Raw genomic sequence first — 55,808 nt, 5'->3', positions numbered from 1 at the left:
GACGACGCCGAGGTCACCGTCCTGACGGTGGGCCCGGAGGACGCCAAGGACGCGCTGCGCAAGGCGCTGTCGATGGGCGCCGACAAGGCGATCCACGTCGAGGACGACGACCTGCACGGCACGGACGCCATCGGCACCTCGCTGGTGCTGGCCAAGGCGATCGAGAAGGCCGGCTACGACCTGGTCGTCTCCGGCATGGCCTCCACCGACGGCACCATGGGCGTCGTACCGGCCCTGCTCGCCGAGCGCCTGGGCGTCCCGCAGGTCACCCTGCTGTCCGAGGTGTCGGTCGAGGACGGCACCGTCAAGGGCCGCCGCGACGGCGACGCCGCCTCCGAGCAGCTCGAGGCCTCCCTGCCGGCCGTCGTGTCGGTGACCGACCAGTCGGGCGAGGCCCGCTACCCGTCCTTCAAGGGCATCATGGCGGCCAAGAAGAAGCCGGTGGAGTCCTGGGACCTGTCCGACCTGGACATCGACGCGGACGAGGTCGGCCTGGAGAACGCGTACACCACGGTCGAGTCGGCCACCGAGCGTCCGGCCCGCACCGCGGGCACGATCGTCAAGGACGAGGGCGAGGGCGGCAAGCAGCTCGCCGAGTTCCTCGCGGGCCAGAAGTTCATCTAGAGCCCGCTCGCTGACCGCCCCTCATACTTCGCAAGCAGGAGAGAAGAAGTCCCATGGCTGAAGTTCTCGTCTACGTCGACCACGTGGACGGCGCCGTCCGCAAGCCCACCCTGGAACTGCTGACCCTGGCCCGCCGCGTCGGCGAGCCGGTCGCCGTCGCCCTGGGCAACGGCGCTGCCGACACCGCCGCCACGCTCGCCGAGCACGGCGCGGTCAAGGTCCTCACCCACGAGGCCGCCGAGTACGGCGACTACCTGGTCGTGCCGAAGGTGGACGCGCTGCAGGCCGCCGTCGAGGCCGTCTCCCCGGCCGCCGTCCTGGTCCCCTCCTCCGCGGAGGGCAAGGAGATCGCCGCCCGTCTCGCGCTGCGCATCGGCTCGGGCGTCATCACCGACGCCGTCGACCTGGAGGCCGGCGACGAGGGTCCGGTGGCCACCCAGTCGGTGTTCGCCGCCTCCTTCACCACCAAGTCCCGTGTCTCCAAGGGCACTCCGGTCATCACGGTGAAGCCGAACAGCGCCGCCGTGGAGGCCGCCCCGGCCGCCGGTACGGTCGAGGCCCTGTCGGTGTCGTTCTCCGCGCAGGCCACCGGCACCAAGGTGACCGGCCGTACGCCGCGTGAGTCGACGGGCCGCCCCGAGCTGACCGAGGCCGCGATCGTGGTCTCCGGCGGCCGTGGTGTCAACGGCGCGGAGAACTTCGCGATCATCGAGGCGCTGGCCGACTCTCTCGGTGCGGCCGTGGGCGCCTCGCGCGCGGCGGTGGACGCGGGCTGGTACCCGCACACCAACCAGGTGGGCCAGACCGGCAAGTCGGTCTCGCCGCAGCTGTACATCGCCAACGGCATCTCGGGCGCGATCCAGCACCGGGCCGGCATGCAGACGTCGAAGACGATCGTCGCGGTCAACAAGGACCCCGAGGCCCCGATCTTCGACCTGGTCGACTACGGCGTGGTCGGCGACCTGTTCGAGGTCGTCCCGCAGCTGACCGAGGAGATCAAGACCCGCAAGGGCTGAGACTCCCCGGCCGCACCGGTCGTACGAGGCCCCCGTGACCTGCCCGGTCACGGGGGCCTCTGTATACCCAGGTTGTCCCGCGCGCGCCGATGGCTCAGGCTGCGGACAGGTGTTGACCGGCGGGAAGATCCACGGATAACTTCGTTCTACGGATTGTTGATTCCGTAGAGTGGAAAAATGGAGGGTGTGGAATGGTCCAGGGCCAGCAGGAGAAGGTGGCGACGAGCCTCGCGGGCGCCGTCAGCGAGGAGATCAGCGCCTCCCTCGCGCCGGTCGACGCCGAGCTGGAGCGCCGCTACCCGGGCGACCCGGGCACCCGCCAGCCCGTCCACACCGTCTACGTCCCCGGCGACGTCTTCGCCGCCGACACCATCCGCTCCTGGGGCGACCGGGCGCTCGCCGCGCTGGACGAACACGCCCCCGACGCCGCGAGCCTCGCCGCCGTCCTCGGCCTGAGCGACGAACTCGCCGAACCGGTCTACAGCCGCGTCCGCGCCAAGCTGGAGCGCGAACCGATCGAAGACCTGCGCATCGATTTCGAGGACGGCTACGGCCCCCGCCCCGACGCCGAGGAGGACGAGGCGGCCGCGCGCGCCGCCCGCCTGGTCGCCGAGGCGTACGCGAACGGCACCGCCGCCCCCTACATGGGCATCCGCATGAAGTGCATGGAGGCGCCCGTCCGCGACCGCGGCATCCGCACCCTCGACGTCTTCCTCACCGGCCTGATGGCGGCCGGCGGCCTGCCCGACGGGCTGGTCCTGACCCTGCCCAAGGTGACCTACCCCGAGCAGGTCACCGCCATGGTCCGGCTGCTGGAGGCGTTCGAGAAGGCGCACGGCCTGGAGCCCGGCCGGCTCGGCTTCGAGATCCAGATCGAGACCAGCCAGTCCATCCTCGCCGCCGACGGCACCGCCGCCGTCGCCCGCATGATCCAGGCCGCCGAGGGCCGGGCCACCGGACTGCACTACGGCACCTTCGACTACAGCGCCTGCCTCGGCGTCTCCGCCGCCTACCAGGCCAGCGACCACCCGGCCGCCGACCACGCCAAGGCCGTCATGCAGGTCGCCGCGGCCGGCACCGGCGTCCGCGTCTCCGACGGCTCCACCAACGTGCTGCCCGTCGGCCCGACCGACAAGGTGCACGACGCCTGGCGGCTGCACTACGGCCTCACCCGCCGCGCCCTGGCCCGCGCCTACTACCAGGGCTGGGACATGCACCCCGGCCACATCCCCACCCGGTACGCGGCCGTGTTCGCCTTCTACCGCGAGGGCTTCGAGCAGGCCGCCGCCCGTCTGTCCCGCTACGCCAACCGCACCGGCGGCGACGTGATGGACGAGCCCGCCACCGCCAAGGCGCTCAGCGGCTATCTGCTGCGCGGCCTGGACTGCGGCGCCCTCGACATAGCCGAGGTGGCCCGCCTCAGCGGTCTGACCCGGGCCGACCTGGAGGGCTTCGCCGCCCCGCGCCGCGGCGACCTGACGGCGTCCGCGCAGTAGCCGGAGCCCGCAGGGCGGGGCGCGACGGCGTGCGCGCCCCGTCGGGTGCGGAGCGCGTGCCGAGCCCGCGGTCCCGCTCAGCCGGACGGCGGGATCTCGCCCGAGCCGCGCTGCACCAGCCGGGTCGGCAGCTCGATCCGCTCGGGGGCGAGCAGGGTGCCGTCCAGCTGGCGGAAGAGGCGCTCGGCGGCCGTGCGGCCGAGGGCCGCCGCGTCCTGGGCGACCACCGTCACGCCCGGCTGGAGCAGGTCGGCGAGTTCGAGGTCGTCGAAGCCGACCAGCGCCACCGGGCGGGACAGCGCGGCCAGGACGCGGATCACGGTGACGGTCACCCGGTTGTTGCCCGTGAAGACGGCGGTGACCGGGTCCGGCCCGGACAGCATCTCCTCGGCCGCCCGGCGCACCCGCTCCGGATCGGTGCCGCCGAGGGACATCCACGCGTCCTCGACCGGTATCCCGGCGTCCTCCATGGCCGCCCGGTAGCCGCGCAGCCGCTCGGCGGCCGTGTGGATCCGGGGCATGTCGCCGATGAAGCCGATCCGGCGGTGGCCGTGCGCGATCAGGTGCGCCACGCCGTCCCGGGCGCCGCCGAAGTTGTCCGACAGCACCACGTCGGCGTCGATCCGCCCCGCCGGACGGTCCACGAACACGGTCGCCACGCCCGCCCTGATCTCCGGCTCCAGATACCGGTGGTCGTCGCCGGCCGGGATGATCACCAGCCCGTCCACCCGCCGCGCGCACAGCGCCAGCGCCAGTTCCTGCTCACGGTCGGGGTCCTCGGCGCTGGAGCCGTTGATCAGCAGGGCGCCGTGCGCGCGGGCCACCTCCTCGACCGCGCGGCTCAGCGGACCGTAGAACGGGTCGGCCAGATCCTCCAGCACCAGCCCGATGCTCGCCGTACGGCCCTTGCGCAGCACCCGGGCGCTGTCGTTGCGGCGGAAACCCAGCGCCTCGATGGCCTCCTGGACCCGCCGCTCGGTGTCGGGGGTGACGCCGGGCTCGCCGTTGACCACGCGGGAGACGGTCTTGAGGCCCACCCCGGCCCGCGCCGCCACGTCCTTCATGGTCGGCCGGTTGCCGTAACGGTTCCCTGAACGGCGGTCCGGGCGGCGGTCGCCGGGGCGGTCGGCCCGGCGGGCGGTCTCTGGCACGATACGGCGTCCTGTCCTGTCGTTCCCGCGGGGACGGCGGGCGGTCCCCGGAAGCGTTTCACGGATGTGGCGTCGAGCATAGAGCCTGGACAACGTTGTCAACGGCGCGAGAGACTGTCCCCTGCACACTCGGCCCGCCGTCCCCCAGCGCGCGACCGGGACTGCGCCCACCTCTTGGTTCCTTCATGGTTGACGGGGAGATCCGACTCTGATGCACACCGACCTCGTGGCCGCGCTCGACATCGGCGGCACCAAGATCGCCGCGGCCCTGGTGGACGGCCGCGGCGGCATCCTGGTGCGCGCCCAGCACGCGACGCCCGCGCAGGAGGACGGCGACACCGTGATGCGCGCGGTGACGGACGTCCTCGGCGAACTGACGGCGTCGCCGCTGTGGGAGCGGGTCGCGGCCCTCGGGATCGGCAGCGCCGGACCCGTGGACGCCTCCGCCGGCACGGTCAGCCCGGTCAACGTGCCCGGCTGGCGCGGCTATCCGCTGGTGGAGCGGGTCCGCGCGGCGATCGGGGGACTGCCCGTGGAGCTGATCGGCGACGGGGTCGCCATCACGGCGGCCGAGCACTGGCAGGGCGCCGCCCGAGGGCATGACAACGCGCTGTGCATGGTGGTCTCCACCGGCGTCGGCGGCGGTCTCGTGCTCGGCGGCCGGCTCCACCCGGGCCCGACGGGCAACGCCGGGCACATCGGACACATCAGCGTCGACCTGGACGGCGACCCGTGCCCGTGCGGGTCGCGCGGCTGCGTGGAGCGCATCGCCAGCGGGCCGAACATCGCCCGCCGGGCGCTGGAGAACGGCTGGCGGCCCGGCCCCGACGGCGACGCCTCGGCCGCCGCGGTGGCCGCCGCGGCGCGCGCCGGGGACCCGGTCGCCGTGGCCTCCTTCGAGCGCGCCGCGCGGGCCCTGGCCGCGGGCATCGCCGCGACGGCGACGCTGGTCGAGATCGACATCGCGGTCGTCGGCGGCGGCGTGGGCAAGGCGGGGGAGGTCCTCTTCGCCCCCCTCCGCAAGGCCCTGACCGACTACGCCACCCTCTCCTTCGTCCAGCGCCTGAAGGTCGTCCCGGCCCGGATGGGCACGGACGCGGGCCTGGTGGGCGCGGCGGCCGCCGCGCTGACGGGCCCGGCGAAGGCGGCTGCCGCCGGGGTGTGACGCGGTAAGGGGGTTGCCGGAGTCTTCTGATCCCGCCCGGAGGGCGGGGTGGCCTGGCCCCTGGCGGGGTGGCCTGGCCCCTGGCGGGGTGGCCTGGCCCCTGGCGGGGTGGCCTGGCCCCTGGCGGGGTGGCCTGGCCCCTGGCGGGGCCGGGCATGGGCGTGGGGTTGGTGGGCGTGGCTGTTGTCGTGCCGGATGGTGACGGTGGCGTCTGCCCCCAGGGGGTGAGCCCGTCCGGTGGGTGGTGGGTTCCCGGTTCTTTCGTGCTGCCCGGCGATCGCCGGGACCGTACCCGCTCGGCGGCGGTTGCATGAGGTCGTGCCCGCCTGGCGGCTTGTGGCGGCCGCGCACCTGCGGCGGTCGCCGGGGCGGGCCCCTGCGGTGGACCCGTCCCGGGGTGCCGCCTGACCCCGCCCGGCCCCTGCGGTGGGCCCGTCCCGGGGTGCCGCCCGTCCGTGCCGCTCGGAGTTCCGGGAGGGGGGCGGCGGTCTCCGGTGGCGTGGGGCGGAGCCGGTGGCTTCGGCCGGGGGGGGCCGTTACCCATCGCCCGGCTCGGCGTTGAGCAGGCATGAAGAAGCGCAGCATGCTCGCCCTCGCCTCCCTCGCCACCGGCTTCGTGGTCGCCGCCGTCTCCCCGTCGCACGCCACCGGGCACCCCGCGGCCGACGACGCCAGGGCCAAGGACGCCGTGGGCGCCCTGGACCTCTCCGTGGACCACGACAGCCCCGCCGGGGACCGCTCGGCCCCGGCCGAGAACGGCTGAGCCGGCCGAGCGGCGGTCCGCGGACGCGGCGCCGGCGCCCCTTCCCCCGGGGGCGTCGGCGCCTTCTCGTGTGCGGCCTCAACTGGGGCTGGTTTCCGTGGCAGGGTGGAGCGGGCAAGCCACAGGGGGCCAACAGAAGAGGGGGACCAGTGACCGTCGTCTGGATCAACGGCACGTTCGGTGCGGGAAAGACCACCACCGCACGGGAACTGATCGAGCTGATCCCGAACAGCACGCTCTTCGACCCCGAGGTCATCGGCGGCGCACTCGCACACCTGCTGCCGCCCAAGCACCTCGCCGAAGCCGGCGACTTCCAGGACCTGCCGATCTGGCGGCGGCTGGTCATCGACACGGCGGCGGCCATGCTCGCCGAACTCGGCGGCACCCTCGTGGTGCCCATGACCCTGCTGCGCCAGGAGTACCGCGACGAGATCTTCGGCGGCCTCGCCGCCCGCCGCATCGGAGTCCAGCACATCCTCCTCGCCCCGGCCGAAACGATCCTGCGTGAGCGGATAGCCGGCCGCGAGGTCCCGCCCGACCTCCCCGACGGAGAACTGCGCATACGCCAGTGGTCCTACGACCACATCGAGCCCTACCGCACCGCCCTCGCCGCCTGGCTCACCGCCGACGCCCATGTCGTCGACACCAGCGCCCTGACCCCGTACGAGACGGCCGTCCGCATCGCCGAGGCGGTCGGCAGCGGGACCGTCCCGGCCTGCGACATCGTGCAGACCCCGGAGCCCACCGCGGAGACCGTCGCCTCCGGGGTGCTGCTCTTCGACGAGCGGGACCGGGTGCTGCTGGTCGATCCCACCTACAAGCCCGGCTGGGAGTTCCCCGGCGGGGTCGTGGAGCCCGGCGAGGCCCCGGCCCGCGCCGGCATCCGCGAGGTCGCCGAGGAGACCGGGATACAGCTGGCGGAGGTGCCGCGGCTGCTGGTCGTGGACTGGGAGTCGCCCCGGCCGCCCGGCTACGGCGGACTGCGGCTGCTGTTCGACGGCGGCCGGCTGGACTCCGAGGCGGCCGGACGGCTGCTGCTGCCCGGCCCCGAACTGCGCGACTGCCGTTTCGTCACCGAACGGGAGGCCGCGACCCTGCTGCCGCCCGTCCGCTACGAACGTCTGCGCTGGGCGCTGCGGGCCCGCGAACGCGGCGCGGCGCTCTACCTGGAGGCGGGGGTGCCGGTCGGCTGAGCCGGCGCCGTGCGGTGCGTGCGGCCGGTGCGGTACCGGCGGGGCGGGTACGCCTCCGGCGCGTTCCGCTCAACCCCGTACGCCCAGCCCCGCACGCTCAGCCCCGTACCGGATGCCGCTGCGCCGACTCACGCAGGACGGCCCCGGCCCGTGCGGTCACCGGGTCGCCGTGGCCGAAGCAGGCCACCTCGGTGTCGAGCGCGGCGAGCCGGTGGAAGGACGCGAGGGTCTCGGACCGGTCGAGGTTGAACACGCCCGGCATGACCGCGCCGTCCACCGGCGAGGCGGCGACCGTGTCGCCGGTGAACAGCACACCGTGCCGCGGGAGATGCAGGGCGATGCTGCCGTGCGTGTGACCCGGGACGTGAAGGACGCGGGCGCCGCCGCCGAAATCCACCGTGTCGCCGCCGGACAGCCCGGTGACCTCGGCCGGACGGACCGGCTTTCCGTGCGGCAGCCGGGCGGCCGCCGCCGCGTGCAGGGGGCGTTCCCAGTCCTCGAACACCGGGGGCGGGCCGGGCAGTTCACCGAGGACCACCGGCGCGTCCAGCCGGTGCGCCAGCACCTCCGCGCCGGTCGCCGCCGCCAGTTCGCCCGCCCCGTCCGCGTGGTCCTCGTGGAAGTGCGTCAGCACGATCCGCCGCAGCCGCGCCGGATCACCGCCGAGCGAGGTGATCGCCTCGACCACCGGCGCGCCCGCGCCGCGCGGCCCGGAGTCCACGAGGGTCAGCTCGTCGCCGTCGCGCCAGAGGTAGGCCTGACCGACGGCGAAGCGCAGCAGATGCAGCCGGGGAAGGATCTCCACGATGTCCATGCCCCGACCGTAGGCAGGTCCCCCCGCCCGGTGCGAGGACCCTCTGCCGACGGCAGAACGGCCCGTGGGCCTGCCGAACGGACAAGCGGCCGGTGGGGCCGCCGACGGCGCAACGGCCGGTGGGCCCGATGCCGCCGCGCCGGCCCCGGCGAGGCGACCGGCGACCGGCGCCCACGCCGGAAGGGACGCTGCGTACGCCGCGCCGACGGCGGAGCGGGCGGGTGGGCCCGGCGTCCGCGGCGGTCGCGCGCCGCGCCCGGCGCCTTCGGTGGGAGCCGGCGAAGTCCTTCGGCGGGCCGACGGGGTCGTGCCGCGCCGGCGGCGCAACCGGCGGCGTGCCGGTCCCGTCGGCGGGGCCTGCGCAGTCCCCGGTGGCACCGGCCGGAGCGGGCGGTGCGCCTGACGTGACCCCAGGAGCGGATGTGCCCGGCGGCGACGCCAGGCGCGCGCTGCGCCTGACGCCTTCGGCAGAGCCGAGGAAGTCGTGCCGCCCCGTCGGCGAAACCGACGGTGACCGCCGGTGGTGGAGCTGCGAAGCCGTGCCACCCCGACGGCCGACCGGCGGTGCCCCCGGCGCAGTAGGCGTGGCGGGCGCACCGCGGCTGAGGACCGGGCGAACCCCCGCCGCGCCGCCTCCCCGACGCGCCGCCTCCACGGCGGGCAGCGGTTCGGGTGCGCCGCCCGCCGCCCGCCATCGCGGCTCAGCTCGCCGCGTAGTTGCGCAGGAACAGGGCCTCCGCGACCGACATCCGCTCCAGTTCCTCGGGGGAGACGCTCTCGTTGACGGCGTGGATCTGTGCCTCGGGCTCGCTCAGGCCGATCAGCAGGATCTCCGCCTCCGGGTAGAGCGAGGCGAGGGTGTTGCACAGCGGGATGGAGCCGCCCTGGCCGGCGTACTGCATCTCCTCGCCGGGGTAGGCGGCGGCCATCGCGTCGGCCATCGCCCGGTACGCGGGGCTGCCGGTGTCGGCGCGGAAGGCCTCGCCCTGTCCGACCACCTCGGTGCTCACCCGCGCGCCCCACGGCGTGTGCGCTTCCAGATGGGCCTGGAGCAGCTTGGCCGCCTCGCCGGTCTCGACGCCCGGCGGCACCCGCAGGTTGACCAGGGCGCGCGCCCCGGCCTGCACGGACGGGGTCGCGCCGACGACCGGCGGGCAGTCGATGCCGAGCACGGTGACGGCCGGCCGGGCCCAGATGCGGTCGGCGACCGCGCCGGAACCGATCAGCTCGACCCCGTCGAGCACCTTGGCGTCCGCGCGGAACTGCGCCTCGTCGTACCGCAGACCGGACCAGACGGCGTCGCCGGACAGGCCGTCCACGGTGGTGGAGCCGTCCTCGGCGCGCAGCGAGTCCAGGGTGCGGATCAGCGCGGCGAGCGCGTCGGGGGCGGCTCCGCCGAACTGGCCGGAGTGCAGGTTGCCCGCCAGGGTGTCGACCTGGACCCGGACCAGGAGCATGCCGCGCAGCGTGGAGGTGACGGTGGGCAGGCCGACGCGGAAGTTGCCCGCGTCGCCGATCACGATGGTGTCGGCCGCGAGCAGTTCGGGGTGCTGCTCGGCGTAGCGCTGGAGACCGCCGGTGCCCTGCTCCTCCGAGCCCTCCACGATGATCTTGACGGCGACCGGTATGCCGCCATCTGCCTTGAGGGCGCGCAGCGCGAGCAGGTGCATGATGACCCCGCCCTTGCAGTCGGCCGAGCCGCGCCCGTACCAGCGGCCGTCGCGCTCGGTCAGCTCGAACGGCGGGGTGATCCAGGCGGCCTCGTCCAGCGGCGGCTGCACGTCGTAGTGGGCGTACAGGAGCACGGTCTTCGCGCCCTCGGGGCCGGGCAGGTAGCCGTACACCGACTGGGTGCCGTCCGGGGTGTCGAGCAGGGCCACGTCGGTGAAGCCCTCGGCGCGCAGCGCGTCGGCGATCCAGTCGGCGGCGGCCTCGCTCTCGCTGCGCGGATACTGCTCGAAGTCCGCCACCGACTTGAACGCCACCAGTTCGGCGAGTTCCGTCCTGGCCCTGGGCAGCAGGGAGGCGACGGCCTCGGCGACCGGATTCGACGACATGGGCACGCTCCTTGTGGGTGCGATGGTGCACTCGTGAGTACCTTCGGCGGTACTTCGGGTACTTCTGTTTCCGGATGATCGGGTGGGTGCGGGCGCCGTGCGGCGGCCGGGGCGCCCACGCTGCCGATCCTCCCACAGAGGACCTGGTCGCCGACCGCCGTAGGATGCGGGAGACAGCAGCGGCAGCCGGCTTGATCTGGAGCGGTAGACCATCGTGAGCAGCGACAACTCTTCGGCAGACGACGTGCGGCAGGTGTGGGACGTCGTCGTGGTGGGCGCGGGACCGGCGGGGGCCTCGGCCGCCTACGCGGCGGCGGTCGCGGGACGGCGCGTGCTGCTGCTGGAGAAGGCGGAACTGCCGCGCTACAAGACGTGCGGCGGTGGCATCATCGGCCCGTCCCGCGACTCGCTGCCGCCCGGCTTCGAACTGCCGTTCAAGGACCGTGTGCACGCGGTGACCTTCTCGAACAACGGCCGCTTCACCCGCACCCGCCGCTCCCGGCAGATGCTGTTCGGCCTGATCAACCGGCCCGAGTTCGACCAGCAGCTCGTCGAGCACGCGCAGAAGGCCGGTGCCGAACTGCGCACCGGCGCCACCGTGACCCGGGTCGAGCAGCACGGCTCGGCGGTGCCGGACCGGCGCACGGTCGCCGTGGTCCTCCAGGGCGGCGAGACCGTCCTCGCGCGGGCGGTCGTCGGCGCCGACGGCAGCGCCAGCCGGATAGGCGCCCACGTCGGCGTGAAGCTGGACCAGGTGGACCTCGGTCTGGAGGCGGAGATCCCGGTGCCCGAGACCGTCGCCGAGGACTGGCGCGGGCGGGTGCTCATCGACTGGGGGCCGATTCCGGGCAGTTACGGCTGGGTGTTCCCGAAGGACGACACGCTGACCGTCGGCGTGATCTCGGCCCGCGGCGAAGGCGCCGCTACCAAGCGGTACTTGGAGGACTTCATCGCCCGCCTCGGCCTGGCCGGCTTCGAGCCGAGCATCTCCTCCGGGCATCTGACCCGCTGCCGCGCCGAGGACTCGCCGCTGTCGCGCGGGCGGGTGCTGGTGTGCGGCGACGCGGCCGGGATGCTGGAGCCGTGGACGCGCGAGGGCATCTCGTTCGCGCTGCGCTCGGGCCGGCTCGCGGGGGAGTGGGCGGTGCGGATCGCCGAGTCGCACGACGCGGTCGACGCCCGGCGCCAGGCCCTGAACTACGCGTTCGCGATCAAGGCGGGGCTCGGCGTCGAGATGGCCGTCGGCAAGCGGATGCTCGCGGTCTTCGAGCGCCGCCCCGGCCTCTTCCACGCCGCCCTGACCGGGTTCCGCCCCGCCTGGAAGGCGTTCAAGGACATCACCCAGGGCTCGACCTCGCTCGGCGAACTGGTCCGCAACCACCCGGTGGCCCAGCGGGCGCTTTCCGTGATGGACCGCAGGGCCGCCGAGCCGGTCGCGCCGCCCGCCGAGGAGACGGAGGACGAGGCCGCGTCCTGAGCGCGGCCGGCACGGCCGGACCGTGACCCGCGCTCGGCTTCGGGGTCGTGATCGAGCCTTGGCCTCGCTCGGCCACTGACCGCGCTCGGCCACTGACCGCGCTCGGCTCCTGACCGCGCTCGGCTCCTGACCGCGCTCGGCTCCCGGCCGCGCTCGGCTCCCGGCCGCGCTCGGCTCCCGGCCGTGGTCTGCCTCGGTCGTGCTCGGCCCCGGCCGTGGCCGGCCCCTGACCAGGCTCGGCTTCCGGCTGCGGCCGGTCTCTGGCCGCGCTCGGCTCCCGGCCGTTGTCCGCCCCGGCCATGGTCTGCCTCGGTCGTGCTCGGCCCCGGTCGTGGCCGGCCCCCGACCGCGCTCGGCTTCCGGTTGCGGCCGGTCTCTGGCCGCGCTCGGCTTCCGGTCGTGGTCGGCCCCGGTCGTGGTCGCTCTCCGCCCGCGATCGGTTCGCCGCCGCGTTCAGCCCTTGACCGTGATCCGGAAGACCGGGTGGTCGCCGGCCGCCGCGTTGATCTCCTCGTCCGAGGAGGCGGCCGTGACCCCCTGGAAGTACTCGTTGACCTGCCAGCCCCACCGCTCCAGATAGGTCCGCAGGATCGGGAGCTTCTCCGCGTCGGGAAGCTCCACCGCGGTGAACTCCCGCACCTTGCGCCCGACCCGCAGCTCCCCGCCGCCTGCCGCGCGCATGTTGCGCACCCACTGGGAGTGGCCGCGCGCCGAGACCAGGTACTGCGCCCCGTCGTGGGTGTGCGGGTTGACCGGGATGCGCTGGAGCTTGCCGCTCTTGCGGCCCCGCACGGACAGCTCGGCCGAGCCCGCGAGGCTCAGTCCGCGCCGGGCCAGCCACCCGATGACGCCGTTCAGACGGACGTTCAGCGCGCTGCCCTTGAGGTAGTACGGCGACGACGACATGAGGACCCCCACGGGTTCGGGAGAGCGGTGCTCTCGCTTCCGGGTTCCAGTGTGCGCGGAACGGTGCTCCAAAGCAAGAGCAGTGCTCTCTTTTGTGTGCGCTGCTCCATGACGTGTGCGGTGCTCCGGATTCGTGGAACACTCTCTCCATGAACACCGCGAACACCGCGAACACCGCCAAGGGAGCCCGCGCCCGGGCCAGGACGGAGATCACCGCCGCCATCAAGGAGGCCGCGCGCGGACAGCTGGCCGCCGAGGGCGCCGCCAAGCTCTCGCTGCGCGCCGTCGCGCGCGAACTCGGCATGGTCTCCTCCGCGCTGTACCGGTACTTCCCCAGCCGCGACGACCTGCTGACCGCGCTCATCATCGACGCCTACGACTCCCTGGGCGCCGCCGCCGAGCAGGCCCACCACGCGGCCGCCGACGCCACGCCCCTGGAGCGCTGGACCGCCGTCTGCGAGGCGGTGCGCGGCTGGGCCCTCGCCCACCCGCACGAGTACGCCCTGATCTACGGCTCGCCCGTCCCCGGCTACAGCGCCCCGCAGACCACCGTGCCGGCGGCGGCCCGCGTCGGCCTCCTCCTCATCGGCATCGTCCGCGACGCCCACGAGCAGGGCCGGCTGACCGGTCACGCCCTCCCCGCCGAACTGAGCCGGGAGGCCGAGCGGATGACCGCCGACCTCGCCCCCGACCTGCCCCCCGAGATCGTGACGGCGCTCGTCGCGGCCTGGGCGCAGCTGTACGGGCTCGTCGGGTTCGAGCTGTTCGGGCAGTTCAACCGGGTGGTGGAGGACCGCGAGCCGTTCTTCCGGCACGCGGTGGTCCGGCTCGCGCACGGGGTGGGGCTGGAACCCTGACCGGCCCCGCCACCCGCCGCCGGGACGGCCGTACGCGGCGGGACACGGCCCCACGCCGCCCCGGGCGCCGTACTTCCCCGGGAGTACAGGTGATCACCTCGCCGGGCTGACGCGCGGACCGGGCGGCCGGTCTAGCGTGGCGGGCATGGAAGAGCAGCGCGCGGCCCCGGGCGGCCCGCCGCGGTGGCGGCGGCACGCGCCGCCCTGGTGGCACGGCACGGAGGGGGAGGAGCCCCCGGGCCGGCAGGACGACGGACGGGGGACCGGAGGTCCGCACACGGGCGGGCTCCGGCCAGGGCGTCCGCACCGGCCCTGGCTCTCCACCGCGCTGTGCACCGCCCTCGTGCTCGCCGGCTCCCACTTCGCGGCCCGCGGCCAGCACGGCCACCGCGAGCCGCTGGACGGCGCGGCGTACGCGCTGCTGCTCCTGGCCTGCGTACCGCTGCTGTGGCGGCACCGGCACCCGGCCCTCGCGGCGTACGGCACGGCGGCGGCCACCCTGGCCTACCTCGCCGCCGGCTATCCCTACGGGCCGGTGTTCGCGGCCGTCGCCGTGGCCTGCTTCAGCGCCGTCGTCGCCGGGCGCCGCCGCGCCGCCTGGACGTCCGTGGGCGCGCTGTGGGCCGGGAACGCCCTCATCGCGCTCTGGCTCTACCGGTGGCTGCCGCCGCCCGGGGACGGTCCCTCCTCCTGGGGGCAGCAACTCGTCGTCGCCACCTGGGTGGTGGCCGTCGTCGCCCTGTCCGAACTGGCCCGCGCCCGCCGCGAGCAGTGGGCCCGGGAACGCGCCGAACGCGCCCAGGCGGCCCGGCGGCGCGCCGACGAGGAACGGCTGCGCATCGCCCGCGAACTGCACGACGTCCTCGCGCACAGCATCTCCGTCATCAACGTCCAGGCGGGCGCCGGTCTCGCCCTGCTGGACAGCGACCCCGAACAGGCCCGTACGGCGCTCACCGCCATCCGGGCCGCCAGCAAGGAGGCGCTCGGCGAGGTGCGCCAGGTGCTCGACACCCTGCGCGCCCCCGGCGACGCCCCGCGCGCCCCGGCGCCCGGCCTCGGCCGACTGCCCGAACTGGTCGGCCAGGCGGCCGCCGCCGGGCTCGCCGTCGAGGTCGACGGCGCCCCGCCCCCGCTGCCGCCCGGCATCGACCTGGCCGCCTTCCGCATCGTCCAGGAGGCCCTCACCAACGTCGTACGGCACTCCGGTTCACGGCACGCGCGCGTGCGCCTCGACCACGGCGGCGGCGCGCTGCGGCTGCGGATCGACGACGACGGACCCGCCATCGGCGCGGACGCGGGCGGCAGCGGCAACGGACTGGCCGGGATGCGCGAGCGGGCCGCCGCGCTCGGCGGCGCCATCGAGGCGGGAGCGCGCCCCGACGGCGGCTGGCGAGTGCTCGCCGTACTGCCCCTGACGACCGAGGAGGACGACCGGTGATCCGCGTACTGCTCGCCGACGACCAGTCGCTGGTCCGGGCCGGTTTCCGGGCGCTGCTCGACGCACAGCCGGACATCGAGGTCGCCGGGGAGGCCGCCGACGGGGCGGAGGCCCTGCGCCGGGTGCGCGAACTGCGCCCCGACGTCGTGCTGATGGACATCCGCATGCCGGTGCTGGACGGCCTGGCCGCCACCCGCGGCATCACCGGAGACCCCGGCCTGGCACACGTCAAGGTGGTCATGCTCACCACCTTCGAACTGGACGAGTACGTCTTCGAGGCGATCCGCTCGGGCGCCTCCGGCTTCCTGGTCAAGGACACCGAACCGGACGAACTCCTGCGCGCGGTGCGGGCGGTGGTCGCCGGTGACGCCCTGCTGTCGCCCGGCGTCACCCGCCGGCTGATCGCCGAGTTCGCCGCCCGGTCCAAGGAGCCCGCGGCGGCCGACGCCCTTGCCCGCCTCACCGAACGCGAACGCGAGGTCATGGCCCTGGTCGGCATCGGCATGTCCAACGAGGAGATCGCCCGCCGCCTGGTCGTCAGCCCCCTCACCGCCAAGACCCACGTCAGCCGCGCCATGGTGAAGCTCGGCGCCCGCGACCGGGCCCAACTGGTCGTGCTCGCCTACGAGTCGGGCCTGGTCAGGCCGGGCTGGCTGGGGTGAGACCCGGCGGGGCGCACCGTGCCGGCCCGCTGGGAAGGGGCCCGCGCGGGGTCGGGCTTCGGCGCACCCCGCCCTGTGCGCGCCCGTCAGTTCAGGTGATCGCCGAGGTCTCCCGCCACAGCGCGGCCAGCGACGCGTCGCCCGTCACGCTCGGCACCGGACCCCGGTTCCACAGCGCCAGGTACAACCGGTCCGCCGGGCCGGAGAGTTCGGCGTCGGCCGCACCGACCGCGTCCCGCACCGTGACCGGCGGCCCGTCCGACAGCCGTACGGTCCACACCGCCTCGTCCGCCTCCCCGGCGTCCGCGGCGCGCACCCGCAGGACGCGCGGCTCGGGGACACGGACCCGGCTCCTGGGGCGGGCGTGGAAGCCGCGCAGCAGCTCGTCCACGCCGTCGACGGCGAAGCCGGTGTCGATCGCCGTGGGGGCGCCGCCGCGCGCCGACTCGGCGTCGAAGCGGTGGACGGCCGTCTCGTGCGCCTGCCGCCGGGTCCAGAAGGCCAGGGACGTGGGCGGCGACTGGGGCGCGGGGTGGAAGGTCCAGCACTCCACCTCGGCGGGCGCCTCGGCCAACGTCCGCACCAGCCGGCGGTGGGCGTCGCGGTACCAGGCCACCAGCTCGGCGCCGTCGAGCCGGGGGGCCTCGCCGAGCGGGAACGGCGAGGTGCGCCCGTCGGCGACGAAGGCGGCGGCCCACTCGTGCACGGCGCCCGTGTGCGCCAGCAGGTCCCGCACCCGCCACTGCGGACAGGTCGGCACCTCGGCGTCGGTGCCCGCCTCCTCGGCGGCCGCGGCCAGCAGCCGCCCCTCCCGGTCGAGCACGTCAAGGAACTCGGCAGTCTTCATCCCACGGAGTCTGCCCGAGGAAACGGCCCGGGCGACAGGGGGATCCCGCCCTGCGGGACGGCCGGGCGGCCGGCCCGGCGCCCCGCCGAAGCCGCCGTTCGCGTCGCTCCCGCACCGGGTCGGCGTATGTCGCGTTGCGGGGGCGCGCCGGACGAGGTGGGCTGGAGGGTGACTCACGTTCCCCACGCTGCGGACGGCGACCATGACGATGTCCCCCTTCGGCGCCTCATTCGGCGGCCAGGACCCGTTCTCCGAGATCCTCAACCGCTTCTTCGGCATGACGCCGGCCGCCTCGCCGCCCCAGGTGCAGCGGGTGCCGATCGGCCGGCTGCTGACCGAGTCCGCGCGCGAGCTGATCAACACCGCCACCCGGCGGGCCGCCGAGGACGGCAGCTCCGACCTGGACACCGAGCACCTGCTGTGGGCCTGCACCCAGGTGGACCCCACCCGCGGCCTGCTCACCCAGGCGGGCGCCGACCCCGACCGGCTCGGCGCCGACCTCGCCGCCGCGCTGCCCGGCGAGAGCGGCGCCCCCTCCGCCGAGCCCGGCCTGACCCCCGCCGCCAAGCGGGTGCTGCTGCGCGCCTACGAACGCTCCCGGGCCGCCGGGGTGTCGTACATCGGCCCCGAGCACCTGCTCGGCGCGCTGCTGGACACCCCGGGCACGGCGGCGGGCCGCGTGCTCGCCTCGCACGGCCTGGAGACCGAGCGGCTGCGCCGCAGCGCCGAGGAGGCGGCCCGCAGCGAGACCGCGCCGGGCGGCGGCGAGAAGCCCAGCGACACGCCCACCCTCGACCAGTACGGCCGCGACCTCACCGAAGAGGCGCGGGACGGGAAGCTGGACCCCGTGGTCGGCCGGGCGCTGGAGATCGAGCAGACGGTGGAGATCCTCTCCCGCCGCTCCAAGAACAACCCCGTCCTGATCGGCGAGCCGGGCGTCGGCAAGACCGCCATCGTCGAGGGCCTCGCCCAGCGGATCATCGCCGGGGACGTGCCGAAGACGCTGGAGAACAAGCGGGTCGTCGCCCTCGACCTGACCGGGCTCGTCGCCGGCGCCCAGTACCGCGGCCAGTTCGAGGAGCGGCTGAAGAACGTCATCGACGAGGTGAAGGCCGCCTCCGAGTCGACCATCCTCTTCCTGGACGAACTGCACACCGTCGTCGGCGCCGGGGCCACCGGCGAGGGCTCCATGGACGCCGGCAACATCCTCAAGCCGGCCCTGGCCCGCGGCGAACTCCATGTCGTCGGGGCCACCACCCTGGACGAGTACCGGCGCTACGTGGAGAAGGACGCCGCCCTGGAGCGCCGCTTCCAGCCCGTCATGGTGCCCGAGCCGAGCGTCGAGGAGACCGTGCAGATCCTGGAGGGCCTGCGCGACTCCTACGAGGCCCACCACCAGGTCCGCTACAGCGACGACGCCCTCGCCGCCGCGGCCGTGCTGTCCGACCGCTACGTCTCCGACCGGTTCCTGCCCGACAAGGCCATCGACCTGCTCGACCAGGCCGGCGCCCGGGTCCGGCTGCGCTCGCTCGGCCGCTCCACCGAGGTCGCCGAGGGCGAGGACCGGCTGGCCAAACTGCGCCGCGAGAAGGACCAGGCCGTCGCCGCCGAGGACTTCGAGCGGGCCAGCGAGCTCAAGGACCGGATCGCGGAGGCGGAGGACGAACTCGCGGGGCTGGCCGAGCGGCGCGAGGGCGTGCTGGAGGTGACCGTCGACGACATCGCCGACGTGCTGTCCCGGCGCACCGGCATCCCCGTCTCCCAGCTGACCGAGAGCGAGAAGGAACGGCTGCTGAAGCTGGAGGAGGCGCTGCACGACCGGGTGGTCGGGCAGGACGAGGCCGTCACCGCCATCGCGCAGGCGGTGCGCCGCAGCCGGGCCGGCATGGGCGACCCGAACCGTCCCGTCGGCTCCTTCCTGTTCCTCGGCCCGACCGGCGTCGGCAAGACCGAACTGGCCAAGGCGCTCGCGGAACTCCTCTTCGGCGACGAGAACCGCCTGGTCCGCTTCGACATGAGCGAGTTCCAGGAGAAGCACACCGTCTCCCGGCTGGTCGGCGCCCCGCCCGGCTACGTCGGCCACGAGGAGGCCGGCCAGCTCACCGAGAAGGTCCGCCGCCAGCCCTACAGCGTGCTGCTGTTCGACGAGGTCGAGAAGGCCCACCCGGACGTCTTCAACGCCCTGCTCCAGGTCCTGGACGACGGACGGCTCACCGACGCGCAGGGCCGCACGGTCGACTTCCGCAACACCGTGGTCGTGATGACCTCCAACATCGGCGCGCAGCGCATCCTCGCCCACCACGGCGACGTCGCCGACATCAAGGACCAGCTGATGGAGGACCTGCGCGGCAGGTTCCTGCCCGAGTTCCTCAACCGCATCGACGACATCATCATCTTCCACGGCCTCGGCGAGGAGGAGCTGAACCGGATCGTGGACCTGCTGCTCGACAACAGCCGCCGTCGGGTGCGCGCCCAGGGGCTGGAGCTGCAGGTCACCGACGCGGCGAAGAGGCTCCTCGTCGCCCACGGCCACCAGCCCGAGTTCGGCGCCCGCCCGCTGCGCCGCACCATCCAGACGGAACTGGACAACCGCATCGCGTCCCTGCTGCTGAGCGACGAGGCGGACCCCGGGGACACCATCGTCGCCGACGTCGTGAACGACTCCCTGGTCTGCCGCGTGGAGCGGCCGGCCCCGTCCGACGCGAAGGTCTACGAGGAGAGCGGCGAGAGCGCGGCGCCCGCCGAGTGACCGGCGGCGCGCACGCGCACGCCCTCCGACCGGCGCTGGTCGCTTGCGCGACCGGCGCCGGTCGGACGTGTGCGGCGGATGTCCGGGTTGCGCCGGTCCGTGCGCCGGTCGTGCGTCCCGCGCCGGTCCGGACTCCGGCCGTCCGTTCCGCGCCGGTCCGTGCGCCGATCGTCCGCCCCGCGTCGGCCCGTACTCTGGCCGTCCGTTCCGCGCCGGTCCGTGCGTCGGCCGTCCGTTACGCGCCGGTCCGTACTCCGGCCGTCCGACTCGCGTTGGCTCGTGCGCCGACCGTCCGACCTGAGCCCGTCACTCGAAGGCCGACCGCCGGGTCGCGAAGCCGATCGTGGCGGCGACGGCGGCCAGGACGGCGACGCTGGTGAGCGCGGCCGGCAGCGTGAGCCAGTCGGCCATGAACCCGATGGCCGGAGGTCCGAGCAGCATGCCGCCGTAGCCGAGCGTGGAGGCCACGGCGACGCCGCTCGGACCGGCCAGGGCGCCCGCGCGTTCCACGGTGACCGGGAAGACGTTGGCGAGTCCGAGCCCGGTCACGGCGAAGCCGAGCAGCGCCGCCCACACGGACGGCGCGAGCGCGCCGAGCAGCATCCCGGCCGCCGCGGTGGCACCGCCGGCCACGATCGTCCGGGACCGGCCGAGCCGCTCCAGCAGCGTCGTCCCGGTCAGCCGCCCGGCGGTCATCGCGAGGGCGAAACAGGAGTAACCGGCGGCGGCCACACCGGCCGACGCGTCCAGGTCCTGCTGGAAGTGCAGGGCACCCCAGTCGGCCATCGCGCCCTCGCCGTAGGAGGTGCACAGGGCGATGAGACCGAGGACGACGACGAGCCCGCGGGTGCGGCGGGCGTCGGGGCGGCGCGGGTCCGCCGCCCGCGCCGGGTCCGACTGCGCCGACCGGGCTCCGCCCGTCGCCGGGCCGTCGTCCGGCGGCGTCGGGGCGGGGTGGCGCAGCAGGGTGGGGCCGGCGGCGGCCGTGACGAGCAGGCCGATCAGGGTGAGGCCCAGCAGATGGCGGGTGGGGGACAGGGAACCGGCCACGAGCCCGCCGAGCCCCGCGCCCACCATGCCGCCCAGACTGAACGCGGCGTGGAAGGTGGGCATCACCGGCCGCCGCAGCGCGGCCACCAGATCGACGGCCGCGCTGTTGAAGGCCACGTTGATCCCGCCGTACGCCGCGCCGAAGGCCAGCAGCACCGCGCCCAGCGTCCAGGCCGAGTGGGTGAGCGGGGGCAGGGCGACGCTGAGGGAGAGCAGGACGGCGCAGACGACGGTGACCGGGTGGCTGCCGTAACGGCGGCACAGGCGGCCGGTGAGGGTCATGGTGATCACGGCTCCGGCGGACACGCCGAGCAGAGCGAGCCCGAGGGCCCCGGCGGAGGCGTGGGTCTGCTGCTTGATGGCCGGGATGCGCACCACCCAGCCCGCGAAGACGAAGCCGTCGAGCGCGAAGAAGGCGGTGAGGGCGACCCGGAGCCGGGTGAGGGAGTGGTCCGGCACGACACTGTGCGAGCGGACTTTGTTTATGAGCGGCACAAAATCAGGCTAGGAGCGCGCGGACCTGCGGGCAAGGGGCAAGGGGCGGGGTGCGGTGACCAGAAGGCAATGGTCAGGGAGGCGGGCGGCCCGCCGACGGGCGCGGGGGCAGGCGGGCGGGCGGCGCGGCAACGACCGGGAAGGGCGGGCGAGGCGACGCGGCGGCAGGCGCGCGTACGTGTACCCCCGCAGGCACCGGGACGGAGCCGCGTCAGCCCGTCTTGCGCCCCCAGGTGTCCACCCGCGCCCATTCCTCGGCCCACTGGTCGAAGCGATGATGGTCGAGGCGGTTGCGGGCCAGCTTCGCGCCGCCGATGACCAGGCCCATCGTGGCCGAACCGGCCCACAGGCCGCCCAGCACGGCCTGGAAGGCGGTGTCGGCGGGCGAGGCGGGCGGCGAGGTGAGGTTGCCGCGCTCGTTCGTCCACACCGTGACCTGCGTACCGGGCGCCGCGGTGGCGGGCACCCTGGTGCGGTCGGTGTGCGCAACTCCGCTCGCGTCCGTCCAGCGCACGGTGCCCCACACCAGCGAACCACCGGCCGGCCGGGCGGCGGCTCCCCGCGCCGGTTCCTCGGCCAGCACGGCCGACACCGCATGGGTCTGCGCCCGGACGCGGTCCGCGCTCTGCTGCACGGCGCCCGCCGTCAGCAGTCCCGCCACCAGCCCGCCCAGCACGGCCAGCGTCCAGGCGACGAGCAGGATCCACGCCTCGACGACATCACTGGTCCGCCGGAGCGGATTGCGCCGCCACCGCCACCACCGCACTCCCGCACGACGTGTCACCTTCGACACCCCCTCGTGCACCGACGGGCTCCTACTGCCAGTGTGCCCCCTGTGGAGATCGGAAGCCCCGGTGGGGACGCGGAAAAGATCCGGGCGGCCGGACGGGGCGGAGCCGCGCCCACCGGATCGGGACACGGAACGGTTAAGGCTCGCGCACGCGCCGGTGGCCGTGCGGTGAGCGCGCCATGATGGTGCCATGACGCTCGCCGCGCGCGCCTTCACCCAACTGGCCAGCTGGCCCGACCTGATGGAAGCGGTGCCGAGCTGCGGCGCCGGACAGGCGCTCAGCTCGCCCTACGGGGAGATCGCCCACTTCCACTCCGACCGCGACGTCGACCTCAACCTGACCGACCGGGCGATACGCCGGCTGGCGGGCGACCTGAGACGCTTCGCCGCGCTCCGGGTCGTGCCGGGCTCGTCGTGGGTGACGATCCGCCTCGACGCCTCCGCCGACGTCGATCTTCTCCTGTCCCTGATGAGCGTCGCCCTCAAGGCCCACCTGGGCGGACCCGCCGCCGACGACCGCCCGGCGCCCGCCGGCTGCAACGACGGCCGCGGCGTGGGCTTCTGGCGCACCTGACCGATCCCGCCGGCCGCGCCTCACCGGCCGTTCCCACCGGTCGTGCCCCCAACCGCTCCCGCCGGTCGTGCCCCCGACCGCTCCTGCCGGTCGAGCCCCCGACCGCTCCCGCCGATCACGCCTCACACCGTGAGGACCCGGACCCCCGCCTCCTCGAACCTGCGCACCGCGTCCCGGTCCGCCGCCGAGTCGGTGACCAGCGTGTCGACGGACTCCACCGGGCAGATCCGGGCGAAGGCGCGCCGCCCCAGCTTGCTGGAGTCCGCGGCGACGACCACCCGCTCGGCGCGCTCGCACAGCAGCCGGTTGATCGCGGCCTCCGCCTCGTCGTGCGCCGCCGCGCCGTGCGCGACGTCCAGGGCGACCACGCCGAGCACCGCCACGTCGAGCGTGATCTGGCTCAGCACCCCGTCCGCCAGCGGGCCGATCAGCTCGTACGACTGCGGGCGCGCCACCCCGCCGGTCAGCACGATCTTGAACTGGGGCCGCACCGCCAGCTCGTTGGCGATGTTGAGCGCGTTGGTGACCACGGTCAGAGCGGGCGACCCGGAGGTCAGATCGGCGCGCACCGCCAGGGCGCGGGCCACCTCCGTGGTGGTGGTGCCCCCGGTGAGGCCCACCGCCTCGCCGGGGGCGACGAGTTCCGCGACCGCGCGGGCGATGCGCTGCTTCTCGCCCGCGCGGCGGGCCGTCTTGTAGCGCAGGGGCAGTTCGTAGGAGACGCCGTGGACGACCGCGCCGCCCCGGGTGCGCACCAGCATCTGCTGCTCGGCGAGCTGGTCGAAGTCCCGCCGGATCGTCGCGGCCGACACCTCCAGCCGGGTCGCGGCCTCCTCCACGTCCAGCCGGCCGCGCTCCACGAGCAGTTCCAGCAGCGCCTTCCAGCGGGCGTCGCGCGACATCGGCGGCCTCCGTTCCTCGGTCCTCCGTGACCCTAACGCACCCACCACGCAGCGAAATGCTTGATTGTGCTCGAAACTCGGCGCTATCTTGCAAGAACAATCAGCAAACCGGGAGGGTGTGCCATGAGCCATGTCGAGGACGAGCTGACCAGTCAGCCCGAGTGCTGGACCCGCGTCGCCGCCGACGCCGCCGGACACGGCCCGGCGCTGCCCGCGCCGGGGGAGCGGGTCGCGATCGTCGGCTGCGGCACGTCGTACTTCATGGCGCAGGCCGCCGCCGCGCTGCGCGAGGGCGCCGGGCAGGGCGAGACCGACGCCTTCGCCGCCTCGGAGTTCCCGCACGGCCGCGCCTACGACCGCGTCCTCGCCCTCACCCGCTCCGGCACCACCACCGAAGTGCTCGACCTGCTGCGGAAGGTGGCCGGCGGGACCCGCACCACGGCCGTCACCGCCGACCCGGACACCCCGGTGATGGAGGCCGCCGACGACGTGGTCGTGCTGGACTACGCCGACGAACGCTCCGTCGTGCAGACCCGGTTCGCCACCACCGCGCTCACCCTGCTCCGCGCCCATCTCGGCCTGCACTCCGACGCCGTCGTCGCGGACGCCCGCACCGCGCTGGCCGAGCCGCTGCCCGAAGGGCTCGTGGAATGCGGGCAATTCACCTTCCTCGGGCGCGGCTGGACGGTCGGGCTCGCCAACGAGGCCGGGCTGAAGATGCGCGAGGCATCGCTGTCCTGGACCGAGGCCTACCCGGCGATGGAGTACCGGCACGGCCCCATCAGCATCACCACCGAGGGCACCGCGACCTGGATGCTCGGCCCGGCGCCCGAGGGACTTGCCGAACAGGTGCGCGCCACGGGCGGGTTGTGGGTGGAGGGCGGCCTCGACCCGCTCGCCGAACTCGTCCGCGCCCAGCGGCTCGCCGTCGCCGTCGCCGCCGCCCGCGGCCTCGACCCGGACCAGCCGCGCCACCTCACCCGCTCGGTGATCCTCGCCTCCTGACGCCCCGTCACCCCCTTCCCCACGGAAAGGACAGGCCGTGCCGCTTGCAGCCACCGGCGAGCTGGTCGGCAGCGCCGCCGCCGCGCGCTCCGCCGTCGTCGCCTTCAACATCATCACGCTGGAACACGTCGAGGCCGTCGTCGCCGGCGCCGAGGCGGCCGGCACGCCCGTCATCCTGCAGATCAGCGAGAACGCGGTCAGGTTCCGCTACGGACGGCTGCTGCCCCTGGCCCGCGCCGCCGCCGAGGCGGCCCGACGAGCCGCCGTGCCCGTGGCGTTGCACCTCGACCATGTGCAGAGCGACGACCTGCTGCGCCAGGCGCCCGAGGCGGGCTTCAGCTCCGTGATGTACGACGCCTCCCGGCTGCCGTACGCGGAGAACCTCGCCGCGACCAGGGCCGCCGCCGAATGGGCGCATGCCCAGGGGCTGTGGCTGGAGGCGGAGTTGGGCGAGGTCGGCGGGAAGGACGGCCGGCCGCCGCTGGACGCCCACGCCCCCGGCGCCCGCACCGACCCCGGCGAGGCGCACGCGTTCGTCACCGGCGCCGGAGTGGACGCCCTGGCCGTGGCCGTCGGCAACTCCCACGCCATGACCGAGCGCACCGCCGCCCTCGACCACGACCTGCTCAAACGCCTCGCCGACGCGCTGGACGTGCCCCTCGTCCTGCACGGCTCCTCAGGCCTCGCCGACGCCGAGCTGACCGCGGCCGTCACCGGCGGCATCGCCAAGGTCAACGTCGGCACCGCGCTGAACATCGCCATGACCCGCGCGATCCGCGAGTTCCTGGCCGCCCACCCCGAGGCAGTCGACTCCCGCAAGTACCTCGGCGTGGGCCGGGAGGCGATGGTGACGGAGGTGACCCGCCTCCTCGGGGTGATCGGCGCACCCCGCGCGACGACCGCCGGCTGACGGCCGCCCGCTCGGCGTCCGCCCCGGCCCCGCCCGCGGCCCGCCGGCGCCTACCGCTTGACCGCCCTCAGCAGCACGAACTTCGGGTCGCTCGCCACCAGTTCGCTGTTGCCGAACAGCCGCCGCAGCTTCACGTGGTAGCCGAGGTGCCGGTTGCCGATCACCCACAGCGAGCCGCCGGGGCGCAGCGCGCGCCGCGCCCCGGTGAACATCCGCCACGCCGTCGCGTCGGTCGTCGCCTGGTGGGAGTGGAACGGCGGGTTGTTGAGCACCAGGTCCACGCTGCCGTCCGGCACCCCGGACAGCCCGTCGCCGACCCGGAACTCGGCATGCCCCGGCACCCCGTTCGCCTTGTACGTCGCCTCGGCCGAGGCGACCGCCTGGAACGACTCGTCGGTGAACAGCACCTCGGCCTCCGGGTGCGCCAGCCCCATCGCCGTGCCCACCACGCCGTTGCCGCAGCCGAGGTCCACCACCCGCCGCGCGCCGTCGCCGTCCGGCAGGTGCCGGAGGAGGAAGCGGGTGCCGATGTCGAGCCGGTCCGCGCAGAACACCCCGGCGTGGTTGACGACGGTCCGGCCGGAGACCGCGCCGATCCCGCCGGGCAGCGTGTAGGCGTACGGCCACGGGTTGGCGGGCCGCTCCAGGGACGGGTCCGGGGTGCACAGGATCAGCCGGGCCTTGCGCTCGGCGAGCGAGGTCCGGGTCGGGCCGATGATCCGCTCGAACAGCGTCAGCGTCGAGGTGTGGATCTCCTTCACCATGCCCGTGCCCACGACGACCGTGCCCGCGTGCAGGGCGGGCGCCAGCCGCAGCAGCTGGTCCTCCAGCAGCGCCAGGCTCTTGGGCACCCGCACCAGGAGCACGTCGATCCGGTCCGGCGGCGGGTCCTGCGTGGTGAGCAGCCGCACCGCGCCGGGCTCGGCGCCGTTGCGGGCGAGATTGAGCCGGGTCGCCTCCTGCCCCAGATACGAGTCGGTGATCTGCGTCGGCCCGTGCGCCGCCAGCGCCGTGACCAGCGCGCCCCACCGGTCGCCGACGACCACGACCGTCCCGGACAGGTCGATGGCCTGCTCGGCGAGGTGCCGCAGGAGGTACTCGTCGGAGGCGTCCCAGGCACGCAGCCGGTCACGCGGGTCCACGGGGAACCGGGACAGGGCCGGCTCGCCCCAGGGGGTCGTCATACGGTCGTTCATCGTCCGTCCAGGCTAGCCGAGCCGCAGCTCAGCGCCGCCGCGGCAGGATGGGGTCATGGACGCCGAGCTGTTCCCCCGCCGCCGGGCCGAGATCGCGCCGGGCGCGGTGCATGTCCCCGACTGGCTGGATGCGGCGCGCCAGCGCGAGCTGCTGGAGGCCTGTCGGCGGTGGGCCCGCCCGCCGGCCGGCCTGCGCACGGTGCGCACCCCCGGCGGCGGCACGATGACCGCCCGGCAGGTCTGCCTGGGCTGGCACTGGTACCCGTACGCCTACGCCCGCACCGTCGCCGACGGGGACGGCGCACCGGTGAAGCCGTTCCCCGCCTGGCTGGGCGAGCTGGGCCGGCGCGCGGTGACCGACGCCCTCGGACCGGAGGCGGCGCGGGAGGCCGCGTACGACATCGCGCTGATCAACTTCTACGACGCCGACGCCCGCATGGGCCTGCACCGCGACGCCGACGAGAAGTCCGCCGCGCCGGTGGTGTCGCTGAGCCTCGGCGACACCTGCGTCTTCCGCTTCGGCAACACCGAGACCCGTACCCGGCCGTGGACGGACGTCGAGCTGCGCAGCGGCGACCTGTTCGTCTTCGGCGGCCCCTCCCGGTTCGCCTACCACGGGGTGCCGCGCGTCCATGCGGGCACCGCGCCGGGCGAGTTGGGGCTGACCGGGCGGCTGAACGTCACACTCCGGGTGAGCGGCCTGGCGGACCCCGCGCCCGGAGGGGGCCGGAGCGGACAGCGGGCCTGAACCGGGCCGGTCCCCGGACGGCCGGAAGTACGGATCATGGGAGACTCCCCCTCATGAGCGGCAAGGCTGACCCCCGGACGGCGGGGGAAGGGACCACCTCGAGGACGCGGCTGGACCGGGGGCGCGGCGCGCTCGGACCCGCGTTGGAGCTGGTGCACACCGGGCGTGCCCCGACCCGGGCCGTGCTCACCGCGGAGCTGGGGGTGACCCGGGCGACGGCCGGGGCGGTCGCCGCCGAGCTGGAGGCGCTCGGCCTGATCCGGGTGGACCCCCGGCCAGCCGCCGCGGCCGGTTCGCAGGGCCGGCCCTCGCACCGCCTCTCGGTCGCCGAGGACGGACCCGTCGCCCTCGCCGCCCAGGTGCACGCCGACGGCTTCCGCGCCGCCCTGGTCGGCCTCGGCGGCCGGATCGTGGCCACCGCGCCCGGCTGCGAGGCCGTGGACGCCGACCCGGCCAAGGTGCTCGGCTCGGTCGTCGAGGCCGGTGCGGAGCTGCTGCGCGCGACCGGCCGGCGCTGCGTCGGCGCCGGGCTCGCCGTGCCCTCCGCGGTCGCCGAACCCGACGGCACGGCCCTCAACCCGCTCCACCTGGCCTGGCCGGTCGGCGCGCCCGTACGGCGGATCTTCGCCGAGTGCGTGCGCGCCGCCGGGATCGACGGACCGGCGTTCGCCGCCAACGACGTCAACCTCGCCGCGCTCGCCGAGCACCGGCACGGCGCGGGGCGCGGCGCCCGCGACCTGCTGTGCGTGGCCACCGGGCACCGCGGGGTGGGCGGCGCGCTGGTGCTGGACGGGCGGCTGCACACGGGCAGTTCCGGCCTGGCGCTGGAGGTCGGGCACCTCACCGTCAACCCCGAGGGCCGCCCCTGCCACTGCGGCAGCCGCGGCTGCCTGGACGTGGAGGCCGACCCGCTGGCCCTGCTCACCGCCGCGGGCCGCGCGCCCGGCCCCGAGGTGTCGCTGCTCAAGCAGGCCGACGACCTGATCCGCGGCCACCTCGACGACCCGGCCGTCCGGACGGCCGTGGAGAGCCTCGTGGACCGCCTCGGGCTGGGGCTGGCCGGTCTGGTCAACATCCTCAACCCGGACCGGATCATCCTCGGCGGACTGCACCGCACCCTGCTGGAGGCCGCCCCGGACCGGCTGCGCGCCGTCGTCGCCGACCGCAGCCTGTGGGGCCAGAGCGGCGGCGTGCCCATCCTCCCCTGCACCCTGGACCACAACAGCCTGGTCGGCGCGGCGGAACTGGCCTGGCAGCCGGTCCTGGACGACCCCCTGGGGGCACTGGCCTGAGGGGCGGGGGCCCGGGGCAGCGTGGGCGCCGGGGCCGGCCCGGCGTCGGGCGCCCGGCCCTCAGAGGCACGGTGCCGGCTCGACGGCCGAGGTCCGGTTCGGCGACTCAGCGCCGACCCGGTGGTCCGGCACCGGCCTGACAGCCGGGGGCCGGTCCCGACGCTTCGCGCCCGCCCCGGCGGACCGCCCGGACTCCGGCCCTTGCGCCGCCCGGCGCCCCCGGCGGCGCGCCACCGCGCCCGGGAGCAGGGGCCGCGCCAAGAGGGGCGCGGACATCCCCGGCACCCGCGCTCAGCGCCAGGCCGTGGCGAAGGCGCGGGCCGGGTTCTCGGTGAGGATGCGGTCCACCAGGTCCGCGCCCAGTTCGGCCGCCAGCCGCGGGCGTATGCGGCGCAGCAGGTACGGCATGCCGGGGCCGCCGTCGACCGACCGGGCGCCGGCGGTCACCGTGTCGCCGCCGAGCAGCAGCCGGTCGCCGTGTCCGGCCTCGGCCAGGGCGCGCACGGCCTCCGGCATCCGCCAGTCGGTGGCGTGATGGGTCCGGGAAGGACCGTCGAAGGCCAGGTAGCAGCCCGACTCGGCCGCCTGGCGGTGCAGCACGGGATCGGGGAAGCGGTTCAGATGGCCGAGGATCACCCGGTCCGGCGGCACCTCCGACGCGCCGCACAGCAGGTCCAGCACGTCGAGGGCGGCCGTGCCCATCTCCAGGTGGACGGCGACGGGCGCGCCGGTGGCGTGGTGGGCCTCGGCCGCGGCGGTCATCGTCCAGCGGGCGTGCGCGTCGAGGCCGTGGAAGCCGCCGGCGACCTTGACGAGCCCGGCCCGCACGCCGGTGTCGCCGATCCCCTCGGTGAGTTCGGCGACGAAGACGTCCGCGAGCCTCCCGCGCAGCGCGGCCAGCGTGTCCTCGTCGTAGTGGACGTCCTGGTGCAGCCCCGTCGCGCACACCACGTGCACCCCGGCGGCCCGGGACAGCGGCGGCAGCTCCGCGGCCCGGCGGCCCAGCCCGTACGGCGTCCACTGCACGACGGCCGACCCGCCCGCCGCGCGGAACGCGGCCAGCTCCGAGCCCGCGGCCCGTACGTCGTCCAGCTCCTGGCCGGGCAGCCGGGGGCTGCGGAAGAAGAGGTGGTCGTGCGCGTCGGTCACACCGAGTTCGTCCGGTGCGACGTCGCCGAGCACCGTGCGGACGGCGCTCACCACTGCCGGCCCGTGGGCAGCGACTCGCGTCCGGGCGCCGACAGGTGCAGGACCTGGAACACCTCGCCCTCCGCGTCCGGCGTCCGACGCGCCCACAGCGAGAAACGCACCAGCTCCCAGCGGCTCGTGTCCACCGCGGTCGCCGCGAGCACCGCGCCGTCCCGCCCGGCCAGCCGCCCGTTCTCGCGCACCGCCTCGGCCATGAACTCCGCCAGTACCACGCCCTCCGGGACGGGCACCCGCTGCCGTACGGCGACGAGGGGGGCCGAGTCCGCGGCGTCGCCGCCCTCGTGCGCCAGCCCCGTCCACTGCCGCACCACGGGCCGGCCGAAATCGCCCACCAGCCCCTGGAAGGGGCCGCCCCATAGGAAGGAGTTCATGCCCTCCGTCGTGTTCCACAGGTAGAACGGCGCGTACTGGCTGACCGGAGAGCCGTGCACCCCGCGCTCGCGCATCAGATACGCCTTGACGCCGAGGCCGTCCCAGTCGTCGAGCGCGTGCCCGATCCGGTCGACGCGGTCCCGGATGATCCCCATGTCGTAGTCGGCGGGCAGGGTCAGCTCGTACTGCATCGCGTGCATGTGAAGGTCCCTTCCCGGCGCTCAGGCCGGACGGTCGGCGTCGGTGCGCAGCAGCGACAGCAGTCCCCGTACGCCGGTGTCGAAGGCGGCGGGGGAGCCGGCGGCCCGGGCCAGCACATAACCGCCCTGCACGGTGGCGAGGACCGTCGCCGCGATCTCCTCGCCGTCCAGGCGGGGCGGGAACAGACCGGACTCCTTGCCCTCCTCGACCACCTGCGCCAGCCGCTCGCGCAGGGCGTCGAGCGTCTCGTCCACCGGTGCGCGCAGCTCCGCGCTGGCGACGATCTCCGGGTCCATGGTCAGCCGGCCGACGGGACAGCCGCGCAGCACGTCGCGCTCGCGGCGCAGATACGCCTCGATGCGCTCGTAGGGCGTGCCGGGCCCGGTCAGCAGGGCGTCCGCGGTGGCCAGCAGCTCCGTGCAGGTACGCCGGATGGCCGTCAGCGCCAGGTCGGACTTGCCCTTGAAGTGGTGGTACATGCTGCCCTGCCCGGCGCCGGCGCGCTCCAGGATCGCCTTCGGGCTGGTGCCCACGTAGCCGCGCTCCCACAGCAGTTCGCGGGTGGACTCGATCAATCGCTCCTGCGTGCTCACGAGAGCAGAGTACATACCAGTAGGTACAGAAGTCGAGTGCTTTCGGGAGCGCTCACGGAGCAGCCGCCGCGCCCCCGTACTCCCCGGGAGGTACGCGCACGGCCGCTGGCCGTACGACGACCCCGGCACCCGCGGCGGCGATCCTCGACTCATCACCCGGAGAACTCCCGAAGGAGACGAGCGAGATGCAGACTTTGGCGAACTGGGACGGGAGCGGCCCCGGGCCGTGGGTCCTCCTGTTCCCGCTGTTCTGGGCGGCCGCGATCGCCGGGGTCGTCACCCTTGTGCGGCGCACCCGGCGCGGCGCGGGAGGACCCTGGGCGGGCCCGGCCGGCCCCTGGCGGGGCGTGGACGGCCGCCCCGCCGGCGACTCGCCGCCGGCCGTGCTCGGCCGCCGCTTCGCCTCCGGCGAGATCGACGAGGACGAGTACTGGCGCCGGCTGTCGGTGCTGGAGGAGCACTTCGGCCGTACGGAGAAGAACGGCGTCCGCTGACGCCGGCGGTCCGCGGCGCAGCGCCCCGTCGCACACGACGGAGTACGGCACCGCCTACTCCGCGCGCGGGCGGCGGCCCACGGGACCGCGCTCGTCGCGCCCCGCGGCCGGACGGCGGCACCGTGCTCCGCCGGCCGGCGCCGAGGCCGACGCCGCCACCGGCCGGAATCCGGCGGTGACGGCGTCGCTCGGGCTCGCCCCCGGTCAGCCGGGGACGGGCGAACGGGCGGGAACGGGCGCGGCCCTCGCCCCGTCGAGCGCGGGTTCTACCTCCGCGAACCGGCGTACGGGCTGCTGCTCCCCGGCGGCCAGTCGCGGCACCCGCGCCGGCACCGTGACGGCGACCGGGGCGGTGGCGGAGGGCAGGGTGAACCACACCACCTTGCCCTCCTCGCCGTCCGGGCGCGCGCCCCAGCTCTCGCTCATCGCGGCCACCATCGCCAGTCCCCGGCCTTCGGTGGCCAGTGGCGCGATGTCGCCCATGTCCTCCACCACGGGAAGACGCGGATCGTGGTCGCGCACGGAGACGGTGAGCCGGTCGAGCAGGAACTCGAGCTCGACGGTGCACAACTTGTCGGGCTGGGCGTGCTGGTGGACGTTGGTCAGCAACTCCGTCACACCGAGCGCGGCCCGGTCTATCAGAGGGTCCAGATGCCAGTAGCGCAAGTGCGCCGATACGATTCTGCGGACCTGGCCGATCCGCGACGGCAGGGCTTGGAGCTCCACCGTGCAGTGCCTGCTTGGGTGACTGATCACGGCTGCGACTCCCCGACGTTGAGGTCCGGAAGAACACGACGTTTCGGATGCAGCAGGACGCCTGCATGACACTGCCGCCTGCTGTCGTGGCCGGCGGGCTGGTTCGCAGCGTTATCGCCGGTAAACCCAGAGTGACGTGAGACCAGCGTGACGCAAGGGGTTCGGCACCGCAACTTCGCGCCACCTTCGCGACGGCTCAGCCGCCGCGCCCCGCGGCCCTGCGGACGGCCTCGATGAACCGGCGCGCCGCGGGCGGCCCCGGCTCGCCGGGAGCGGGGTCGCGGTCGCTGAGGGTCAGCAGGTACCGGGTGCCGGCGAGGTCGGCGCGCGCCCGGCCGTCCGGGCCGAGCCAGGGCCTGGACGCGCGCACCGCGCTCACCGGCGCGCTGTCGATCACCGTGCCGTAGCTGGTGAGCAGCTCCAGCCTGCCGTCGCTGATCCGGACCCGTCCGGCCCGGGTGAGGGAGCGCAGTCGTCTGGCGATCCGCACGCCCGTGGCCGTGAACTCCGGTTCCGCCATCCCTGCCCGCCCCCTTGCACACGCCGCCGGCCGCCGGTCCGGCCCGGTTCACGGGCCGGCGCCGTCCGCGCGGGATCTGCCCCGCATCCCGTACGGCTCTCCGTCCCCGCGCGGTGCAGTCTGCCCCGCTTCCGCGTCCGGCACCAGTGCACGTGGGGCGCTTGCGAACGGCGCGCGGAGCACTCGCGCGAACGCGCCCCCGCCCATGCGGCGAATGCGCCCCGCACGCGCTCTGGCGCGCCGCGCCCCAGGGCTGCCTTTGGGCCGCTCAAAGAGGCGTTTATGCAGGTGAGAAGCTTGCGGAAGGTGTCTATCATCGATGACGTCCGGCCGCGCGACACGCCGTCGGCGCCCATCGTTAGGAGTCCCGCCGTGAGCACCACCGAGCAGCGCCGGACCGGCGACACCCTCGACGTCGACCGCAGCGACACCGGCTACCGGAACTGGCTCAAAGAAGCGGTCCGCAAGGTCCAGGCCGACGCCAACCGGTCCGCCGACACCCATCTGCTGCGCTTCCCGCTGCCCGAGGAGTGGGGCATCGACCTCTATCTGAAGGACGAGTCGACCCACCCGACCGGCAGCCTCAAGCACCGCCTCGCGCGCTCCCTGTTCCTGTACGGCCTGTGCAACGGCTGGATCCGGCCCGACCGTCCCGTGATCGAGGCGTCCAGCGGCTCGACGGCCGTCTCCGAGGCGTACTTCGCCAAGCTGATCGGGGTGCCGTTCATCGCGGTGATGCCGCGCACGACCAGCGCCGAGAAGTGCCGTCTGATCGAGTTCCACGGCGGCCGCTGCCACTTCGTGGACGACCCGCGCACCATGTACGAGGCCTCCGCCCGGCTCGCGGTGGAGACCGGCGGCCACTACATGGACCAGTTCACCTACGCCGAGCGGGCCACGGACTGGCGCGGCAACAACAACATCGCCGAGTCCATCTTCCGCCAGCTCGAGCTGGAGCGCTTCCCCGAACCGGCGTGGATCGTCGCCACCGCGGGCACCGGAGGCACCTCGGCGACCCTCGCGCGCTACGTCCACTACATGCAGTACGACACCCGTATCTGCGTCGCCGACCCGGACAACTCCTGTTTCTTCGACGGCTGGACCACCGGCGACCCGGACGTCACCTGCGACTGCGGTTCGCGCATCGAGGGCATCGGCCGGCCGCGCATGGAACCGAGCTTCGTGCCCGGGGCGATCGACCGGATGATGAAGGTGCCGGACGCCGCCGCCGTGGCCGCCGTGCGCGCCCTGGAGGGGGCCATCGGCCGCAAGGCGGGCGGGTCCACCGGCACCGGTCTGTGGAGCGCGCTGAAGATCGTCGCGGAGATGGTGGCGCAGGGCCGCCGGGGCAGTGTGGTGACGCTGCTGTGCGACCCGGGGGACCGCTACCTCGACAAGTACTACTCCGACGCGTGGCTGGCCGAACAGGGCCTGGACGCCGCGCCGTACACGGCGGCGATCGAGTCGTTCCTGGCCACGGGGGCCTGGCCGGCCTGACCGCGCGAGGGCCGGCCCGGCTGCCGCGACGGACGGTCCGGCTGCCGCGACGGGCGGTGCGAGGACTGCCGTGCGCCGGCCGTCAGGCGGCCGTGTCCCGAGGCCGTCGGTCCACGGGGCCCGGCACCGCGCCCCGCAGCCGACGGGCGCTCAGGCGTCCGTCGGCTGGCCGGTCTCCCCGGACTCCCCGCTCTCCCCGGCCACCACCAGCCGCAGGTGCTCCGCGATCTCGGCGCGCGCCTCCGGTGGCAGTCCGGCGTCCGTGACGAGGGTGTCGATCCGGTCCAGCGTGGCGAAGGAACTCAGGCCCACCACGCCCCACTTGGTGTGGTCGGCGACCACCACGACCCGCCGTGCGGACTGCACCAGACGCCGGTTGGTCTCCGCCTCGGCGAGGTTCGGCGTCGACAGCCCGGCCTCGGCCGATATCCCGTGCACACCGAGGAACAGCACGTCGAAGTGGAGCGCGGCGATCGCCTGGTCCGCCACCGGCCCGACCAGCGAGTCGGACGGGGTGCGCACCCCGCCGGTCAGCACCACCGTCGCCGAGCCCTGCCGCTGGCCGGAGGTGCGCTGCGCGGTGTGGAAGACGTCCGCGACCCGCACCGAGTTGGTGACCACCGTCAGATCTGGCACGTCCACCAGATGATGGGCCAGCGCGTACGTCGTCGTACCGCCCGAGAGCGCGATCGCCGAGCCCGGCGCGACCAGTTGGGCCGCCGCCCGCGCGATGTCCTCCTTGGCCGTCAGCTCCAGACCCGACTTGGCCTCGAAGCCCGGCTCGTGCGTGCTCGCCTCCACCACCGGCACCGCGCCGCCGTGCACCTTCTCCAGCATGCCCTGCCGGGCCAGCGCGTCCAGGTCGCGGCGGACCGTCATGTCCGACACGCCGAGCTTGCGCGTCAGCTCGTTGACCCGGACCCCGCCGCGGCGCCGGACCTCGTCCAGGATCAGGGCCCGCCGCTGCTCCGCGAGGAGGTTCTGATTCTCACTCACGCGTGCTCCGGTTCCTTTCGCCTCAAGCCGCCCGACACGCCCGGCGCCCGCCGCGACAAGGGGCTCGTCATGGGCGGTGCCTCACGGGCGCCCCATCCTTTCACGGGGCGCCGGACACCGCGGCACCGCCCGCCCGACACGCACCCGACGCCGTGCGAAGCACCGTGCGACACGCCCGGCGCGCGGCGGACGTCACCGGATCGGGCGCATTCCCCCGGCGGCAGGTGTGGCGCACGTCACCACCGAGCATCCTGTTCCCGCGAGGAGACGCGCGACGGCACGGCCACGGGGGGTGCGGGCGGTGAAACGCACAGAGCGGAGCCTCCGGGCGGACCGTCCGGCCGGGGACCACCCGGTGGACCGCGCGGCCACCCGCCCGCGGACACCGCCGCCCGGGCCGCGACCCGCCCTGGAACTCCTGGTCCACGGAGTCGGCGGCACCACACCCCAGGAGATGCTGGACGACCCGCACACGGTCCGGGTCTCCGGGGACGACACCGCCGCCCTCTACCGGCGCGCCGCCGACGCCGACGCCGAGTCACGGCCCGAGGGCCACCGCGACGGCCCGGTGCCCGAGGCCTACGTCTGGTGCAACCTCACCTCCGGCGACGGCAGCCGCGCCCTGTGGCTGTTGCTGCTGCCGTTCATGGTCGTCAACCTCGCCCACTGGATGCGCCCCACCACCCGCGGCCGCCCCCGCACCGTCCGCCTGTACGGACTGCTGGTCAGGCTCACCGGCCTGACCCTCACGGTGCTGTTCGCCGCCGCCGCCTGCGAGGTCGCGCTCGACCTCGCCGCCTGGCAGTGCGCGGGCACGCGCGCGTGCGCCGCGCGCCACTCCTGGCTCGGCTTCCTGGCCCCCGGCGCCGGCTGGTGGAGCACGCCCGGCCGCCGCCTCGCCCTCGCCGCCGCGATCCCCACCGCCCTCACCGGCCTCCTGTGGTACCTCTCCCACCGTACCTGGAGCGCCTACGAGTCCCAGCAGCCCCCGCACCACGGCTCCGCGCCCGAGGCGGAAGGGGAGAGCGCCGACGGCGCGCTGAGCCGGCCCGGCTTCTGGTACGGACGCCGCCTGGTGGCCCGGCTGCGCGCCGCGCACACCGCCGTCGGCCTGCTGACCGTGGCCGCGGCGCTCGCCGTCCCCGCCGCGCACTTCGACCGCCGCCCCGGCGGCCCCGCGCTCCTCGACCTGCTCGGCTGGCTGCTCCAGGCCGCACTGGCCGCCACCGCGGCTCTCGCCGTTAGCACGGTCTGCCGCCGGGGCCGCAGCGAGCACCGCCTCGACCGGCGGCTCGACCGCCACCTCGTGCGCGGCCTGCCGCTCGGGGCCCTGCTCCTGCTGCTGTGCGCCGCCCTCTACGCCGGCTGGGCGCGCCCCGCCTGGCACGCCACGGGCCGCCTCGCCGCGGACGCCGCCTTCGGCTCCCTCACCCTGGTCCAGGGCCTCCTGGTGATCGTCCTGAGCCTCGCCTCGCTCGCCCTGTACCGCACGCTCCCCGACCCCCGCGCCGCCCTGCGCGGCCTCGGCGGACCGGCGGTCGCCCTGCTGGCCTGCGCCCTCGGCGGCGTGATGACCGGCGGGGTCGCGCAACGGGTCGCCGACTGGCTGGACGGCGACGGCACGTCCATACCCGGCCCGCCCGTCCTGCTGACCTGGCAGGCCTCCGTCATCCCGCCGCTGCTCGTCGTCCTGCTCGTGCTCGCCGCCCGGCTCGCCCTGCGCGCCCGCCGGCTGGCCCGCGCCGGCGAAGCGGCCGTGGCGCGCGACTACCCGGACGATCCGCCGGACCCCGCGCGCACCCACCGCATCGCCCGCGTCCGCGCGCTGGCCGGCCTCACCGACGAAGCGCCCCGCGTCGTCGGCGTCACCTGCGCCGTCACCCTGCTGCTGAGCGCCGTCGCCCTCGTCGGCGGCCTCGGCTTCCACACCACCCCCGCGCAGGCCGCCGCCGGGACGCCCCGCTTCGTGGCGGGCGCGGCCGACACCGCGCAGGCGCTGGGCTCCTGGCTGGTCGGCCTCGGCTTCATACTGTTCGTCACCTGGGGCCGGCGCGCCTACAAGGACGCCTCGGCCCGGCGCACCATCGGCATCCTGTGGGACGTCGGCACCTTCTGGCCGCGCGCCGCCCACCCCTTCGCCCCGCCCTGCTACGCCGAACGCGCGGTGCCCGACCTGACCTGGCGGATGGCGACCTGGACCGGCGCGACCGGCGGCCGGCTCGTCCTGTCCGGCCACTCCCAGGGCAGCGTGCTGGCCGCCGCCGCGGTCTGGCAGCTGCCGGCCGCGGTACGGCGCCGGGTCGCCCTGCTGACCTACGGCTGCCCGCTGGAGCGGCTCTACGGCCGCTGGTTCCCGGCCCATTTCGGGCCCGCGGCCCTCACCGCGCTGCACCGCGACGCGGACTGCTGGCGCAACCTGTACCGGCTCACCGACCCCATCGGCGGCCCGGTCCGCGTCCCCGGCGGCCACGCCCCGGACACCGGCCCGGCCCCCGGAGCGGACCCCTGCGACGACGTGGACCGCGCCCCGCTGAAGGACCCCCTCGCCTACGGCCGCACCCCCGCGCACCCGCTGCCCGCCCCGATCCTCGGCCACTCCAACTACCGGGCCGACCCCGCCTTCGCCGAGGAACGCGCACGGCTCCTGGCCCGGCTGCGCCCCGACCTGCCCGCGCCCCGCCCCGCCACCGGCGAGGAGGCCGACGCCGACGGCTCGGGCGCTCAGGGCAGCGCGGGCAGGTCCTCCGGGTAGAGCAGCGTCAGATCGTCGGTGCTGGGATCGGCGAACTGCGCCACCCGGCCCGCGTGCCGCTCCACCATCGCCTCGAACGTCTGGCGCGCGGTACGGCCGTTGCCGAACGCCGCGCCCTTCGGCAGCGCCGCGAAGTACTTCAGCAGCGCCTCCTCGGCCCCCGGCGCGAGCCGGTACTCGTGCTCCTCGGCCTGCTGCTCGACGATCCGCAGCAGCTCTTCCGGGCCGTAGTCGCTGAAGGTGATGGTGCGCGAGAAACGGGACGCCACACCCGGGTTGACCGACAGGAAGCGCTCCATCTCGGCGGTGTAGCCGGCCACGATCACCACGACCGCGTCGCGGTGGTCCTCCATCAGCTTCACCAGCGTGTCGATGGCCTCCTTGCCGAAGTCGCGCCCGGCGTCCTCGGGCGAGAGGGCGTACGCCTCGTCGATGAACAGCACGCCGCCGCGGGCCCGTTCGAACGCCTCCTGGGTGCGGATCGCGGTGGAGCCGATGTGCTCGCCGACCAGATCGACCCGGGACACCTCCACGAGATGGCCCTTCTCCAGCACCCCGAGGGAGGCCAGGATCTCGCCGTACAGCCGGGCGACGGTCGTCTTGCCGGTGCCCGGGGAACCGGTGAAGACCAGATGCCGCTTGACCGAGGCGGCCTTCAGCCCCGCCTGCTGCCGGCGCCGGCCCACCTCGATCATGTCGGTGAGGGCACGCACCTCCCGCTTAACGCTCTCCAGGCCCACCAGCGCGTCCAGTTCGCCCAGCACGTCCTTCGCGCTGCGCTCGGGCCGCTCCGGCTCGGGCGCCGGCGCGGAGCGCACCGGCTCCGGCTCGGTGGCGCGCCGGCCGGGCAGCGTGCCCAGCAGCCCGGGCGACGCACTCGCCGTCTGCCCGACGGTCTCGGCGGTCGCCGACGGCGGGCGTACGCCGCCGCTCTCGTCGCTGGTGCAGTCCTCGACCACGGGGCCCGAACCGGCCGCCTCCGCGCCGCCGTCGGCGAACTCGAAGCCGCCGCGCGCACACCGCTCGGTACGGCACTTGCGCAGCGTCGTACGGCAGCCGTCGATCACATGGAAGCCGTAGCCGCCGCTGCCCGTGACCCGGCAGCCGAGGAAACTGCCGCGGCCCCCGGCGGAGACGTAGAACCCGGCCTCGGCGGGGGAGACGATCGTGCAGCGCTCGATGGCCGGGTCGGCGCCCTTGGTGACGATCACGCCGGTCTGCGCGCCGTCCACGGTGCAGTTGTTGAGCGTGCCGCCGCTGCCGTGGTCGCGGAACCAGGCGCCGGTGGCGGCGTCCTTGATCCGGCAGTCGTCGAGCTGCGCGGTCGCGCCGTCGCTCACCGACACCGCCGTGTTGCGCACCTGGGACAGATCGCTGTCGACGACGTCCGCGCGCGATCCGCGGTCCAGGACGAACAGCGCGTCCGGCACGTCGTGCACCCGGCAGGAGTCGAGGACCGCGGTCGCCCCGTCGCTGACCCACACCGCCGGGTAGTCGCCCGTGCTGTCGGAGATCTCGCACTGGTTGGCGTCCACGCGGGTGCCCGGGTCCCACACCGACAGGCCGTTGCGCCCGAACCGCTGCACGGTGGTACGGGTCAGCGTCAGCACCGAACGCGACCTGAGATCCACCGCGTTCTCCGGGATGTCGTGCAGACGGCAGTCGGCGAGGGTGAGGACCGCGTCCGTGTCGAGGGTGACGCCGTCCGCGGCGGTGCGGTGCACATCGCAGTCGGTCAGGTGCGCGGTGCCGCGCCCGGTGATCTGCAGACCGCTGCCCCGCACCTCGTAGACCTCGCACCCCACCGCCTCCAGCGCGGAGTTGTCGCCGGTCACGGTGATGCCCGCGCCCGAGGCGTGGTGCACCCGGCAGCGTTCCAGGCGGGGCCGGGCGCCGCCGCGGACGGCCACGCCCGACTGACCGGCCGCGACGATCTCGCACTCCTCGAACAGCCCGCCGCCGCCGTCGAGCACGGCGATGCCGATGCCGGCCGGGTTGTCCACCGTGCAGCGCCGCACGGTGGGCCGGGCGCCGGAGCGCACCTCGATGCCGGACGCGGACCGGGTCACGATCCGCACGTCCCTCAGCTCCGGCGTGCCCTCCTCCACCAGCAGGGCGGGCGCGGCGGCGTCCTGGCCCTCCACGTGCAGGTCCTGCACCACCGCTGAGGCGCGCACGGTCAGCGGCACCCCGTCGGCGGGCGCGATCCGCACCGAGCCGGGGGAGCCCTCGGGGCCGCGCAGGGTCACCGCCCGCTGGACGACGAGGTTCTCGCGGTAGGTGCCGGGGGCGACGGTGAGGACGTCGCCGTCCGCCGCGGCCTCCAGGGCGGCGGCGAGCGATGCGTACTCACCCGTGCGGCGCCGCCACCGCGATGTGCCGGTGTGCGTCACCTGGACCGTGCCCTGTGCCATGGCGTTGCTGTGCCCCCACCTCGTGCTGATGGATCGTTCGCCGGCGCGGCGCGCCGCCGCGGTTCGCTCGTGCGCCTGTCGTGCCCGATGCGCCGGCCGGTCCACCGTAGCGTGAGCGCGGACGGTCGGTTGACCGGAGCCGGAAGGCGGTCAGCTGTCGGCGCCGGCGCGCCCCCAGTCCGGTCCCGCGCGGTCCCAGGCCTGGTCCCAGCGCGCGTACCGGCGGCGGACCAGCCGCCAGAGGATCAGCCTGCGCACGCACTCCACCAGTGCGGCGGCCACCATGGCCGTGCCGAGTCCGGCCAGCACGGCGTGGGCGGTGGCCGTGCCGGAGTCCAGCGGCCGGGGCACCGTTCGGCCGTGCGCGTCGGTCCACAGCGCGAAGCGGTCGCCGGGGCGCGGCTTCTTCAGGTCGGTCGCCACCCGGCCGTGCCGGCGGGTGCCGTCCGGGGCGGTCCAGTCGGCGACGACCCGGCTGCGCACCGCCCGCCCCGCGGAGATCTCCGGGTCCGGCCGCGGCACCTCGTCGGTCGCCCTGGCCACGACGGTGGCCTGCACCAGGTGCCGGCTCTGCCGCTGGTCGCGCACCGACTGCTGCAGGGCGTCCTGGGCGGCCGAGCCCACGAGGGAGCCGGCCACCGGGGCGGCGACCAGGACGAGCAGCAGGGACACCAACGCCACCCAGCACTCGACCAGATCGGTCGTGCGGCGCAGCGGGTTGTGCCGCCAGCGCCACAGTCCGCCGATGACTCGCACCCTCCACCACCCCCTTCCCGCTCCGTCATAACCCGCGGCGCGGCCGGACGGCCGTGGGTCGGGCCGAAGAGAGAGCCACATCACCTCCGGCCGGGGACCCTCACAAACCTCTCACGCCACCCCAACGACCGGGCGGCGGTCCGGAGTTCCCGCGTCACGCCCCCCGTCCTCGGGGTCCCGTCCTCGGGACGGGCGGCGACCTGCGCGGTGACCGCCCGGTGACGTGTGCGCTGACGCACGAAGGCCGCCCCCGAGCGGTTGCTCGGCGGCGGCCTTCGCGAGGCGCGGCTGTCGGCGCCGGGTGACGACCTTTCCCCCGTGGTCGATCAGCACCCGGCGCCGGTCCCCTGCCGGACCTCTCAGTTCCCTGACGGCCCATCGGCGTCCCACGGCTCGGGACGCCGCGACCGGGCGGATGTGCGGCGGCTCCGCCCCCCATGACCTCGTCCTGCCGCGCGGCACGGACAGCCGGGGGAGCGGATCAGTAGCCGCGGTACTGCTGCTGGTTGTACGGGTCCTGGTACGGCGCCGCGGCGGGTCGGGGAGCCGCGGGACGCATGGCCTCGTACCCGGTGCCGTTCGCCATCGGGCGCTGCGGCATCGGCTGCTGCGGGCCGGGGTAGCCGCGCGGGGCCGAGGCCTGCTGCGGGATGTAGGCCGCGGGCGCCTGCTGCAGCGGGGCGGGCTGCGGCGCCTGCTGGTAGCCGTAGTAGGGCTGGGACGGGGCCGCCGGGAGGGCGGGCAGTGCCGAGGGGAGCGCGGGGAGGTGGCTTCCCGTGTCGTACGGCGCGGGGACCCGGATCGGGGCGATCTGCGGGGTGCCACGCTCGGCGACGAGCGAGTCGTAGATCGGGGTGTCCGGGAAGGAGGCGGAATAGTAGCCGCCACCATAAGTGGAGCGGGGGGAGGTCATGGCACATAAGTTAAGCCCACGATGTGCTGGTTGGGGAGACCGATAAGAGGGTTGTTTTCCGTGCCCGCGGTGACGCGGGATCCCCAATGCGAGCGAATTCGACGAAAAGGGGCAGCATGACGCCCCTGAGTCGTGTAAATAGGCGGTTTCTCAAGGGTTACCGGGGGTCGGACGGGCGTGTTCCACTGCTCCCCGTGCCGCCCCGGACCGCCCGGGGAGCAGACTGGGCGCGCGACGAGCAGACGGCTCGCGCGGGGCCGTACCGCCGGGACGCGTTCCGGCCACAGCTGATGGGGGCGAACATGGCAATGCCGAAGGGGTCCAACACGCAGGTGCCGGCCACGGCCCTCAGGGTCGAGGTGGGCCGGCGCTCCGGCCCGGGCGTCCCCGACGTGGACGCCTCCGCGCTGCTGCTGGCGGCGGGCGGCAAGGTGCGCTCCGACGCCGACTTCGTCTTCTACAACCAGCCCGCGCACGCCTCCGGTTCGGTCCGGCACGAGGGCAAGCGGGAGAGCGGCGGCCGGGCCACCGACACCCTCGTCGTCGACCTCGCGCGCGTGGAGGCGGACGTGGACCGGGTGGTGCTCGCCGCCTCGGCGGACGGCGGCGCCTTCGGGCAGGTGCCGGACCTGTACATCGAGGTGCGCGACGCCGCCCGGGACACGGTGGCCGCCCGCTTCGACAGCGCCGGCGCGAGCGTGGAGACCGCCTTCGTCCTGGGCGAGTTCTACCGCCGCCAGGGCGCCTGGAAGTTCCGGGCCGTCGGCCAGGGCTACAGCAGCGGCCTGGAGGGCCTGGCCACCGACTACGGCATCACCGTCGACGAACCGCAGCACACGCCGCCGCCCACCGCCCCGCCGCAGCCCACCGCCTGGCCGGCGCCCGCCGCGCAGACACCGCCCCCGGCCGCCCCGGGACCCCTCGCGCCCCCGCCGACCGGAGCGCCCGTACCCCTGCCGCCGCCGGTCGCGCCCCCGGTGGCACCACCGCCGCCCGCCATGCCGCCGCCCCCGGCCGCGGCCCCGGTCCGCCTCACCAAGGTGACGCTCACCAAGGCCGCCCCGTCGGTGTCCCTCGCCAAACAGGGCGGCACCTCCGGCACCATGCGCGTGAATCTCAACTGGCAGGTGCGCAAACAGTTCTCCGGCTGGGCCGGCAAGCGCGGGCGGGCCTTCGCCACGCACTCCGACCTCGACCTCGACCTGTGCGCCCTGTACGAACTGTCGGACGGCCGCAAGGGCGTCGTCCAGGCCCTCGGCAACGCCTTCGGCGCCCTGCACCGGCCGCCGTACATCCACCTCGACGGCGACGACCGCACCGGAGCCGTGGCCACCGGCGAGAACCTCACCGTCAACCTCGACCACCGCGACGACTTCCGGCGCATCCTCGTCTTCGTCACCATCTACGAGGGCGCCCGCTCCTTCGCCGACCTGCACGCCACCGTCACCCTCCAGCCGCAGCACGGCGCACCCGTCGACTTCTCCCTCGACGAGTGCACCGTGCCCTCGACGGTGTGCGCGCTCGCCCTCATCACCCACACCGGGAGCGACCTCGTCGTCCAGCGCGAGGCCCGCTACCTGGTGCCCCAGCGCGGCGTCAGCCCGCAGCGCACCGTCGACCACGCCTACGGCTGGGGCATGAACTGGACCCCGGGCCGCAAGTGATCACCCGGGCGCGGACCCGCGAACGAGGGCCCGCGCCCGGGCGTCAGCCCTCCTCGGGCAGCGCCTCCGGGCGCGCGTAGGTGCGGCCCTTCCAGGCCGCGCCCCGGCCCCGGTAGTGCTGCACCGCCGAGTCCACCGTCATCAGCAGGTACAGGAACGCGGTGAACGGCAGCAGCGGGGCGAGCCACAGCGGCTGCCGGTAGTAGCGCAGCATCGGCACGTACGTCGCCGTCATCACCAGCCAGGCCGCGCCCCCGGCGAGCGCCGCCGCCGCCCCGCCCGCCGCGAGCCCCGCCACCAGCGCCACCGGCGGCGCCAGATACACCAGCGCCAGCCCGGCGACCGTGCCGGCCAGCAGCAGCGGATTGTGCCGCAACTGCGCGTACGCGCTGCGCGAGACCATCCGCCACAGGTCGTGCAGCCGCGGGTACGGGCGCACGCTGTCCACCCGGTCGGCGAGCCCCAGCCAGATGTGCCCGCCGCCGCCCTTGACGGCCCGGGCGAGCGCCACGTCGTCGATCACCGCGTGCCGGATCGCGTCCGGGATCCGGGCCCGCTCGGCGGTCTCCGCGCGCAGCAGCACACAGCCGCCCGCGGCCGCCGCCGTGCGTCCGCCCCTGCGGCCGATCCACCGGAACGGGTAGAGCTGCGCGAAGAAGTAGACGAAGGCCGGCACGACGAGCCGCTCCCACAGCGACTCGACCCGCAGCCGGGCCATCTGCGACACCACGTCGAAGCCGCCGGTCCGCGCCGCCGCGACCAGCCGGCGCAGACTGTCGGGGGCGTGCGCGATGTCGGCGTCGGTCAGGAGCAGGTACTCGGGCTCCCGCGCGCGTGCCAGCGCGACGCCGTGCCGCACCGCCCACAGCTTGCCGGTCCAGCCGACGGGCGGCTCGCCCGGCGAGGCCACCGTCAGCGGCAGCCCGCCGCCGCGCCGCGCGAGGTCCCGGGCCAGCTCCCCGGTGCCGTCCGTGCTGCCGTCGTCGATCAGGAACACCTCCGCCCGCCCCGGATAGTCCTGGGCGAGCAGCGACGGCAGGCTCTCGCCGAGCACGGCCGCCTCGTCGCGCGCGGGCACCACCACGCACACCGCCGGCCAGCCGCCCCGCGGCGGGTCCTCGCCGGGCGGCAGCCTGACGTCCGTACGCCAGAAGAAGCCCTGGCCGAGCAGCAGCCACAGCCAGGCGGCGAGTGATCCCACGGCGGTCCACACGATCACGGTCACCCCCGCAGTCTGCCCCACCCGGGCGGCCCGTTCGAGGCCATCGTCTATCGTTACGGCGTGAAGATCGCGCTCATGGACTCCGGGATCGGGCTGCTGGCGGCCACCGCCGCGGTACGGCGCCTGCGACCCGACGCAGATCTCGTGCTCTCCCTCGACCCGGCCGGCATGCCCTGGGGACCGCGCACCCCCGAGGACCTCACCGCGCGCGCCGTCGCCGTCGCCGAGGCCGCCGCCGCGCACCGCCCCGACGCCCTGATCGTCGGCTGCAACACCGCGACCGTGCACGCGCTGACCGCCCTGCGCGACCTCCTCGAACCGGACCTCCCGGTCGTCGGCACCGTGCCCGCGATCAAGCCGGCCGCGGCCGGCGGCGGACCCGTCGCCATCTGGGCGACCCCCGCCACCACCGGCAGCCCCTACCAGCGGAACCTGATCCGCGACTTCGCCGACGGCGTGCCGGTCACCGAGGTGCCCTGCTGGGGACTGGCCGAGGCCGTCGAGCACGCCGACCAGGCGGCGATCGACGAGGCGGTCACCGCCGCCGCCGCGCTGACCCCCGAGGACGTGACCACCGTCGTCCTCGGCTGCACCCACTACGAACTGGTCGCCGAGCGCATCCGCGGCGCCGTCCAGCGGCCCGGCCGCCCGCCGCTCGTCCTGCACGGCTCGGCGGGCGCGGTCGCGGCGCAGGCCCTGCGCCGGATCGGCGCCCGGCCCGAGCCGGCAACCGCCGCCGAGGGCGCCGTGACGGTCCTGCTCAACGGGCGGGAGGGCGCGCTGCCCGCCCCGGCGCTCGCCTACGCCGAGGGCCGCCTCCTCCAGGCCGCCACCCCCGCCCGCTGACACTCCCCGTGTGCGACGCGCTACCCGCGCGGCGAAACCTTAGTAACCTCATTGACATGAGGGACCACTCCCACAGTGACGGCGGCCCGCACCCGGAGGTCTGGACGGGCCGTGCCACCAACCGGTTCCAGTGGCTGCTGGCGCTCGTCGGCGCCGCCTGTCTCGCGCTCGGCATCGAGCTGGCCGTCGACTCCGCCTGGAGCTCCGGCGTGGCGCCGCTGGCGATGTCCGTCGTGGGCTGCATCGCGGCCGGACTGCTGGTCCTGTTCGGCACCCTCGCCTTCGTGCACGTCGCGGTGAAGGTCGACCGCGAGTGCCTGGAGGTGCGCTGCGGCCACATCGGACTGCCGCGCCGCCGGATCCCGCTGGCCCATGTCGCCGGCGCCGAGTTCGCGCCCCACGTCACCCCGCGGCACTGGGGCGGCTGGGGCTACCGCTGGCGACCCGAGAAGGGCACCGCCGTCGTCGTACGGCGCGGCGAGGGCATCGTGCTGCGGCTGTGGGACGGCCACACGTTCACGATCACCATCGACAACGCCGAGTCGGCGGTCCGCGTGATCAGGGCCCGGCTCCGCCCGCCGTCCCCCGACCCCGCCTGACCACCGCCGTGAGGCGGGGCGCCCGGCGACCGTACGGCCGGGCCCCAGGTCACCGCCGTACACTCCCTGGGGTGACCGTCACCGCAACTTCCGTCGACGAGTCGGACGGGCTGCGTCCGCAGCCCGCTCCGGCGCTCCGGAGCGCCAGGCTCGTCCGGCTCGCACCGGCCGCGGCCGCGACGCTGGCCGGCCTCCTCCTGTACGTCAGCTTCCCGCCCCGCACCCTGTCCTGGCTGGCCCTGCCCGCCTTCGCCGCCCTCGGCTGGGTGCTGCGCGGCCGCAGCCGGAAGGCCGCGCTCGGTCTCGGCTACCTCTTCGGCCTCGGCTTCCTGCTGCCGCTGCTGGTGTGGACGGGCGTGGAGGTCGGCCCCGGGCCCTGGCTGGCGCTGGTCCTCATCGAGGCGGTCTTCGTCGCCCTGGTGGGCGTGGGCATCGCGGCGGTCTCCCAGCTCCCCGCAGCGCCGGTGTGGGCGGCGGCCGTCTGGATCGCCGGCGAGGCGGTACGCGCGCGCGTGCCCTTCCACGGCTTCCCCTGGGGCAAGGTCGCCTTCGGACAGGCGGACGGGATGTTCCTGCCGCTCGCCGCGGTGGGCGGCACACCCGTGCTCGGCTTCGCGGTCGTCCTGTGCGGCTTCGGCCTCGGCGAGGCGGTCCGGCTGGCGGTCCACGGGCGGCGCACCCGCACCCTGCGGCGGTCGGCCGCCGCCGCGGCGCTGCTCAGCGTGGCCGTGCCCGTGGTGGGCGCGGTCGCGGCCCGCTCCCTGGTCAGCGACAAGGCCGAGAACGGCACCGCCACCGTCGCCCTCGTCCAGGGCAACGTGCCGCGCGCGGGCCTGGAATTCAACGCCCAGCGCCGGGCGGTCCTCGACTACCACGCGCGTGAGACGGCACGGCTGGCCGCCGACGTGAGGGCGGGCAAGACGGCCCGGCCCGACTTCGTGCTGTGGCCGGAGAACTCCTCCGACATCGACCCCCTCGAATACCCGGACGCCCGCCTCGTCGTCGACCAGGCGGCCAAGGCGATCGGGGCGCCGATCTCGATCGGCAGCGTCGTGGAGCGGGACGGCCGGCTGTTCAACGAGCAGATCCTGTGGGACCCGGACAAGGGCCCCCTCCAGACGTACGACAAGCGGCAGATCCAGCCCTTCGGCGAGTACCTGCCGCTGCGCTGGCTGATCGGGGCGATCAACGAGGACTGGACCGCGATGGTCCGCCAGGACTTCAGCCGGGGCCGCGAGCCGGGCGTGTTCACCGTCGGCGGCGCCAAGGTCGGCCTGGCCACCTGCTACGAGGCCGCCTTCGACTGGGCCGTGCGCGACACCGTCACCCACGGCGCGCAGATGATCTCCGTGCCGAGCAACAACGCCACCTTCGACCGCAGCGAGATGACCTACCAGCAGCTCGCCATGAGCCGGATCCGCGCGGTCGAGCACAGCCGGGCCGTGACCGTCCCGGTGACCAGCGGCATCAGCGCGGTCATCATGCCGGACGGGCGCGTCACGCAGAAGACGGGCATGTTCGTGCCCGCCTACCTGGTCCAGAAGGTGCCGCTGCGGTCCTCCGAGACGCCCGCCACCGAGCTGGGCGTCCTGCCCGAGGCGGTGGTGGTGCTGCTCGCCGCGGGCGGGGTCGGCTGGGCGATCGCGGCCGGGCTGCGCGCCCGCCGCGCCGAGCGGGCCTGACCCCACGCGCCGGGCGTACGCGGGCGTGCCAGGGCGTACGCGACCGCCGCCGCGCGGCGGTCGCGCCCGGGGGCCGTGCCCAGGGGGCGCGTACGCGGGCCGTCCGCACGGCGTGCACGCCGGTGGACGCCGCCTGGCCGGCCGGGGCCGGGCCGGGGGACCGTTAGGGTCGGGCGCATGGCCACTCCCGACTTCATCCGCACCCTCCGGGCCTCCGCCGGCAGCCAGCTGCTGTGGCTGCCCGGGGTCACCGCCGTCGTCTTCGACGACGAGGGCAGAGTGCTGCTCGGCCGCCGCTCCGACACCGGCAAGTGGTCGGTCGTCGGCGGCATCCCCGACCCCGGCGAGCAGCCGGCCGCCTGCGCCGTGCGGGAGGTGTACGAGGAGACGGCGGTGCGCTGCGTCGCCGAGCGGGTGGTCCTCGTCCAGGCGCTGAAGCCGATCACCTACGGCAACGGCGACATCTGCCAGTTCATGGACGTCACCTTCCGCTGCCGCGCCGTGGGCGGGCAGGCGCGGGTCAACGACGACGAGTCGCTGGAGGTGGGCTGGTTCGCGGTGGACGCGCTGCCCGCCCTGAACGAGTTCGCCCTGACCCGGATCAAGCAGGCCATGACCGACGAGCCGGCCTGGTTCGACCCCGCGCTGCCCGGCTGAGACCTGCCCGGCTGCCCGGCTGAGACCTGCCCGGCCGGGACCTGCCCGGCTGAGACCTGGCGGCGGCCGGGCGGCGCCCGGCGGGCGTGTGCTCCGTCCGCGCCCTTTTCGCCGCCCCGCGGCGCACACCGCCCCGCCGACGGCTGTGCCGGGAGGGACGGGCGCGGATACTCGTGGCCCGAGCCGCGAACTCCCAGGAGCCAGCTTGTCCCGCACCCGGCCCCGCACGTTCTCCCGGTCCGAGACCACCCGCGCCGAGGCCTTCAGCGACGGCGTGTTCGCCATCGCCGTCACGCTGCTGGTCCTCAACCTCACCGACCCGCCGCACCGGCCGGGCGGGCTCGGCCACGCCCTGCTCGCCCAGTGGCCCGCCTACCTCGGCTATCTGGCCTCCTTCGGCTATGTCGCGGTGATCTGGCTCAACCACCACCAGGCCTTCGTCCGCATCCGGATCATGGACCGCGGCCTGCACGCCGCCAACCTGTTCATCCTGCTCACCACCGCCGCGCTCTCCTTCCCCACCGCGGTGGTCGCGGACGCGTTGCAGGCCGACCTCATGGACGCCGACGCCCGGGTCGCCGTCGCCCTGTACGCCGGCCTCGCCGCGGCGATGTGCCTGAGCTGGGTGGTCTTCTACCGGCAGCTCGCCCGCCGGCCCGAGCTGCTGCACCCGGACGCGGAGCGGACGTACGTACGGCACGGACGGCTGCGCTCCTGGGCGGGGGCGCTCGCCTACGCCGTCGCCGGGCTGCTCGGGGTGCTCGTCGCGCCGCTGCTGGCGATCGGCGTCTTCGTCGTCCTGCCCGTCTTCTACTTCGTCACCAGCGAGGGGCTGCCCGAGGGCCGGGACGGCTGAGCCGGCGCCGAACCGGGGAGCGGCGGCCGGGCCGCACCGGGTGCCTGCTCATCGAGCCTCCTTCGTGGATACCCCGGCCTTCAGGCCGGGGAGGAAACGAAGCTCCCGCGTAGCGGGGCCGGGAAGGGCGAGTCGCCGTGAGGGCGATGCGGCGTCTGCGGCCACCGGGCGACACCAGCCGCTCACACGGAATGCGGTAGAAAGTGAGGTATGGCGCGGCAGGTCAAGCGGGCGTTCAAGTACCGCTGTTATCCCACGGGCGAGCAGGCAGCAGAGCTGTCGCGCACGTTCGGCTGCGTCCGCCTCGTGTACAACAAGGCACTGGAGGAGCGCACCCGGGCCTGGTACGGCGAGCAGCGCCGCATCTCCTACGTGCAGTCCTCCGCCGCTCTGACCGAGTGGAAGAAGACTGAGGAACTGGCCTTCCTGACGGAGGTGTCCTCTGTCCCGCTCCAGCAGGCGCTGCGCCATCTGCAGACGGCGTTCGCCGGCTTCTTCTCCAAGCGGGCGAAGTATCCGCGCTTCAAGTCGAGGAAGAAGTCCCGGGCGTCGGCCGAGTACACCCGCAGCGCGTTCAAGTGGCGTGACGGGAAGCTGACGCTGGCGAAGATGACGGAGCCGCTGGACATCCGTTGGTCGCGTCCCCTGCCCGAAGGGGCGGAGCCGACGACGGTGACCGTGTCCTGTGATGCGGCGGGCCGCTGGTTCGTGTCCCTGCTGTGTGAGGACACCGTCACGCCCGCGCCGGCCACCACGGCGGCGGTCGGCATCGACGCCGGGATCACCTCCCTGGTGGCCCTGTCCACGGGCGAGAAGATCACCAATCCGAAGTACGAGGGGCGCGACCGCGCTCGGCTGGCCCGTGCGCAGCGTGAACTGGCGCGGAAGACGAAGGGCTCGGTGAACCGGGAGAAGGCCCGGCGCCGCGTCGCCAGGATCCACGCGCGGATCGCCGACCGGCGCCGCGACTTCCTGCACAAGCTGTCCACCCGACTCGTCCGTGAGAACCAAACGGTCGTGATCGAGGACCTCACCGTCCGCAACCTGCTGAGAAACGGCCGTCTCGCGCGCGCCATCTCGGATGCGGCCTGGAGGCAGCTGCGCTCCATGCTGGAGTACAAGTGCGCCTGGTACGGCCGCGAACTCGTCGTGATCGACCGCTTCTTCCCCAGCTCGAAGCTGTGCGGGACCTGCGGCACGGTCGCGATGAACATGCCGCTGCACGTCCGCGAGTGGACGTGCGACTGCGGCGCCGTGCATGACCGCGACGTGAACGCGGCACGCAACATCCTGGCCGCCGGGCTGGCGGCGTCTGCCTGTGGAGACGGTGTGAGACCTCAACGGGAGTCCTCCCGGACGGGGCGGCCGTCGGCGAAGCAGGAATCCCAGCGGGCGACCGCTGGAATCCCGCGCCTTCAGGCAGGGGATGAAGTCAAGTGGTGGAACTTCCTCGGGCGCAGTCACGACGACATCGTCCGCGCCCGGCAGGAGTGGGAGGAGGCCTCCGACCGGTTCGGCGTCGTCGAGGGCTGTCCCGCCGAGCGGCTGCCCGCCCCCGACCTGCCCCACGCCGTCATCCGGCCGCGCCGCAACCCGCAGCGCTGAACCCGCCACCCCCGAAAGGAAATCCGATGACCGAGCCCGCCACCGAACCCACCGTCGAGCGCAGGGACGACCGGCACCGCTACGAGATCCTCGTCGAGGGCGAGCGCGCCGGCCTGACCGCCTTCCGCGACCGCGGCGGGCAGCGCGTCTTCTACCACACCGAGATCGACGACGCCTACGCCGGCCGCGGCCTGGCCGCACAGCTGGTCGGACAGGCCCTCGCCGACGTGCGCGCCCAGGGCAAGCGGATCGTCCCGGTGTGCCCGTACGTCGCCAAGTACCTCACCAAACACGGCGAGTTCGCCGACATCACCGACCCGGTGACCCCCGACGTCCTCAGCTGGCTGCGGGACGGGAAACCGGCCTGACCGCAAGGGTGTTCGGCCCTCGTCCCCGGCCGCCGGGTCGGCTCCCGGCGGCCGGGGGCGCGCGGGCCGTCGCCCGCCGTCGTCCGGAAAGGGCCCCGGGAAGTCCGAGCGCCCTGTGCGGGCCGTGACCGCCCCGATACCCTGGACCCAGGTGTGCCTTGTCGGGCAAGGCCACTCCGGGGGGTGAGTCTGTGGTGCGCGTTGACTCGTATGTGGCGGGCGGGGCCCATGGGTACGGCATGATGGGCCCCTCGCGCCGCCGCGCCGACGGTCCCCACGGCGACCGTCCCCCGGCCGCGCGACCGGACCTGGCACGAGGCCGAACGGAGCGCGGGCCTTGGGAGTGAACCTGCTGCGCGGACACACACGCCGGCTCGCCGTGCCGTACCTCGTCCTCGCCGTCTGCGCCGCCGTCGGCGCCGGACTCGTCGCGGGGGCGCTCCGGCCGTCCCGCTCCTTCCTCGGCACCCCCGGCTACGGCTTCGCCGCCACGCTGCTGCTGGGCATCGGCCTGTACGGCAGCACGCACGACATCGAACTGGCCGAGGTCAAAAAGTCCTTACGGGTCGTGCTGGTCGCCGTGACCTTCGGCGTGATCCTCAAGGCCGCGCTCATCGCGGCGGTCATGGTCCTCGCCTTCCGCAGGCCCGAGTACCTGGTCCTCGGGATCGCCGTGGCGCAGATCGACCCGCTGTCCGTCGCCGCCATGCAGGACGATCCGCGGGTCACCCCGCGCGCCAAGGCCATCCTGTCCATCTGGGCGTCCTTCGACGACCCGATGACGGTCCTGCTCACCGTGTACTTCTCCGCGCTCGCCCTGCGCCTGGGCGACTCCGGTCCGGCCACCGGCTCGGTGGTGTCCGACTCCGCGGACGTCCTCGGCAGCCTGCTGTCCAACATCGCGCTGTTCGCGCTCACGCTGGCCGTGTGGTGGCTGATCCGGCTGGCATACCTGTTCTGGCCTCGCACCGGGCGCGCGGGCGAGGACGCGGACCGGACGGCCCCGCCGCCCGTCGCCGCGGGCGAGCCCCGGCCCGCGACCGGCCGCCCGCTGTTCCTGGACGTCGCGGCGCTGGTCGTCGTCGTGGTGCTCCTGGCGGTGGCCGCGCACACCACCCTCGTCCTGGCGGTGGCGCTGGCCGGCCTCGCCGTACGCCTGGGCCGGTTCGCCGGCGTCCTGGAGGGCGCGGTCGCCCTCGCCTTCCTGCTGGCCTCGGCCGCCCTGGGCTTCCTGCTCTCCGGTGGCGTCTCCCTCTACCAGGGCCTGGTGCTCGGCGCCGCCGCGTTCGCCGCGCAGTTCCTGGTCACCCTGCTCATCGGACGCCTGCTGGTGCGGCCCCGGCTCAGCCGCGCCGACCGCGCCCACCTCGGTCTCGGCCAGCAGAACGGCATCACCGCCATCCTGCTGGCGCTCTCCCTGGAACCGTCGTTCCCGGGGACGGTCGGCGTCGTCGGACCGGCCGTCCTCACGGTCAACCTCCTGCACTACGGCTTCCGCTGGGCCCGCGCCGACACCCGGCGGTGGACGGCCGTCCGCTCCTGGACGACCGCCCGGCGCACCCCCGACCGCCCCGCGGACCCCGCCGTCCCGCAGCCCCCGCACCGCGCCCTGCGGCCCCGGCGGCGTGCCAAGGACCGCAGCCGGATCCGGGCGGGATGAGTACCCGGTCACGGGAGCGGGGATCGCCATGGGGAGGGGGATCCCCGGGCGGACCGCGGACCGGATCCGGCGGGCGCCGCCGACAGCTGACGCACCGACGCTCGTATTCCGCACGGAGGTTCGACCGGCAGGGGAGACTCGTGACACAGCCACCCAGCACCGCGGGCGGCGTACGCCCGCGCGAGCAGGAGACGCACGCGGGCCACGCGCCGCCCCGGCCCGGAGCCCCGGCCGGCCGGCGCGCGCACCGCACGGCGCACCGAGGACACCATCGGGCGGCCCACGCCCCGGCACGGCCCGAAGCACGCACACGGGGGAACGCGCATGCCCAACGCCAACTGCAGCCTCTTCGGCACGCCGCCCGAAGACGGCCACGCCCCCTGGCCCACCTACGAGCCGCTGGCGCCCTGGCACATCACCGGGCACGAGGACCTCTGGGTCGACATCGACCACCTGCCCAACGCCCTGCTCACCTTCCGCACCGAGGTGGGGGCCATGGCCCGCGGCATACGACCGGGTGAGGACGGCCACGGCCACCTGGTCGTGGTCAGCGGCCTGCCCGGCACCGGCAAGAGCAGCCTGCTGCACCGCTGCGTCCACGAACTCGTCCAGCTGCTCGACGGCTTCGCACAGCCGGCCGGCGACGACCCGGAGCCGCCGGCGGACGCCGCCGGGCCCGTCCGGCAGGAGCGCCCGTGGAGCCGGCGCCGGCCCGCGCGGACGGCGCACGTCGTGCGGATCGACGGCAACGCCAACGAGGGCCGGGGCCTCGGCTCGCCGCCGGGCGCCAAGCCCTTCGTGCCGCAGTACGACATGACGGTCCACCGCATCGCCCGCCTCATCGTGGAGAAGCTGTGCGCGGACGAGGAGTTCGCCGCCGCCTGGCACCGCGAGGACCGGCCCGAGCAGCCGGACCCGTACCTCGCCTGGCGCCGGCTCACGACCACGCTGGAGGCGTGCGGCCGCGCCCTCGTGGTGATCGTGCCGCACATCGACTGGCAGGACGCCGACATCGCCCGGCGGTTCCTGCGCTTCTGCTACGACCGGTCCACACGCGGGGTGGTGTTCTTCGTGGAGACGAAGCGTACGGACGCCGGACGCGACATCGACACCTTCTTCACCGAGAAGGAGCGCAAGGGCATCACCCATCTGCAGACCTCCGCCCTGAGACCGCAGGACTGGGGCAAGTACCTGCGGCACTGGATGGAGGTCCGCGACATACCCGCCCCGAAGATCGTCATCCATGACGACGTGCTCGACTACCAGCCCGAGACCTGGGCGCTCCTCAGCATCTCCAGGCTCCAGGACTGCCTGCGCCGGGTCTCCCAGGAGGCGGTGCTGAACGACGAGGGCCAGTTGCGCAAGAGCCATGTCGCCGACTGGTTCGAGGCGCACCGGCCGAAACCGGAGGCCTTCCTGCGCGAGCCGGGCGCCACCCGCCATGGACAGGAGACGCGATGACCTCGCCACCGATCCGCCCCCACGAGGGCCTGCCCGGCAAGAACCCCTTCCGCGAGAGCACCGTCGCGCAGCTGGAGGCCTTCGACGACAGCATCCCCATCGGGACCGGACCGGCCGGCGCCGGCGTCCACATCCCGGGGCGCACCAGCGCCTGGCTCACCGAGCACATCGAGGCCTACCTGCGGCACCAGGGGGAGCCGGAGACCCGTGGGCGCGCCATCGCGCTGGTCGGCGAGTTCGGCCTCGGCAAGAGCCATCTGGCGCGCGAGGCCACCCGGCTGCTGAGGAAGCACGTGCCGCCGCTGCCCCTGTGGGTGATCAGCCAGCCCTCCATCGACATGCGGACCGTCTACCAGGAGCGCCTGACCAGCCCCCGCGACGACTTCGACGCCTTCGTGGACTTCAAACAGGCCATCACCGACTTCTACGCCGACGTCACCGCCGAGATCCTGAGCGAGGACGACACCGACCGGTTCGGCGCCGACCGCCCCGCCTTCCTGGACGGGCTGCGGGCGCGCCGCCTCGACCCGCAGAAGATCGTCCAGGCCTTCAACCTGGACGAGGAGCGCATCCAGCACCGGCTGCGCCGCCACTTACGGGGCGTCACCGCGCACCGCACCTTCGCCGTCGCCCTCGCCCAGCTGTTCAACAGGCCCTTCGAGAACGACGTGTGGAACTGGCTGTCCGGCGGCGAACCCGTCGCCTACCTCCAGGAACGCGGCATCCGCGAGCCGATCAGCAGCATCCAGCAGGTCTTCGACGCGCTCGCCGTCTTCAGCCTCGTCTACGGCAAGAGCGGCCGGCCCTACGCGCTGGTCCTGGACGAGCTGGACAAGACCACGGAGTGGCCCGAGCAGGACCGGGCCGTGTTCATCAACGCGTTCGAGATGCTGGTGGAACGCTATGTGAACCAGGGCGGCCTGCTGCTGTTCTGCGCCCGGCCCGAGCTGTGGGGCCGGCTGCCGCTGTCGCTGCACGAGCGGGTGCTGCCGCTGTGGCTGGACAGCTGGGGCGCCGCCGAGACCGACCGGCTGATCGCCGAGCACGTCCACCGCGCGGACCCGCCGCCGGCCGGCGCGGACAGCGCGCCGTTCGCCGAACCCGCGCTCCGGGAGATCGTCCTCCAGTCCGACGGGGTGCCCCGGCAGATCCTCCAGATCTGCGAGGGCGCCTGGGACCAGGCCGTGGGGCGCGAGACGGGCGCGGGGGACGGCGACCCGGCGCCGCAGTCCGTGCCGCGCCCGCCCCGGGAGATCGGCCTGACCGATGTGCACGCCGCGCTGCGCGCCGCGCACGGCAAGCGCGACATGGCCGAGGTCGCCCACCGGCTGCAGCACGTGCTCGCCCCCCGGCAGTGGTGGCACCACATGCCGCCGGTCTCCGTCCGCAATCTCACCGTGCCCCGGGAGGGCGGCGAACCGCGCTGGGTGCAGGTGACCCGCAAGGCGTGGATCGCGCTGCTGCCGGTGCCCTCCGTGCTGACCCAGGCCGATGTGCACGCCGTCCAGCACTTCGTGGACCGGGTCCGCTCCGTCCTG

Annotated in this window: 49 protein-coding genes and 1 pseudogene; 30 read left to right on the top strand and 20 right to left on the bottom strand. The window is 74.8% G+C overall.

From position 1 onward, the window contains the following. The 3 genes from K7787_RS23250 to K7787_RS23240 all read left to right on the top strand — a co-directional run. A partial coding sequence (locus K7787_RS23250; RefSeq protein WP_223002787.1) for an electron transfer flavoprotein subunit beta/FixA family protein occupies positions 1-624 on the top strand: 624 nt, incomplete at its 5' end. A 53-nt stretch (positions 625-677) separates the two neighbouring features. Next, on the top strand, positions 678-1,640 hold the full coding sequence (locus K7787_RS23245) for an electron transfer flavoprotein subunit alpha/FixB family protein (protein WP_223002786.1): 963 nt from the start codon (positions 678-680) through the stop codon (positions 1,638-1,640). 191 nt (positions 1,641-1,831) lie between these two features. Continuing rightward, positions 1,832-3,136 (top strand): DUF6986 family protein, encoded by a 1,305-nt coding sequence (locus K7787_RS23240; RefSeq protein WP_164393847.1) that lies wholly within the window; start codon positions 1,832-1,834, stop codon positions 3,134-3,136. Between the two features lie 77 nt (positions 3,137-3,213). Here K7787_RS23240 and K7787_RS23235 read toward each other — a convergent pair whose 3' ends face one another. After that, on the bottom strand, positions 3,214-4,287 hold the full coding sequence (locus K7787_RS23235; RefSeq protein WP_019985654.1) for a LacI family DNA-binding transcriptional regulator: 1,074 nt from the start codon (positions 4,285-4,287) through the stop codon (positions 3,214-3,216). A 211-nt stretch (positions 4,288-4,498) separates the two neighbouring features. Here K7787_RS23235 and K7787_RS23230 point away from each other — a divergent pair, with 211 nt between their 5' ends. From K7787_RS23230 to K7787_RS23220, 3 genes are all read left to right on the top strand, one after another. Beyond that, positions 4,499-5,452, top strand: a complete 954-nt coding sequence (locus K7787_RS23230; RefSeq protein ID WP_223002785.1) for an ROK family protein — start codon at positions 4,499-4,501, stop codon at positions 5,450-5,452. Positions 5,453-6,020: 568 nt separating this feature from the next. Next, complete coding sequence (locus K7787_RS23225; RefSeq protein WP_164391991.1) at positions 6,021-6,215, top strand: hypothetical protein; 195 nt, start codon at positions 6,021-6,023, stop codon at positions 6,213-6,215. A gap of 149 nt (positions 6,216-6,364) precedes the next feature. Next, on the top strand, positions 6,365-7,408 hold the full coding sequence (locus tag K7787_RS23220; RefSeq protein ID WP_164391989.1) for an NUDIX hydrolase: 1,044 nt from the start codon (positions 6,365-6,367) through the stop codon (positions 7,406-7,408). A 97-nt stretch (positions 7,409-7,505) separates the two neighbouring features. Here the strand turns inward: K7787_RS23220 and K7787_RS23215 are convergent, their stop codons facing one another. Together K7787_RS23215 and K7787_RS23210 are read right to left on the bottom strand one after the other, a co-directional pair. Next, positions 7,506-8,222 (bottom strand): MBL fold metallo-hydrolase, encoded by a 717-nt coding sequence (locus K7787_RS23215; RefSeq protein ID WP_223002784.1) that lies wholly within the window; start codon positions 8,220-8,222, stop codon positions 7,506-7,508. A gap of 701 nt (positions 8,223-8,923) precedes the next feature. Continuing rightward, the gene (locus K7787_RS23210) at positions 8,924-10,279 is read right to left on the bottom strand and encodes a dipeptidase (RefSeq protein ID WP_223002783.1); all 1,356 of its coding nucleotides are present in this window, start codon (positions 10,277-10,279) and stop codon (positions 8,924-8,926) included. A 214-nt stretch (positions 10,280-10,493) separates the two neighbouring features. On the opposite strand from K7787_RS23210, the gene K7787_RS23205 reads away from it, so the two are divergent. Then, complete coding sequence (locus K7787_RS23205; protein WP_169436029.1) at positions 10,494-11,756, top strand: geranylgeranyl reductase family protein; 1,263 nt, start codon at positions 10,494-10,496, stop codon at positions 11,754-11,756. 453 nt (positions 11,757-12,209) lie between these two features. Here K7787_RS23205 and K7787_RS23200 read toward each other — a convergent pair whose 3' ends face one another. Then, a complete protein-coding gene (locus K7787_RS23200; RefSeq protein WP_164391982.1) occupies positions 12,210-12,662 on the bottom strand; it encodes a nitroreductase family deazaflavin-dependent oxidoreductase in 453 nt (150 codons plus the stop codon). A 149-nt stretch (positions 12,663-12,811) separates the two neighbouring features. Here K7787_RS23200 and K7787_RS23195 point away from each other — a divergent pair, with 149 nt between their 5' ends. The 3 genes from K7787_RS23195 to K7787_RS23185 all read left to right on the top strand — a co-directional run bounded on the left by K7787_RS23195 (position 12,812) and on the right by K7787_RS23185 (position 15,619). Beyond that, positions 12,812-13,519 (top strand): TetR/AcrR family transcriptional regulator, encoded by a 708-nt coding sequence (locus tag K7787_RS23195; protein ID WP_223002782.1) that lies wholly within the window; start codon positions 12,812-12,814, stop codon positions 13,517-13,519. A 145-nt stretch (positions 13,520-13,664) separates the two neighbouring features. Further along, entirely contained in the window at positions 13,665-14,957 is a 1,293-nt protein-coding gene (locus K7787_RS23190) for a sensor histidine kinase (protein WP_247721191.1), read from the top strand. Beyond that, positions 14,954-15,619 (top strand): response regulator, encoded by a 666-nt coding sequence (locus K7787_RS23185; RefSeq protein ID WP_223002780.1) that lies wholly within the window; start codon positions 14,954-14,956, stop codon positions 15,617-15,619. The genes K7787_RS23190 and K7787_RS23185 overlap by 4 nt, the downstream gene beginning before the upstream one ends. A gap of 91 nt (positions 15,620-15,710) precedes the next feature. On the opposite strand, the gene K7787_RS23180 is transcribed toward K7787_RS23185, so the two are convergent. Beyond that, positions 15,711-16,466 (bottom strand): maleylpyruvate isomerase family mycothiol-dependent enzyme, encoded by a 756-nt coding sequence (locus tag K7787_RS23180; protein ID WP_223002779.1) that lies wholly within the window; start codon positions 16,464-16,466, stop codon positions 15,711-15,713. Positions 16,467-16,668: 202 nt separating this feature from the next. Here K7787_RS23180 and K7787_RS23175 point away from each other — a divergent pair, with 202 nt between their 5' ends. After that, positions 16,669-19,215: an ATP-dependent Clp protease ATP-binding subunit gene (locus tag K7787_RS23175; RefSeq protein WP_223002778.1), complete on the top strand. Its 2,547-nt coding sequence runs from the start codon at positions 16,669-16,671 to the stop codon at positions 19,213-19,215. A 306-nt stretch (positions 19,216-19,521) separates the two neighbouring features. Here the strand turns inward: K7787_RS23175 and K7787_RS23170 are convergent, their stop codons facing one another. Both K7787_RS23170 and K7787_RS23165 read right to left on the bottom strand, forming a co-directional pair. Next, positions 19,522-20,760 (bottom strand): MFS transporter, encoded by a 1,239-nt coding sequence (locus K7787_RS23170; protein WP_308036444.1) that lies wholly within the window; start codon positions 20,758-20,760, stop codon positions 19,522-19,524. 211 nt (positions 20,761-20,971) lie between these two features. Further along, positions 20,972-21,544, bottom strand: coding sequence for an Rv1733c family protein (locus tag K7787_RS23165; RefSeq protein ID WP_308036443.1), 573 nt, complete (start codon positions 21,542-21,544; stop codon positions 20,972-20,974). A gap of 196 nt (positions 21,545-21,740) precedes the next feature. On the opposite strand from K7787_RS23165, the gene K7787_RS23160 reads away from it, so the two are divergent. Beyond that, positions 21,741-22,124 carry a luciferase domain-containing protein gene (locus tag K7787_RS23160; protein WP_019985669.1) on the top strand — a complete coding sequence of 128 codons (384 nt, stop codon included), beginning with the start codon at positions 21,741-21,743 and terminating at the stop codon, positions 22,122-22,124. Positions 22,125-22,246: 122 nt separating this feature from the next. On the opposite strand, the gene K7787_RS23155 is transcribed toward K7787_RS23160, so the two are convergent. Next, the gene (locus tag K7787_RS23155) at positions 22,247-23,026 is read right to left on the bottom strand and encodes a DeoR/GlpR family DNA-binding transcription regulator (RefSeq protein ID WP_009187306.1); all 780 of its coding nucleotides are present in this window, start codon (positions 23,024-23,026) and stop codon (positions 22,247-22,249) included. 123 nt (positions 23,027-23,149) lie between these two features. Between K7787_RS23155 and K7787_RS23150 the strand changes: the two genes are divergently transcribed. Together K7787_RS23150 and K7787_RS23145 are read left to right on the top strand one after the other, a co-directional pair. Next, complete coding sequence (locus K7787_RS23150; protein WP_223002777.1) at positions 23,150-24,031, top strand: SIS domain-containing protein; 882 nt, start codon at positions 23,150-23,152, stop codon at positions 24,029-24,031. Between the two features lie 37 nt (positions 24,032-24,068). Next, positions 24,069-24,941 (top strand): class II fructose-bisphosphate aldolase, encoded by an 873-nt coding sequence (locus tag K7787_RS23145; protein ID WP_223002776.1) that lies wholly within the window; start codon positions 24,069-24,071, stop codon positions 24,939-24,941. Positions 24,942-24,991: 50 nt separating this feature from the next. On the opposite strand, the gene K7787_RS23140 is transcribed toward K7787_RS23145, so the two are convergent. After that, entirely contained in the window at positions 24,992-26,125 is a 1,134-nt protein-coding gene (locus K7787_RS23140; RefSeq protein WP_223002790.1) for a methyltransferase, read from the bottom strand. Between the two features lie 67 nt (positions 26,126-26,192). Between K7787_RS23140 and K7787_RS23135 the strand changes: the two genes are divergently transcribed. Both K7787_RS23135 and K7787_RS23130 read left to right on the top strand, forming a co-directional pair. Beyond that, positions 26,193-26,885 carry an alpha-ketoglutarate-dependent dioxygenase AlkB family protein gene (locus K7787_RS23135; RefSeq protein ID WP_223002775.1) on the top strand — a complete coding sequence of 231 codons (693 nt, stop codon included), beginning with the start codon at positions 26,193-26,195 and terminating at the stop codon, positions 26,883-26,885. A gap of 53 nt (positions 26,886-26,938) precedes the next feature. Next, a complete protein-coding gene (locus tag K7787_RS23130) occupies positions 26,939-28,177 on the top strand; it encodes an ROK family protein (protein ID WP_223002774.1) in 1,239 nt (412 codons plus the stop codon). 291 nt (positions 28,178-28,468) lie between these two features. Here K7787_RS23130 and K7787_RS23125 read toward each other — a convergent pair whose 3' ends face one another. From K7787_RS23125 to K7787_RS23115, 3 genes are read right to left on the bottom strand one after another with little or no spacing between them, the layout of a single operon-like run. Beyond that, entirely contained in the window at positions 28,469-29,377 is a 909-nt protein-coding gene (locus K7787_RS23125; RefSeq protein WP_169436154.1) for a phosphotriesterase family protein, read from the bottom strand. Beyond that, positions 29,374-29,958 (bottom strand): DUF4865 family protein, encoded by a 585-nt coding sequence (locus K7787_RS23120; RefSeq protein WP_223002773.1) that lies wholly within the window; start codon positions 29,956-29,958, stop codon positions 29,374-29,376. Before K7787_RS23120 ends, K7787_RS23125 begins: the two co-directional genes overlap by 4 nt. A gap of 21 nt (positions 29,959-29,979) precedes the next feature. Continuing rightward, positions 29,980-30,567 (bottom strand): TetR/AcrR family transcriptional regulator, encoded by a 588-nt coding sequence (locus tag K7787_RS23115; protein ID WP_223002772.1) that lies wholly within the window; start codon positions 30,565-30,567, stop codon positions 29,980-29,982. A 170-nt stretch (positions 30,568-30,737) separates the two neighbouring features. Between K7787_RS23115 and K7787_RS23110 the strand changes: the two genes are divergently transcribed. Beyond that, positions 30,738-31,046 (top strand): SHOCT domain-containing protein, encoded by a 309-nt coding sequence (locus tag K7787_RS23110; RefSeq protein ID WP_223002771.1) that lies wholly within the window; start codon positions 30,738-30,740, stop codon positions 31,044-31,046. Positions 31,047-31,250: 204 nt separating this feature from the next. On the opposite strand, the gene K7787_RS23105 is transcribed toward K7787_RS23110, so the two are convergent. Further along, positions 31,251-31,802: an ATP-binding protein gene (locus tag K7787_RS23105; protein WP_078625052.1), complete on the bottom strand. Its 552-nt coding sequence runs from the start codon at positions 31,800-31,802 to the stop codon at positions 31,251-31,253. Between the two features lie 196 nt (positions 31,803-31,998). Then, positions 31,999-32,322: a hypothetical protein gene (locus K7787_RS23100; RefSeq protein ID WP_009187298.1), complete on the bottom strand. Its 324-nt coding sequence runs from the start codon at positions 32,320-32,322 to the stop codon at positions 31,999-32,001. A gap of 372 nt (positions 32,323-32,694) precedes the next feature. On the opposite strand from K7787_RS23100, the gene cds1 reads away from it, so the two are divergent. Then, positions 32,695-33,819, top strand: coding sequence for an L-cysteine desulfhydrase Cds1 (cds1, locus tag K7787_RS23095; RefSeq protein WP_009187297.1), 1,125 nt, complete (start codon positions 32,695-32,697; stop codon positions 33,817-33,819). Positions 33,820-33,969: 150 nt separating this feature from the next. On the opposite strand, the gene K7787_RS23090 is transcribed toward cds1, so the two are convergent. Next, positions 33,970-34,815 (bottom strand): DeoR/GlpR family DNA-binding transcription regulator, encoded by an 846-nt coding sequence (locus K7787_RS23090; RefSeq protein ID WP_223002770.1) that lies wholly within the window; start codon positions 34,813-34,815, stop codon positions 33,970-33,972. Positions 34,816-35,116: 301 nt separating this feature from the next. On the opposite strand from K7787_RS23090, the gene K7787_RS23085 reads away from it, so the two are divergent. Next, positions 35,117-37,567 (top strand): hypothetical protein, encoded by a 2,451-nt coding sequence (locus K7787_RS23085; RefSeq protein ID WP_372456679.1) that lies wholly within the window; start codon positions 35,117-35,119, stop codon positions 37,565-37,567. Here K7787_RS23085 and K7787_RS23080 read toward each other — a convergent pair. The 4 genes from K7787_RS23080 to K7787_RS23065 all read right to left on the bottom strand — a co-directional run bounded on the left by K7787_RS23080 (position 37,537) and on the right by K7787_RS23065 (position 41,650). After that, entirely contained in the window at positions 37,537-39,981 is a 2,445-nt protein-coding gene (locus tag K7787_RS23080) for a right-handed parallel beta-helix repeat-containing protein (protein ID WP_223002769.1), read from the bottom strand. The genes K7787_RS23085 and K7787_RS23080 overlap by 31 nt on opposite strands. Before the next feature lie 150 nt (positions 39,982-40,131). Beyond that, complete coding sequence (locus tag K7787_RS23075; protein WP_019985686.1) at positions 40,132-40,737, bottom strand: Rv1733c family protein; 606 nt, start codon at positions 40,735-40,737, stop codon at positions 40,132-40,134. A 111-nt stretch (positions 40,738-40,848) separates the two neighbouring features. Beyond that, on the bottom strand, positions 40,849-41,199 hold the full coding sequence (locus K7787_RS32470; protein ID WP_223002768.1) for an MOSC N-terminal beta barrel domain-containing protein: 351 nt from the start codon (positions 41,197-41,199) through the stop codon (positions 40,849-40,851). Positions 41,200-41,218: 19 nt separating this feature from the next. Next, a complete protein-coding gene (locus K7787_RS23065; protein WP_164390050.1) occupies positions 41,219-41,650 on the bottom strand; it encodes a DUF6643 family protein in 432 nt (143 codons plus the stop codon). A gap of 308 nt (positions 41,651-41,958) precedes the next feature. Between K7787_RS23065 and K7787_RS23060 the strand changes: the two genes are divergently transcribed. Continuing rightward, complete coding sequence (locus tag K7787_RS23060; protein WP_223002788.1) at positions 41,959-43,314, top strand: TerD family protein; 1,356 nt, start codon at positions 41,959-41,961, stop codon at positions 43,312-43,314. A gap of 43 nt (positions 43,315-43,357) precedes the next feature. Here K7787_RS23060 and K7787_RS23055 read toward each other — a convergent pair whose 3' ends face one another. Further along, entirely contained in the window at positions 43,358-44,557 is a 1,200-nt protein-coding gene (locus K7787_RS23055; RefSeq protein WP_223002767.1) for a glycosyltransferase, read from the bottom strand. A gap of 39 nt (positions 44,558-44,596) precedes the next feature. Here K7787_RS23055 and K7787_RS23050 point away from each other — a divergent pair, with 39 nt between their 5' ends. The 10 genes and pseudogenes from K7787_RS23050 to K7787_RS23005 form a co-directional block, all read left to right on the top strand. Further along, positions 44,597-45,382 carry a glutamate racemase gene (locus K7787_RS23050; protein WP_019985690.1) on the top strand — a complete coding sequence of 262 codons (786 nt, stop codon included), beginning with the start codon at positions 44,597-44,599 and terminating at the stop codon, positions 45,380-45,382. 56 nt (positions 45,383-45,438) lie between these two features. Next, positions 45,439-45,981 (top strand): hypothetical protein, encoded by a 543-nt coding sequence (locus K7787_RS23045; protein WP_009187289.1) that lies wholly within the window; start codon positions 45,439-45,441, stop codon positions 45,979-45,981. Between the two features lie 71 nt (positions 45,982-46,052). Then, positions 46,053-47,663, top strand: coding sequence for an apolipoprotein N-acyltransferase (gene lnt / locus K7787_RS23040; protein ID WP_223002766.1), 1,611 nt, complete (start codon positions 46,053-46,055; stop codon positions 47,661-47,663). Positions 47,664-47,840: 177 nt separating this feature from the next. Continuing rightward, positions 47,841-48,320, top strand: coding sequence for an NUDIX hydrolase (locus tag K7787_RS23035; RefSeq protein WP_019985693.1), 480 nt, complete (start codon positions 47,841-47,843; stop codon positions 48,318-48,320). A 205-nt stretch (positions 48,321-48,525) separates the two neighbouring features. Then, positions 48,526-49,176 (top strand): TMEM175 family protein, encoded by a 651-nt coding sequence (locus K7787_RS23030; protein ID WP_009187286.1) that lies wholly within the window; start codon positions 48,526-48,528, stop codon positions 49,174-49,176. 210 nt (positions 49,177-49,386) lie between these two features. Then, positions 49,387-50,592: pseudogene (locus tag K7787_RS23025) on the top strand (RNA-guided endonuclease InsQ/TnpB family protein); the annotation flags it as partial. Between the two features lie 215 nt (positions 50,593-50,807). Next, entirely contained in the window at positions 50,808-51,149 is a 342-nt protein-coding gene (locus tag K7787_RS23020; protein WP_223002765.1) for a GNAT family N-acetyltransferase, read from the top strand. Positions 51,150-51,486: 337 nt separating this feature from the next. Next, positions 51,487-52,809, top strand: coding sequence for a cation:proton antiporter (locus K7787_RS23015; RefSeq protein WP_223002764.1), 1,323 nt, complete (start codon positions 51,487-51,489; stop codon positions 52,807-52,809). Positions 52,810-53,133: 324 nt separating this feature from the next. After that, the gene (locus tag K7787_RS23010) at positions 53,134-54,270 is read left to right on the top strand and encodes an ATP-binding protein (RefSeq protein WP_223002763.1); all 1,137 of its coding nucleotides are present in this window, start codon (positions 53,134-53,136) and stop codon (positions 54,268-54,270) included. Continuing rightward, a partial coding sequence (locus K7787_RS23005) for a hypothetical protein (RefSeq protein ID WP_223002762.1) occupies positions 54,267-55,808 on the top strand: 1,542 nt, incomplete at its 3' end. The genes K7787_RS23010 and K7787_RS23005, both read left to right, overlap by 4 nt.

It is taken from the genome of Streptomyces sennicomposti (assembly GCF_019890635.1).
Taxonomy (GTDB): Bacteria; Actinomycetota; Actinomycetes; order Streptomycetales; family Streptomycetaceae; genus Streptomyces; species Streptomyces sennicomposti.
Note: the sequence above shows the minus strand (reverse complement) of the source record. Positions and strands in the feature narration are given on the sequence as shown.

Bases quoted from the DNA above. Each gene is read 5' to 3' on its own strand.
- K7787_RS23035 (WP_019985693.1), top strand. From the start codon at position 47,841: ATGGCCACTCCCGACTTCATCCGCACCCTCCGGGCCTCCGCCGGCAGC.
- K7787_RS23200 (WP_164391982.1), bottom strand. From the start codon at position 12,662: ATGTCGTCGTCGCCGTACTACCTCAAGGGCAGCGCGCTGAACGTCCGT.
- K7787_RS23190 (WP_247721191.1), top strand. From the start codon at position 13,665: ATGGAAGAGCAGCGCGCGGCCCCGGGCGGCCCGCCGCGGTGGCGGCGG.
- K7787_RS23210 (WP_223002783.1), bottom strand. From the start codon at position 10,279: ATGTCGTCGAATCCGGTCGCCGAGGCCGTCGCCTCCCTGCTGCCCAGG.
- K7787_RS23175 (WP_223002778.1), top strand. From the start codon at position 16,669: ATGACGATGTCCCCCTTCGGCGCCTCATTCGGCGGCCAGGACCCGTTC.
- K7787_RS23195 (WP_223002782.1), top strand. From the start codon at position 12,812: ATGAACACCGCGAACACCGCGAACACCGCCAAGGGAGCCCGCGCCCGG.
- K7787_RS23140 (WP_223002790.1), bottom strand. From the start codon at position 26,125: ATGACGACCCCCTGGGGCGAGCCGGCCCTGTCCCGGTTCCCCGTGGAC.
- K7787_RS23100 (WP_009187298.1), bottom strand. From the start codon at position 32,322: ATGGCGGAACCGGAGTTCACGGCCACGGGCGTGCGGATCGCCAGACGA.
- K7787_RS23240 (WP_164393847.1), top strand. From the start codon at position 1,832: ATGGTCCAGGGCCAGCAGGAGAAGGTGGCGACGAGCCTCGCGGGCGCC.
- K7787_RS23020 (WP_223002765.1), top strand. From the start codon at position 50,808: ATGACCGAGCCCGCCACCGAACCCACCGTCGAGCGCAGGGACGACCGG.
- K7787_RS23060 (WP_223002788.1), top strand. From the start codon at position 41,959: ATGCCGAAGGGGTCCAACACGCAGGTGCCGGCCACGGCCCTCAGGGTC.
- K7787_RS23160 (WP_019985669.1), top strand. From the start codon at position 21,741: ATGACGCTCGCCGCGCGCGCCTTCACCCAACTGGCCAGCTGGCCCGAC.
- K7787_RS23245 (WP_223002786.1), top strand. From the start codon at position 678: ATGGCTGAAGTTCTCGTCTACGTCGACCACGTGGACGGCGCCGTCCGC.
- K7787_RS23120 (WP_223002773.1), bottom strand. From the start codon at position 29,958: ATGCACGCGATGCAGTACGAGCTGACCCTGCCCGCCGACTACGACATG.
- K7787_RS23155 (WP_009187306.1), bottom strand. From the start codon at position 23,026: ATGTCGCGCGACGCCCGCTGGAAGGCGCTGCTGGAACTGCTCGTGGAG.
- K7787_RS23225 (WP_164391991.1), top strand. From the start codon at position 6,021: ATGAAGAAGCGCAGCATGCTCGCCCTCGCCTCCCTCGCCACCGGCTTC.
- K7787_RS23065 (WP_164390050.1), bottom strand. From the start codon at position 41,650: ATGACCTCCCCCCGCTCCACTTATGGTGGCGGCTACTATTCCGCCTCC.
- K7787_RS23115 (WP_223002772.1), bottom strand. From the start codon at position 30,567: ATGTACTCTGCTCTCGTGAGCACGCAGGAGCGATTGATCGAGTCCACC.
- K7787_RS23130 (WP_223002774.1), top strand. From the start codon at position 26,939: ATGAGCGGCAAGGCTGACCCCCGGACGGCGGGGGAAGGGACCACCTCG.
- K7787_RS23110 (WP_223002771.1), top strand. From the start codon at position 30,738: ATGCAGACTTTGGCGAACTGGGACGGGAGCGGCCCCGGGCCGTGGGTC.
- K7787_RS23045 (WP_009187289.1), top strand. From the start codon at position 45,439: ATGAGGGACCACTCCCACAGTGACGGCGGCCCGCACCCGGAGGTCTGG.
- K7787_RS23010 (WP_223002763.1), top strand. From the start codon at position 53,134: ATGCCCAACGCCAACTGCAGCCTCTTCGGCACGCCGCCCGAAGACGGC.
- K7787_RS23215 (WP_223002784.1), bottom strand. From the start codon at position 8,222: ATGGACATCGTGGAGATCCTTCCCCGGCTGCATCTGCTGCGCTTCGCC.
- K7787_RS23080 (WP_223002769.1), bottom strand. From the start codon at position 39,981: ATGGCACAGGGCACGGTCCAGGTGACGCACACCGGCACATCGCGGTGG.
- K7787_RS23230 (WP_223002785.1), top strand. From the start codon at position 4,499: ATGCACACCGACCTCGTGGCCGCGCTCGACATCGGCGGCACCAAGATC.
- K7787_RS23150 (WP_223002777.1), top strand. From the start codon at position 23,150: ATGAGCCATGTCGAGGACGAGCTGACCAGTCAGCCCGAGTGCTGGACC.
- K7787_RS23135 (WP_223002775.1), top strand. From the start codon at position 26,193: ATGGACGCCGAGCTGTTCCCCCGCCGCCGGGCCGAGATCGCGCCGGGC.
- K7787_RS23180 (WP_223002779.1), bottom strand. From the start codon at position 16,466: ATGAAGACTGCCGAGTTCCTTGACGTGCTCGACCGGGAGGGGCGGCTG.